This window comes from Streptomyces sp. NPDC037290 (genome assembly GCF_055603245.1).
The window spans coordinates 356,592-405,638 of sequence record NZ_JBVJVZ010000001.1; the positions used below are offsets into that span (position 1 = coordinate 356,592).

Genomic DNA, 49,047 nt, shown 5'->3' on the forward strand with positions numbered 1-49,047 from the left:
ACTGCTCGCCCTCGGCGGGACGGCGCAATCCCGACAAGTGGCGTACGGCCAGGTCGAGGCGGTAGCCGTCCTCGGACAGTTCCGTGAGGAAACCCTTCTGCAGGAGGTTGGGCAGGGCGGCTCGGCAGACTTCGGGGAGGTCGGGCGGGATCTGCCCGAGGAGCTTGGATGTGCTGTGTGCCGCGAGGAACAGGCTGGCCAGCCGTGCCGCAGGAGGGAGCTTCTTGACCGGCTTGGCGGACAGGGCACGCGTTGTCCATCCGGACACCCGCGAACGCACGTTCTTCCCGAAGGGGAGCGGGTGGTCATCTTCCCTGGTCAGGTCGGGGACGGTGATCGGGACCGGAGTTGCGGGATCGCCGTCGAAGAGAGCGTCCCCGATCTGCCAGCCCAGGGCACGCAGGGCGTCGACGGCTTCGCGTGCATCACCGAGCCGCAGAGCGGACAGGTCCGCCCCGGTGAGGTTGCCGACGCCGCCTCGTGCCGCCCGGATGGCCACCACCACAGCAACGAGCTGAGCGTCAGGGCCTGGCAGCGCGAGAGAGGACATGTAGCTCAACAGCGTTCGCGCGGCCTCCCCTTGTTGGGAACTCAGCAAAAACGGCTGCGGCACTGTGGTCTGGGTAGGGCTGGAACTGGATGCATTCTTCGGCACAACGGCCCCAACGCGTAGCGAAGGGTCCAGTCACTATTCATGGTCCATCTGGAGCAGACCGAATGAGACGGTCCTGGTCTGCTCTGAGAAATCCGAACCCTCGGATTCAGGATGGATGGAGCCACCCCGGACGGGCACCCCTCGCCAGAGCCCCCGGACGCCTCAAGAACTTCAACACGCTGAACTTGACAGAGAAGACGTCGGGCAGGGCGACGCGACCGTCCTGGCGGCGGGCGAGGGAGCCGGGGTGGTCGTGGACGCCGGGCCCGATCCCACGCTGGTCGACCACTGTCTGCGCCGGCTGGGCATCACGCGTGTCCCGCTGCTCGTCCTGACGCATTTCCACGCCGACCACGTGGCGGGACTCCCCGGTGTCCTGCGGGGCCGTGCGGTGGCCGCGATCGAGACCACCGGCTTCGAGGAGCCCGCGGATGAGGCGGAGTTCGTCAGAAGGGAGGCGGCGGCCCGGCACATCCCGGTCACCCGGGCCGTCGCGGGTGAGGAACGCCGCACCGGGCCGCTGTCCTGGCGGGTCCTGTGGCCCCCACCGAGCACTCCGCAGCAGCCCCCGGACACGCCGGCCACCGGGACGCGAGCCCCGGACGCGCAGGTCCCGGCATGGCCGGGCCCGGTGCCCGAGCCGGACGGTCCGAACGACGCCAGCGTCGCGATGCTGGTGCGCTCGGGCGGACTCCGGCTGCTGTTGCTGGGTGATCTCGAACCGCCGGCCCAGCAGGCGTTGTCGCGCTCACCGGTGGCGGCCGAGCTGGCCGGGGTGGACGTCCTGAAGGTGGCCCATCACGGCTCGGCGTACCAGGACCCGGAGCTGATACGGCTGGCGGCTCCCCGGGTGGCGCTCATCAGCTGCGGTGCGGACAACCCGTACGGCCATCCGGCTCCGGCGACCGTGGCCGCGCTGCGGGCGGGCGGCGCGCTGGTGCTGCGCACCGACCGGGACGGGGAGCTCGCGGTCGGCGGGACGGGAGGGGCCGGTGGGGAGCTGCGGGTGGCGAGAGACTGAGGAGTGGGTGCGAGCCCAGACTGGGCCCATGAACTCAAGCCAGATCGAGGCCTGTCTCCGCCGGATCGGGGCCGGGCGCCCGCAGGAGCCCACCGGCCGGGCGCTGCGTGAACTGCAGCTGTGTCATCTGCGGACCGTTCCGTTCGAGAACCTGTCCATCCACCTCGGCGAGGAGATCCTGCTGGAGGAGGAATGGCTGTGGGACAAGGTGACGGGACGCGGGCGGGGCGGCTTCTGCTACGAGCTGAACGGCCTGTTCGGTGCGTTGCTCGCCGCTCTCGGCTACGAGGTCGAACTGCTCGCGGCCCGCGTGTACGACGACGAGGGGCGGCTCGGCGTCCCGTACGACCATCTCGCCCTGCGGGTAGGGACGGTGGAGGGGGACACCTGGCTCGCGGACGTCGGGTTCGGAGCGCACAGCCACTACCCGCTGAGGTACGCGGAACGTGCGGAGCAGCATGATCCGGGCGGAGTGTTCCGGGTGGTGGAGGCCGGACGGGACGCGGCCGGGGTGCGCGGCGGCTCGGCGGGGGCCGGGGACCTGGACGTCGTACGGGACGGCAGGCCGCAGTACCGGCTGGAGACCCGGCCCCGGGTGCTCGGGGACTTCGTGGCCGGGGCGTGGTGGCACACGACCTCGCCGCTGTCCCACTTCACCCGGTCGCTGGTCTGCTCACGGGTCACCGAGGACGGAGGGAGGATCACGCTCAGCGGGCGTGTGCTGAGGACGACGGGTGGCGACGGGAGGCGCGAGACACGGGAGTTGGAGACGGACGAGGAGGTGCTGACGGTGTACCGGGAGCGGTTCGGGATCGAGCTGGACCGGGTGCCGGCCGTGCGGAACCCGAAGGTGAGCCCCTGATCCGTCTCGGGGGCGGCGCGTGGGCGAGGCAGACGTGGGCGGCCTTCCGGGGCCTGGTCCGCCCTGGCGGTTCGGTTCTCGTGCGCTGCCGGAGAATGGGCGCGTGAGCGATGTGAGACATGTGCTGGTGCTGCCCGACCGGGATGCCGCGGAGGAGGTGGCCGAGGCACTCGGGGAGCGGTTCGGTCTCGACGAGGAGCCGCGGCTCGTCCGGGACGCGCTGGCCGGCGAGGACGACGCCGAGGACGCGCAGTGGCTGGTGGTGCTGCGGGACGAGGAGGGGCGGCTGGAGCCCGCGGAGCTGGATGCTTTCGCGGGGAAGTGGGACGGCTGGCGCGAGGAGCCGTGACCCCGGGGCGGGGTCCGGGTTCGCTCCGGGACCGGTCAGGGTGCCGGGGCCGCCTCGTTGTCAGTGCCGCGTGGGATGCTGTGAGCGATGGCCAGGAAGACTGCGAATGACGACCCTCTCGCCCCGGTGACGCTTGCCGTGGGCCAGGAGGACCTCCTGCTCGACCGTGCCGTGCAGGAGGTGGTGGCCGCTGCCAGGGCCGCCGACGCCGACACGGACGTACGCGACCTCACCCCGGACCAGTTGCAGCCCGGCACGCTCGCCGAGCTCACCAGTCCTTCGCTCTTCGCCGAGCGGAAAGTCGTGGTCGTACGCAATGCGCAGGACCTGTCCGCCGACACGGTCAAGGACGTGAAGGCGTATGTCGGCGCGCCCGCCGAGGAGATCACGCTCGTGCTGCTGCACGCGGGCGGGGCCAAGGGCAAGGGACTGCTGGACGCCGCACGCAAGGCGGGGGCCCGCGAGGTGGCCTGCCCGAAGATGACCAAGCCGGCCGACCGGCTGGCCTTTGTGCGCGGTGAGTTCCGGGCGGCGGGCCGGTCGGCCACCCCCGAGGCCTGCCAGGCGTTGTGCGACGCCATCGGCAGTGATCTGCGGGAGCTGGCCTCGGCGGTGTCGCAGCTGGTTGCCGACGTGGAGGGGACCATCGACGAGGCCGTCGTCGGGCGGTACTACACCGGCCGGGCCGAGGCCTCCAGCTTCACGGTCGCCGACCGGGCCGTGGAGGGGCGCACGGCGGAGGCGTTGGAGGCGCTCAGATGGTCGCTGGCGACGGGCGTGGCGCCGGTGATGATCACCAGTGCGCTGGCCCAGGGCGTGCGGGCGATCGGGAAGCTGTCCTCCGCGCGCGGGGGCCGGCCGGCCGATCTGGCGCGGGAGCTGGGGATGCCGCCGTGGAAGATCGACCGGGTGCGGCAGCAGATGCGGGGGTGGACGCCGGACGGGGTCGCGATGGCGATGCGGGCCGTCGCGGAGGCCGACGCGGGGGTGAAGGGAGGCGGGGATGATCCCGGGTACGCGCTGGAGAAGGCGGTGGTGACCATCGCCCGGGCCGCCCGGTCGAGGGGCCGGGGCTGATCCGGTCGCCGCGGCGTGGCGGGCCCGGAGAACCGCGGGCGTCAGCCGTTGCGCCGCCGGCGGATGAGTGGGCGGTGCATGGCTGAACATCCGCACGGGCCGGCTCCTGGTCGCGCAGCCCGGCATGCCGAAGGCCCCGCCACCCACCCTGGGGAAGGGAGGGCACCGAGGCCTTCGGTTCAAGCTGCTGGACTCGCACCCGCGTGGCGAACGCAGGCCGCGTGCGAATCCGGGGTGCCGGCCGGGAGCGGATGAGAGAGGGCCCGCTCTGGGTCCTTCCGGCGGTCAGATCAAAAAAGGGGTTCAGCCCTTGAGGGACGCGACCTTGGAAGCGAGCGCCGACTTCTTGTTGGCGGCGGCGTTCTTGTGGATGACGCCCTTCGAGACGGCCTTGTCGAGCGCACGCGCAGCAGCGCGCTGCAGCTCGGTGGCCTTCTCGACGTCACCCGCGGCAGCGGCCTCGCGGGCCTTGCGGATCGCGGTCTTCAGGGAGGACTTGACGGCCTTGTTGCGCAGCCGAGCCTTCTCGTTGGTCTTGATCCGCTTGATCTGGGACTTGATGTTCGCCACGAAGGAGCCTTTTCAGGTTCTGGTACGGGGCCGCTCGGGTCCCGTACCGGTGATCCAAAATTTCTCTGACGCGCCTCGCACCGAGAGGGCATGAGGCACAGCCATCTACAGTACCAGTGGCCCTGCGACCGGCCCAAAACGGTCCTCGGTCCCTCCGCGTGGGACCATGGAGACTACGTATCGATCCGACCCGAGGCATAAGGCGCCTCAAGAGACAGGACCCTGCGTGCCCGCGACCCCTAACCATGTGCCCGAGCCGAGCCGTACCGACCCGGCTCTGATCCGCAATTTCTGCATCATCGCGCACATCGACCACGGCAAGTCCACGCTCGCCGACCGGATGCTCCAGCTGACCGGTGTGGTCGAGCAGCGGCAGATGCGTGCTCAGTACCTCGACCGGATGGACATCGAGCGCGAGCGCGGCATCACGATCAAGTCCCAGGCGGTGCGTCTGCCCTGGGCCCCGACCGAGGGCCCCGACCAGGGTGCGACCCACATCCTCAACATGATCGACACCCCGGGGCACGTCGACTTCACCTACGAGGTCTCGCGGTCGCTCGCCGCCTGCGAGGGGACCATCCTCCTCGTCGACGCCGCCCAGGGCATCGAGGCGCAGACCCTCGCCAACCTCTACCTGGCGATGGAGAACGACCTCACGATCATCCCCGTACTGAACAAGATCGACCTGCCGGCCGCCCAGCCGGAGAAGTTCGCCGAGGAGCTGGCGAACCTGGTCGGCTGCGACCCGGAGGACGTCCTCAAGGTCTCCGCCAAGACCGGTCTCGGTGTCGACGCGCTGCTGAACAAGGTCGTCAAGGAGATCCCGGCACCGGTCGGGGTCGCCGACGCGCCCGCCCGCGCGATGATCTTCGACTCCGTGTACGACTCGTACCGCGGCGTCGTGACGTACGTCCGTGTCATCGACGGCCAGCTCAACAAGCGCGAGCGCATCAGGATGATGTCGACCGGCGCCACGCACGAGCTGCTGGAGATCGGCGTCAGCTCGCCCGAGATGCTCCCCGCCGACGGCCTCGGCGTCGGCGAGGTGGGCTACCTCATCACCGGTGTGAAGGACGTCCGCCAGTCCAAGGTCGGCGACACCGTCACCAGCCAGCAGAAGGGGGCCACGGAGGCGCTCGGGGGCTACAAGGACCCCAAGCCGATGGTCTTCTCCGGCCTGTATCCGCTGGACGGCTCCGACTACCCCGAGCTGCGTGAGGCCCTGGACAAGCTGCAGCTCAACGACGCCGCCCTCGTCTACGAGCCGGAGACCTCCGCCGCCCTGGGCTTCGGCTTCCGCGTCGGTTTCCTCGGCCTGCTGCACCTGGACGTGATCCGGGAGCGGCTGGAGCGCGAGTTCGGCCTCGACCTGATCGCCACCGCCCCCAACGTGGTCTACCGCGTGGTCATGGAGGACGGCAGCGAGCACACGGTCACCAACCCGAGCGAGTTCCCCGAGGGGAAGATCAACGAGGTCTACGAGCCGGTCGTGCGGGCCACCATCCTCGCGCCCACCGAGTTCATCGGCTCGATCATGGAGCTGTGCCAGACCCGGCGCGGCACCCTGCTCGGCATGGACTACCTCTCGGAGGACCGCGTCGAGATCCGCTACACGCTGCCGCTCGCGGAGATCGTCTTCGACTTCTTCGACCAGCTGAAGTCCAAGACCCGCGGCTATGCCTCGCTGGACTACGAGCCCACCGGCGAGCAGACCAGCTCCCTGGTCAAGGTCGACATCCTGCTGCACGGCGACAAGGTGGACGCGTTCTCCGCGATCACCCACAAGGACCAGGCGTACGCGTACGGCGTGCGGCTCGTCGCCAAGCTCAAGGAGCTGATCCCGCGGCAGGCCTTCGAAGTGCCGGTGCAGGCCGCCATCGGCTCCCGGGTCATCGCCCGCGAGACCATCCGCGCCATCCGCAAGGACGTCCTCGCCAAGTGCTACGGCGGTGACATCTCCCGTAAGCGGAAGCTGCTGGAGAAGCAGAAGGAAGGCAAGAAGCGGATGAAGATGGTGGGTTCCGTGGAGGTTCCGCAGGAGGCCTTCATCGCCGTCCTGTCCAGCGATGACAGCGCGGGGTCGGCCAAGGGCAAGAAGTAACCAACGGTAACAGCGGGTTGCGCCCATAAACGGGACACAAGGGGGTCCGCCGTGCGAAAGCGCGGCGGGCCCCTACGCGTGCGTAACGTCGCTCTGCGTGGAAAGTGACAGGCCGATGCCCCTTACGCAGCGGCCGGTCGCGGCTTACTCTGATCCCTGCTCGATAGTTACTCGCGAGTTAAACAAGTGCTCGAACCCCCACCGTGAGTTAACCCAGCCGCACCGAGTCAGCCGCACCGTCGCGGGCCCCCGGAGGATGTCGTGAGCGACACACAGACCCTGATCGAGAACCGTCCGCCGTCCGTGGCGTCCCTCTTCCTGGAGCGCGTGGCGGCCACACCGGACGCCGAGGCCTACCGCTATCCGGTGCCGTCGGCCTCCGGTCAGGGCCCCGACGACTGGAAGTCACTCAGCTGGGCGCAGGCCGCCGAGCGGGTGTACGCGATCGCGGCCGGCCTCATCGAGCTGGGCGTGCAGCCCGAGCAGCGGGTGGCGCTCGCCTCCTCCACCCGGGTCGAGTGGATCCTCGCGGACCTCGGCATCCTGTGCGCCGGGGGCGCGACGACCACCGTCTACCCGCAGACCAACGCCGACGAGTCGGCCTTCATCCTCTCCGACTCCGAGAGCCGGGTGCTGATCGCCGAGGATGCGGCCCAGGTCGCCAAGGCCCTCGAGAAGCGCGCCGAGCTGCCCGACCTCACCAAGGTCGTCGTGATCGACCCGGCCGGCGCCGAGACGGGCGACTGGGTGATCACCCTCGCCGAGCTGGAGCGGCGTGGCGCCGCCTACCTGGAGACGCACCCCGAGCTGATCAAGGAGCGGGTCGGCGCGATCACCCGTGAGCAGCTCGCCACCCTCATCTACACCTCCGGCACCACCGGCCGCCCCAAGGGTGTGCGCCTGCCGCACGACAACTGGGCGTACATGGCCAAGGCGATCGCCGCGACCGGCCTGATCAGCGGCGAGGACGTGCAGTACCTGTGGCTGCCGCTCGCGCACGTCTTCGGCAAGGTGCTCACCTCCGGCCAGATCGAGGTCGGGCACGTCACCGCCGTCGACGGCCGCGTCGACAAGATCATCGAGAACCTTCCGGTGGTCCAGCCGACGTACATGGCGGCCGTGCCGCGCATCTTCGAGAAGGTCTACAACGGCGTCGCCGCCAAGGCCCGCGAGGGCGGACCGGCCAAGTACAAGATCTTCCAGTGGGCCGCCGAGGTCGCCCGCGAGTACGCCAAGGTCAGCCAGGACAACTTCCGGCGCACCGGCACCCACGCCGTGCCGTTCGGGCTGGCCGCCAAGCACAAGGTCGCCGACACGCTCGTCTACGCCAAGCTCCGCGACGCCTTCGGCGGCCGGCTGCGCGCCTGCGTCTCCGGCGCCTCCGCGCTCGCGCCCGAGATCGGCTACTTCTTCGCCGGCGCCGGCATCCACATCCTGGAGGGCTACGGCCTCACCGAGTCCTCCGCCGCCTCCTTCGTCAACCCCGGCGAGGCCTACCGCACCGGCACCGTCGGCAAGCCGCTGCCCGGCACGGAGGTGCGCATCGCCGACGACGGCGAGATCCTGCTGCGCGGCCCCGGCATCATGGAGGGCTACCACGGGCTGCCCGAGAAGACCGTCGAGGTGCTGGAGTCCGACGGCTGGTTCCACACCGGGGACATCGGCGAGCTGTCGCCCGACGGCTATCTGCGCATCACCGACCGCAAGAAGGACCTGATCAAGACCTCCGGCGGCAAGTACGTCGCACCGGCCGAGGTCGAGGGCCATTTCAAGGGCGTGTGCCCGTACGTCTCCAACATCCTGGTGCACGGCGCCGACCGGAACTACTGCACGGCCCTCATCGCCCTGGACGAGATCGCCATCCTGGACTGGGCGAAGGAGAACGGCCTGGAGGGCAGGCCGTACGCGGAGATCGTCGCCGCGCCGCAGACCGTGGAGATGGTCGACGGGTATGTGCGCCAGCTCAACGCCGGACTGCAGAAGTGGCAGACCATCAAGAAGTTCCGGCTGCTGCCGCGGGATCTCGATGTGGAGCACGGCGAGATCACGCCGAGCCTGAAGCTGAAGCGGCCCGTGGTGGAGCGGGAGTACCGGCACCTCATCGACGAGATGTACGCCGGTACGCGGGAGGCGTAGCGCGGTTCTGACAGGGGCGGCCGGGGACCGCCGGCGGCTGTGCGTCATCAGTGGCCGCTCGCGCGGTTCCCCGCGCCCCTGAGGGGGTTTGTGCTCGCCGCCGCTCGAAAGTTGCCGTCTTCTGGCCACTTCGGTGACTCGGCGCTTATGGGCGCCCCCTGTCTGTCACCCTGGGCCGCATGGACATGGCGGCCATACCGACGCAGCGGGAGAGCGAACCCCGGGCCTTTGAGGTTCGGGGGCGCGCCACGCTGCCCGGAGGTCCCCTCGCGCCCGGCTCGGCCCGGGCGCTGGTGCGGGCCGCGCTGGCCGACGCGCCCGGGGTCCCGGTCCGGCTCGTCGACGACGCCATGGCGGTCGTCAGCGAGCTGGTCACCAACTCCGTCGTGCACGCCGGTACGGACGTGGAGGTCGACTGGCGCCTCGAGGAGACCGGCGCGTTCGTCGTGGAGGTGGGCGACCTCCATCCCTCCCGCGCCCCGCGCGACCCCCTCGGCGGCGAGGGGGCGTACGACATCCCGGAGTACGGGCGCGGCCTGCGACTGGTCACCACGCTCGCCGAGTCCTGGGGCGTCACCTACCGCGCCGGCGCCAAGACCGTCTGGGCGAGGCTGCCCCCGGGCGGCGTCGAGGACCCGGACGCGGCCGCGCCGGAGTCGGCCCTGGAGGTCGCCGAGGACCTCGCCCCGCAGCCGCACCGCCTCGACGGCGACCGGGACTGGCTCGGCCGGGGCGCGCTGTCCTTCCTCGCCGAGGCCTCCGACCTGCTCGCGGGTCAGCTGGACGAGAACCTGGTCACGGCGCTGACCGGCCAGCTCATCGTGCCCCGGCTCGCCGACTGGTGCGCGGTGTGGCTGGAGGACGAGGCGACCGTGCGCACCGGCGCGGGCGGCGGCCCCGACCGGGTCTGGCACGCCAGCGAGAACCGCGTCGGGGAACTGCGCTGCGCCCTGGAGAAGGAGCCGCCCTGCCCGCGCGACGGGCTGCGCTCCGGTCCCGAGTCGTACCCGTGGCCCGGCCACGCGCTCGGCCCGCAGGGCACCGACGGCACGGCGCTGGCGTACCGGCTGATCGCGGGCGGCCGGCCGCTCGGCACGCTGGTCATCGGCAGGGTCGGGCTGCTGGGCTTCCCCGACGAGGTCACCGGGCTCGTGGAGGACCTCAGCCGCCGGGTGGCCCTGGCCATCGGCGCGGCCCGCCAGTACGCCCGCCAGGCCACCATCAGCGCCGTCCTGCAGCGCGGCCTGCTGCCCGGCGCGGTCGCCGAGATCCCGGGCGTGAGCAGCGCGCTCGTCTACGAGCCCTGCGACAAGGGCGGCCCCAGCGGCGACTTCTACGATCTGTTCCCGGCCGGCGACGGCCGCTGGTGCTTCGCCGTCGGCGACGTCCAGGGCAAGGGCCCCGAGGCGGCGGTCGTGATCGGCCTCGCCCGCCCCTGGCTGCGCCTGCTCGCCCGCGAGGGCTACCGCGTCGCCGACGTCCTCGACCGCCTCAACCAGCTCCTCCTGGACGACGCCACCGAGGCCGCCGACGCCGCCGCCCGCGCCCTCGTCGCCGTCGGAGGCCGGCCGATGGCCGCCGCGGACGGCCCGCAGACCCGCTTCCTGTCCCTGCTCTACGGCGAGCTGACCCCGTACGAGGGCGGGGTCCGCTGCACCCTCGCCTCCGCCGGCCATCCCCTCCCGCTCGTCCTGAGCCCCGACGGCACCGTGCGCACCGCCGCCGGCCCGCAGACCCTGCTCGGCGTGGTCGAGGACGAGACCTACACCAGCGAGACCCTCGACCTGCGGCCCGGCGACAGTCTGCTGTGCGTCACCGACGGGGTGACCGAGCGCCGCTCCGGCTCCCGGCAGTTCGACGACGGCGACGGGCTCGCCCGCGCCCTGTCCGGCTGTGCGGGGCTCAGCGCCGAACTGATCGCGGAAAGGATCCGCCGCCTGGTGCACGACTTCGGCGGGGGCCTGCCGGAGGACGACCTGGCGCTGCTGGTGCTCCAGGCGGAGTGACCGCCGCCGTACGGGACAATGGAGTACATGCCTTCCGCACTCCCCGACGGCGAGCCCGTCCCCGCCGACGGCGCGCTGCCCGCGCACGCGCTCGCCGGGGCCGCCGAGCGCCCCCTCGGCTTCTACCTGCACGTCCCGTACTGCGCGACCCGCTGCGGCTACTGCGACTTCAACACCTACACCGCGACCGAGCTGCGCGGCACGGGCGGCGTGCTGGCCTCCCGCGACAGCTACGCGGACACGCTGACCGACGAGATCCGGCTCGCCCGGAAGGTGCTCGGCGACGATCCGCGTCCGGTCCGTACGGTCTTCGTCGGCGGCGGTACGCCGACGCTGCTGGCCGCGGACGACCTCGTACGGATGCTGGGGGCGATCCGCGACGAGTTCGGTCTCGCGCCGGACGCCGAGATCACGACGGAGGCGAACCCGGAGTCGGTCGACCCGGCCTACCTCGCCACCCTCCGCGAGGGCGGCTTCAACCGGATCTCCTTCGGCATGCAGAGCGCGAGGCAGCACGTGCTGCGCGTGCTCGACCGCACCCACACCCCGGGCCGCCCCGAGGCGTGCGTCGCGGAGGCGCGGGCGGCGGGCTTCGAGCACGTGAACCTGGACCTGATCTACGGCACCCCCGGCGAGAGCGACGACGACTGGCGGGCCTCGCTGGACGCGGCGATCGGCGCGGGACCGGACCACGTCAGCGCGTACGCGCTCATCGTCGAGGAGGGCACCCAGCTCGCCCGCCGGATCCGCCGGGGCGAGGTCCCCATGACCGACGACGACGTCCACGCCGACCGCTACCTGATCGCCGAGGAAACCCTCTCCGGGGCGGGCTTCGACTGGTACGAGGTCTCCAACTGGGCCACCTCCGAGGCGGGCCGCTGCCTGCACAACGAGCTGTACTGGCGCGGCGCCGACTGGTGGGGCGCGGGCCCCGGTGCGCACTCGCACGTGGGCGGGGTGCGCTGGTGGAACGTCAAGCATCCGGGGGCGTACGCGGCGGCCCTCGCCTCCGGCCGCTCCCCGGGGGCCGGGCGTGAACTGCTGTCCGACGAGGACCGGCGGGTGGAGCGGATCCTGCTGGAGCTGCGGCTGCGGGAAGGTGTGCCGCTGTCCTTGCTGAGGGAGGAGGGGCTCCAGGCGTCCCGGCGGGCGCTGGCGGAGGGGCTCCTCCAGGAAGGGCCGTACGACGAGGGGCGGGCCGTGCTGACGCTGCGGGGGCGGTTGCTGGCGGACGCGGTGGTGCGGGACCTGGTGGATTGATCACTCCCGCGAGTGAATCCCTCCGGAACGCCGGTTCGGTCCCTAACCTGGTTCGTAGGCTGCCGCCAAAAGGACGCGGCGGATGTGGAGGGCCACGGAGATGACCGCTGTGGACGAGCGTGGGATGACCAAGTACTTCGAGGAGCTTGAGCCTCCCGAGGGCGTCAAGGTCGAACTTCTCCGGGGGGAAATCGTGATGATGGCGAGCCCTGATCTTGTGCACAACATGATCGTGGAGGACGTGCTGGATCAGATCCCACGCAAGCGGTGGTCTCGCCTACAGACCCAGGACGTCGACATTGTCGATGAGGCCAGTGAGCCAGTGCCGGACCTGGTGGTTCTCGAGCGCGAAGTCAGGCCTGCCTCGGGTCGACTGCTGCCGTGCAGCCTGATCACCATGGTCGTCGAGGTCGTCTCCAAGACCAGCGTCCAGCGGGACTACGAGATCAAGCGGTCGATCTACGCCGCCGGCAAGGTACCGGCCTACCTCATCGTGGACCCGATCATGGCGCAATGCGTCTTGCTGACGAGGCCCGTCGGGCGGGGTGAGGACGCGGAGTACCAGCGACAGGAGATCACCAAGTTCGGGGCACCGCTGCTGCTGGAGGACCTGGGGCTCGAATTGGACACCAACGAGTTCGGCACCTACCCGAAGGTCAGACCCCACCGCTACCCGTAACAAAGTCGATCAGCTCCTCCACCCGCCCCAGCAACTCCGGCTCCAGGTCCTTGTAGGACCCCACCCGCTTCAGGATCGCCTGCCACACCGCGCCCGTGTTCTCCGACGGCCAGCCCAGCGCCCGGCACACCCCCGTCTTCCAGTCCTGCCCCCGCGGCACCTTCGGCCAGGCCTCGATCCCCAGCGACGACGGCTTCACAGCCTCCCAGATGTCGATGTACGGGTGGCCCACGACCAGCGCGTGCTCACTCGTCACCGACTCCGCGATCCGCCACTCCTTCGTGCCCGGCACCAAGTGGTCCACCAGGACGCCCAGCCGCGCGTCCGGACCCGGCGCGAAGGCCGACACGATCGACGGCAGGTCGTCCACACCCTCCAGGTACTCCACGACCACGCCCTCGATGCGCAGGTCGTCGCCCCACACCTTCTCGACCAGCTCGGCGTCGTGCCGGCCCTCGACGTAGATGCGGCCGGCGCGGGCCACGCGGGCGCGGGCGCCGGGGACGGCGACCGAACCGGATGCCGTACGGGTGGGCCGTACCGGACCGGAGGACGACGGGCGCACCAGCGTCACCACCCGCCCCTCCAGCAGGAAGCCCCGTGGCTCCAGCGGGAACACCCGGTGCTTGCCGAAGCGGTCCTCCAGCGTCACCGTGCCCGCCTCGCAGCGGATCACCGCCCCGCAGAACCCGGTGCCGGGCTCCTCCACCACCAGGCCCGGCTCCGCCGGTACCTCCGGCACCGGCTGCTGCTTCTTCCACGGCGGAGTCAGGTCGGCGGAGTACTGGCGCATTCGGATGACGATAGGAGAAGCCGTGGGCCACGACTCACGACACGCCGAAACGCGCCGCCAGTTGATCACGCTGGCGTCGCACGAACCCCGCGTCCACCACCGCTCCGTGACCGGGCACGTACAGCGCGTCCTCGCCGCCCAGCGACAGGAGCCGGTCCAGGGCGTCCGGCCAGCGGGCCGGGACCGCGTCCGGGCCCGCCTGCGGTTCGCCGGACTCCTCCACCAGGTCGCCGCAGAAGACCACCTCCGGATCCCCCGGGACCAGCACGGCCAGATCGTGCGCGGTGTGGCCGGGACCCACGTTCGCCAGCAGCACCTGGCGGCCGCCCCCGAGGTCCAGCGTCCACTCGCCGGAGACCAGGTGCCGGGGCACGGCCAGCGCGTCCACCGCCTCGTCGGCGTCGGCGACCGGCAGACCGTTGCGCACCGCGTCCAGGCGCAGCTCCTCCCGCTCGTGCGCGAGGACGGCGTCCATACCGACGGGCCCGTACACCTCCGCCCCGGCGAACGCGGCCGCCCCGAGGACATGGTCGAAGTGGGGGTGCGTCAGCGCGAGATGGGTCACACGGCCGCCGGCGAGTTCCTCGGCCTGCGCCCGTAGCCGCGCGCCCTCGGCGAGACCGGAGCCGGCGTCCACCATCAGCGCCGTACCCGCCCCGAGGACCAGTCCGGCCGTGCAGTCCCAGCCGGGCAGCCGGCACCGCCCGACCCCGGCGGTCAGCCGCTCCCACCCCAGCTCTTCCCAAGTCACCGTCATACCGCGACGCTAGCCCCAGGAGCCGCCGCGACCGCACCGACCTTGCCCCGGGTGTACCCCACAGCCGTACACTGGGCCCGGGAGCGCTGGCACTCACATGCGAAGAGTGCCAGGCGGATACACCGCGGAACAGAGGGGACGACATGCTGGAGGTGCGCGCGGATGCTGAGTGAACGCAGGCTTCAGGTACTGCGCGCCATCGTCCAGGACTATGTCGGCACCGAGGAGCCGGTCGGGTCGAAGGCCCTGACCGAGCGGCACAGCCTCGGGGTCTCCCCGGCGACCGTCCGCAACGACATGGCGGCCCTGGAGGACGAGGGGTACATCGCGCAGCCGCACACCAGCGCGGGGCGCATCCCCACCGACAAGGGCTACCGGCTGTTCGTGGACAAGCTCGCGGGCGTCAAGCCGATGACCGCGCCGGAGCGGCGGGCCATCCAGAACTTCCTGGAGGGGGCCGTCGACCTCGACGACGTCGTGGCCAGGACCGTGCGGCTGCTCGCGCAGCTCACACGGCAGGTCGCCGTCGTGCAGTACCCGTCCCTGACCCGGTCCACCGTCCGGCACGTGGAGTTGCTCTCGCTCGCTCCCGCGCGCGTGATGCTCGTGCTGATCACGGACACCGGCCGGGTCGAGCAGCGGATGGTCGACTGCCCGGCGCCCTTCGGCGAGTCCTCGCTCGCCGACCTGCGCGCGCGGCTGAACAGCCGGGTCGCGGGCCGCCGGTTCACGGACGTGCCGAAGCTGGTCGAGGACCTGCCGGACGCCTTCGATCCCGAGGACCGCGGTACGGTCTCCACCGTGCTCTCCACCCTGCTGGAGACACTGGTCGAGGAGAACGAGGAGCGGCTGATGATCGGCGGAACCGCCAATCTCACCCGCTTCGGGCATGACTTTCCCCTCACGATCCGGCCCGTCCTGGAGGCCCTGGAGGAGCAGGTCGTGCTCCTCAAGCTCCTGGGCGAGGCGAAGGATCCGGGCGTGACCGTGCGCATCGGGCACGAGAACGCCCACGAGGGACTCAACTCCACCTCGGTGGTGTCGGTGGGCTACGGTTCGGGCGGCGAGGCGGTTGCCAAGCTCGGCGTGGTCGGACCGACCCGCATGGACTACCCGGGAACGATGGGAGCGGTACGCGCAGTGGCACGGTACGTCGGACAGATCCTGGCGGAGTCGTAAGTGGCCACGGACTACTACGCCGTTCTCGGCGTGCGCCGCGACGCGTCGCAGGATGAGATCAAGAAGGCGTTCCGCCGGCTCGCGCGCGAGCTGCACCCGGACGTCAACCCGGACCCGAAGACCCAGGAGCGGTTCAAGGAGATCAACGCCGCTTACGAGGTGCTGTCGGACCCGCAGAAGAAGCAGGTCTACGACCTCGGCGGCGACCCGCTCTCCCAGGCGGGCGGCGCCGGTGCGGGCGGCTTCGGGGCCGGTGGCTTCGGCAACTTCTCCGACATCATGGACGCGTTCTTCGGTACGGCGTCGCAGCGCGGGCCGCGCTCGCGCACCCGGCGCGGCCAGGACGCGATGATCCGGATCGAGGTCGAGCTGGACGAGGCGGCCTTCGGGACCACCAAGGACATCCAGGTCGACACCGCGGTCGTCTGCAACACCTGCAACGGCGAGGGCGCGGCGCCCGGTACGACCGCCCAGACCTGTGACATGTGCCGCGGCCGCGGTGAGGTCTCCCAGGTCACCCGGTCCTTCCTGGGCCAGGTCATGACCTCGCGGCCCTGCCCCCAGTGCCAGGGCTTCGGCACGGTCGTGCCGACCCCGTGCCCCGAGTGCGCCGGCGACGGCCGCGTCCGCTCCCGCCGGACCCTGACCGTGAAGATCCCGGCCGGTGTCGACAACGGCACGCGGATCCAGCTCGCCGGTGAGGGCGAGGTCGGCCCCGGTGGCGGTCCGGCCGGTGACCTGTACGTCGAGATCCACGAGCTGCCGCACCAGACCTTCCAGCGGCGCGGCGACGACTTGCACTGCACGGTCACGATCCCGATGACCGCGGCCGCCCTCGGCACCAAGGTGCCGCTGGAGACCCTGGACGGCATGGAGGAGGTCGACATCCGGCCCGGCACCCAGTCCGGCCAGTCGATCCCGCTGCACAACCGGGGCGTCACACATCTGCGCGGCGGCGGCCGGGGTGACCTGATCGTGCACGTCGAGGTGCAGACCCCGACCAAGCTGGACCCGGAGCAGGAGCGACTGCTGCGCGAGCTGGCCAAGCTGCGCGGCGAGGAGCGGCCCCAGGGACAGTTCCAGCCGGGGCAGCAGGGGTTGTTCTCGCGGTTGAAGGATGCGTTCAACGGTCGCTGAGGTGCGCTGCGGGGCGGCCGGGGGTTGGCCCCCGGGTGGGCACGGTCAGCCGGGGCAGCAGGGGTTGTTCTCGCGGTTGAAGGACGCGTTCAACGGTCGCTGAGAAGCCCGCTGAACGGTGAGGGTGCCTCCGGCTTATGCCGGGGGACGCCCCGATTCGGACTCCCTCGGAGGACGTGACAACATGCGGTCATGTCCTCCGCGCTGACCGATCTCTTCCCCCACCCGATCGTGCAGGCCCCCATGGCGGGCGGTGTCTCCGTCCCGCAGCTCACCGCCGCCGTCTCCGAGGCCGGCGGCCTCGGGTTCCTCGCCGCCGGGTACAAGACCGCCGACGGCATGTACCAGGAGATCAAGCAGCTGCGGGGGCTCACCGGCCGCCCCTTCGGTGTGAACGTGTTCATGCCCCAGCCCGAGTATGCGGAGTCGGGCGCCGTCGAGGTCTACGCCCACCAGCTGGCCGGCGAGGCCGCCTGGTACGAGACCGAGCTGGGCGACCCGGACAGCGCCCGGGACGACGGTTACGACGCCAAACTCGCCGTGCTCCTCGACAATCCGGTGCCGGTGGTCTCCTTCCACTTCGGTGTGCCGGGCCGGGAGGTCCTCGACCGGTTCCGCCGGGCCGGGACCCTCACCCTGGTCACCGCCACCACCGCCGAGGAGGCGCTGGCGGTGGAGCGGGCCGGGGCCGACGCGGTGATCGCCCAGGGCGTGGAGGCCGGCGGTCACCAGGGGACCCACCGGGACCTCCCCGAGAACGACGGCTCCGGCATCGGGCTGCTCTCGCTGGTCGCGCAGATCCGCGAGACCGTGCGCATCCCGATCGTCGCCGCCGGCGGCATCATGCGCGGCGGCCAGATCGCCGCCGTCCTCGCGGCCGGCGCGAGCGCGGCCCAGCTGGGCACCGCCTTCCTCGCCACCCCCGAGTCCGGCGCCCCGGCCGTGTACAAGCAGGCACTGACCGACCCCCTGTTCGCCCGCACCGAGTTGACCCGCGCCTTCTCCGGCAGACCGGCCCGTGGACTGGTCAACCGTTTCCTGCGGGAGCACGGCCCGTACGCCCCCGCCGCCTATCCCGAGCTCCACCACCTCACCTCGCCGCTGCGCAAGGCCGCCGCCAAGGCCGGGGACGCGCAGGGCATGGCGCTGTGGGCGGGCCAGGGCCACCGGATGGCCCGCGAGCTGCCGGCCGGGCGGCTGGTGGAGGTCCTGGCGGAGGAACTCGACGCCGCTCGGACAGCGTTGTCGGCCAAGGGAGGCCCGCGATGACCGCGCCGGTGTTCGTCGTCGAGTCGCTGGAGGGCGTGGGCCCCGGCTCGGTCGTCGACGTCACGGGTCCCGAGGGGCGGCACGCGGTCTCCGTACGGCGGTTGCAGCCCGGCGAGACCGTGGTGCTGACGGACGGCAGGGGCCGGGGCGCGGCCGGGGTCGTCGTCGGTGTGTCGGGCAAGGACCACCTGGTCGTCGAGCCCTTCGAGTTCCCGGTGGAACCCGAGCCGAGCCCGCGGATCACCGTCGTCCAGGCCCTGCCCAAGGGCGACCGCGGCGAGCTGGCCGTGGAGACGATGACGGAGACCGGTGTCGACGCGATCGTGCCCTGGCAGGCCGCCCGCTGCATCACCCAGTGGAAGGGCGAGCGGGGTCTGAAGGCCCTCGCCAAGTGGCGGGCCACCGCGCGCGAGGCCGGCAAGCAGTCCCGCCGGCTGCGCTTTCCCGAGGTCGCGGACGCGGCAAGCACCAAGCAGGTTGCCGCACTTCTCGCCAAAGCCGACTTCGCCGGCGTCCTGCACTCCGACTTCGAGCACGTCAGCCGGCCGCTCGCCACCGCAGAACTGCCCACCGACGGTGAGATCGTGCTGGTCGTCGGCCCCGAGGGCGGCGTCTCGCGCGACGAGTTGGCGCTGTTCGAGGAGGCGGGGGCGAAGGCGTACGTGCTGGGCCCCTCGGTGCTGCGTACCTCGACCGCCGGCACCGCCGCGGCGGCCCTGCTGCTGGGCCGCACCGGCCGCTGGTCCTGAACACCCGGGGAGAATGATGGAACTCGCCCAAGTCCGGCTCCTGGTCAGCGACTTCGCTGCCTGCTACCGCTTCTACGCCGACGTCCTCGGCCTCAAGCCGCAGTCGGGCGCGACCGAGGGCCCCTACGAGAAGTTCAGCCCGCACGCCGGCTCCGCGGGGATCGCGCTGCAGGACCGGGTGATGATGGCGGAGGTGCTGGCCGAGCTGGGCGAGACGGCCACCGGTCACCGTTCCCTGGTCGTCCTGCGCGTCGACGACCTGGACGCCTACGTTTCGGAGATCGTCGCCCGTGGTGCGGTCCTTGTGCACGGCCCGGCGGCCATGACCGAACGGATGAGGGTCGCCCATCTCAAGGACCCCGAGGGCAACCTGGTCGAACTCCAGGAGTGGCTGCTGCTGCGCGGGTAGCGGTTCCCCGCGGGGCGCCCGCGACGCACCGAACGGGTGAGTGGCCGTATGCGGCCTTCCCCCCTGCCCGTGCCGGTGGCACCCTGCCCTGCATGGGGGTTTTGAGAGGGAATCGACGCGGCGTGCGGGGCGTGGCCGCAGCCGGGCTGGTCGTCGGCGTCGGGGCGGCCGTGGTGGCCTGTCAGCCCGGTGACCTCAGTTCCGCCTCCGCCGCCTACACCACCGACACCACCGCGACGGCCAGGCTCAAGCAGCAGCATATCGATGTCAGTTGGCTCACCTGCACCGGGAACTACGGGGGCCGCCCGGCGGGGAAGTCGCCCTCGCCCGGTGAGTCCACCGTCGTCTCCGTCGACTGCCGGGGCGAGACCAGGGACCGGCGGAAGATCACCGTCACCGGGAAGGTGACCAGGGCCGTCGACGGAGCGTGCGTGCGCGGCGACCTGACGGCGGAGGCCGGCGGCAGAGAGGTGTTCCATGTCGACGGGCTCGGCGACTGCGACGCCACGCCGGGTCCGACGTACCGGCCGCCCACCTACCTGCCCGGCGGCCGGCCGACCGTGACGGTGACGGTCACCCGGACCCTGTGGTGCAAGGGCGACCCCACCTGCTGGCCGGCCGAGGGCAAGTGATCGGAACGCGAGCGGGGCACACCGGTCACTGCGTACAGTGACGGGGTGACTCAGGGTGCCGCCTATCTCCGATTCCCCCACCTGCACGGCGACTTGGTGACCTTCGTCGCCGAGGACGACGTGTGGCTCGCCCCCCTCGACGGCGGCCGGGCCTGGCGGGTCAGTGCCGACAACCGGCCGGTGACCATGCCCCGGATCTCCCCGGACGGACGGTTCCTCGCCTGGACCTCCACCCGGGACGGCGCGCCCGAGGTGCATGTCGCCCCGGTCGACGGCGGCCTCGCCGACCGGCTGACGTACTGGGGCAACCGCCGTACCGAGGTCAGGGGCTGGACCGCCGACGGACGGGTGCTCGCGCTCGGTGCGCACGGCCGGCACAGTTTCCGCCACAGCTGGGCGCACGCCGTCCCGCTGGACGGCGGACCCGCCGAGACCCTGCCGTACGGTCCGGTCGGCGATGTGGCCGTCGGCCCGGCCACCGTCCTGCTGTCCGCGCCGATGGGCCGCGAGGCCGCCCACTGGAAGCGCTACCGGGGCGGCACGGCGGGCAAGCTGTGGATCGACCGGGAGGGCGGCGGGGAGTTCGTCCGGCTGCACGACGACGTCGACGGGAACATCGAGTGCCCGGTGTGGGTGGGGGACCGCATCGCCTTCCTCTCCGACCACGAGGGCACCGGCGCCCTGTACTCCTCCCTCGCCGACGGCTCCGACCTGCGCCGGCACACGCCCCTCGACGGCTTCTACGCCCGTCACGCCTCCGGAGACGGCCACCGGGTGGTCCACAGCTGCGGCGGTGAACTGTGGCTCCTCGACGACCTGGAGGGCGCCGAGCCGCGCCGGCTGGACGTGCGCCTCGGCGGGCCCCGGATCGATCTGCGGCCCCGTCCGGTGAACGCCTCCCGCTGGTTCGGCGAGGCGTCCCCCGACCACACCGCGCGCGGCAGCGCCGTCTGCGTACGCGGCGGGATCCACTGGGTCACCCACCGCTCGGGCCCGGCCCGCGCCCTCGCCGCCACCCCCGGCGTGCGCGCCCGCACGCCGCGCGCCTTCCGCGCCGAGGGCGAGGAGTGGGTGGTGTGGGTGACGGACGCGGAGGGCGACGACGCGCTGGAGTTCGCCCCGGCCACCGGCACGGTGCCCGGCGCCACCCCGCGCCGGCTCGCGGCCGGACAGCTCGGCCGGGTCCTGGAGCTGGCCGTGGCCCCCGACGGCAGCCGGGCCGCCGTGGCCGCGCACGACGGACGGCTGCTGCTCGTCGAACGCGAGACCGGCGAGGTCCGCGAGGTCGACCGCAGCGACGACGGCGAGGTCTCCGGGCTCGCCTTCTCACCCGACTCCGCCTGGCTGGCCTGGGCCCACCCCGGCCCCCGCCCGCTCTCCCAGCTGCGCATCGCCCACACCACCGACCTCTCGGTCACCGAGGCGACCCCGCTGCGCTTCCAGGACTACGCCCCCGCCTTCACCCTCGACGGCAAACACCTCGCCTTCCTCTCCAACCGCGCCTTCGACCCGGTCTACGACGAGCACGTCTTCGACCTCGCGTTCGTGGTCGGCGCCCGCCCGCACCTGATCACCCTGGCCGCCACCACGCCCTCGCCCTTCGGGCCGCAGCGCCACGGCCGCCCCTTCGAGGCCCCCGACAAGGACGAGACCCCCGACAGCGAGGGCACCCCGGCCACCCGTGTCGACCTGGAGGGCCTCGCCGACCGCATCGTGCCCTTCCCGGTGGAGGCCGGCCGGTACTCCACCCTGCGTGCCGCCAAGGACGGGGTGCTCTGGCTGCGCCACCCCGTGCAGGGCGTCCTCGGCGCCGCCCGCGCCCACCCCGAGGACCCCGACCCGCACACCGAGCTGGAGCGGTACGACCTCGCGCAGCGGCGCCTGGAGCACCTGGCCACGGGCGCCGACCACTTCGAGGTGAGCGGAGACGGCAAACGCGTGCTGCTGTGGAGCGACGGCCGGCTCCGGGTCGTCCCCAGCGACCGCCGTACCGGCACCGACGACGACGGCGACACCAGCGTCTGTGTCGACCTCGCCCGCGTCCGCCAGCCCCTCGACCCGGCCGCCGAGTGGCGGCAGATGTACGACGAGACCGGCCGCCTCATGCGCGACCACTTCTGGCGGCCCGACCTCGGCGGCGTCGACTGGAGCGGCGTCCTCGCCCGCTACCGCCCCCTCCTGGCGCGTGTCGCCACCCACAGCGACCTCGTCGACCTCCTCTGGGAGGTGCACGGCGAGCTCGGCACCTCACACGCCTACGTCACCCCATCCGGCGGCCGCGGCGGCGGCCCCCGGCACGGGCTGCTCGGCGCCGACATCTCCCGCCACCCGGACGGCAGCTGGCGCATCGACCGCATCCTGCCCTCGGAGACCTCCGACCCGGACGCCCGTTCCCCGCTCGCCGCGCCCGGCGTCGCCGTCCGCCCCGGCGACGCGGTCATCGCGGTCGCCGGCCACCCGGTCGACCCGGTGACGGGACCGGGTCCGCTGCTGGCCGGCACGGCGGGCCACCCGGTCGAGCTGACCGTCTCCCCGGCCGGCGGCGGCGAACCCCGCCACACCGTCGTCGTCCCGATCGCCGACGAGGAACCCCTGCGCTACCACGCCTGGGTCACCGGCCGCCGTGCCCACGTCCACGCGGCCTCCGACGGCCGCCTCGGCTACCTCCACGTCCCCGACATGCAGGCCCCCGGCTGGGCCCAGATCCACCGTGACCTGCGCGTCGAGGTGGCCAGGGAGGGCCTGGTGGTCGACGTCCGCGAGAACCGCGGCGGCCACACCTCCCAGCTGGTCGTCGAAAAACTGGCCCGCCGCATCATCGGCTGGGACCTCCCGCGCGGCATGCGCCCCACCAGCTATCCCCTCGACGCCCCGCGCGGCCCGGTCGTCGCCGTCGCCAACGAGTTCTCCGGCTCCGACGGCGACATCGTCAACGCGGCGATCAAGGCCCTCGGCATCGGCCCCGTCGTCGGCACCCGCACCTGGGGCGGCGTCATCGGCATCGACAGCCGCTATCACCTGGTCGACGGCACCCTGGTGACCCAGCCGAAGTACGCGATGTGGCTGGAGGGGGTGGGGTGGGACGTCGAGAACCACGGGGTGGACCCGGACGTGGAGGTCGTACAGAGCCCGCAGGACTGGGCGGAGGGCCGCGACACCCAGCTCGACGAGGCGATCAGGCTCGCGCTGCAGGCCCTGGAGGAGCGGCCCGCGAAAACCCCGCCGGGAATGCCGGCCTGATACGACTACGATGCCCCCGGTATTGATCACCAGCGTGAGGAGGCACACGCATGGCCGGCGAACCGCAGGACGACTGCCTGTTCTGCAAGATCGTCGCGGGTACGATCCCGGCGACGATCGTCCGCGAGACAGACACCACCGTCGCTTTCCGGGACATAAACCCCCAGGCGCCCACCCACATCCTGGTGATCCCCAGGGCCCACTACAAGAACGCCGCCGAGCTCGCCGCGGGCGCCCCGCAGCTGGCCGCCGACGTGCTCGCCGAAACCCAGGCCGTGGCCGACGAGGAGAAGCTCGAAAGCTACCGCACCGTCTTCAACACGGGCGCCGGCGTCGGCCAGACCGTCTGGCACGCCCACGCCCACGTCCTCGGCGGCCGTGGCATGCAGTGGCCCCCCGGATAGCCGGCCGTGTCCGTACGTGAACTGGTGATCCTCGGCACCGCCAGCCAGGTCCCCACCCGCCACCGCAACCACAACGGCTATCTGCTCAGGTGGGACGGCCAGGGCATCCTCTTCGACCCCGGCGAGGGCACACAGCGGCAGATGGTGCGCGCCGGGGTCGCCGCCCACGACCTGAACCGGCTCTGCGTCACGCACTTCCACGGCGACCACTGCCTCGGCCTCGCCGGTGTCATCCAGCGGATCAACCTCGACCAGGTGCCGCACGAGGTGACGGCGCACTACCCGCGCTCCGGGCAGCGCTTCTTCGACCGTCTGCGCTACGCGACGGCCTACCGGGAGACGGTCGGCCTCACCGAGGCACCGGTCGCCGCCGACGGCATCCTCGCGGTGACCGCCTCGTACACCCTGGAGGCCCGCAGGCTGTCGCATCCGGTGGAGTCCTACGGCTACCGCCTGATCGAACCCGACGGCCGCCGCATGCTGCCCGACCGGCTCGCGGCGCACGGGATCAAGGGCCCGGACGTCGGCCGGCTGCAGCGCGAGGGCCGGATCGGGGACGTCACGCTGGAGGACGTCAGCGAGGTGCGGCACGGGCAGCGGTTCGCCTTCGTCATGGACACCCGGCTCTGCGACGGCGTGCACGCGCTTGCCGAGGGCTGCGACCTGCTCGTCATCGAGTCGACCTTCCTGGACGACGACGTGGAACTGGCGGTGGAGCACGGTCATCTGACGGCCGGCCAGGCGGCGACGGTGGCCCGCGACGCCGGGGTGCGGCACCTCGTCCTCACCCACTTCAGCCAGCGCTACTCGGACCCGGAGGAGTTCGAGCGGCAGGCGCGGGCGGCCGGCTTCGAGGGGGAGCTGACCGTGGCGCACGACCTGCAGCGAGTGCCGGTTCCGAAACGGCGATAAAACACCCGTACGATGCTTTGATGCCCCTCCCGAAAGCAGAACTGCACCTCCACATCGAAGGCACTCTGGAGCCGGAGCTGGCGTTCGAGCTGGCCGCCCGCAACGGCGTCGAGCTGCCGTACGCCGACACGGACTCACTCCGCAAGGCCTACCAGTTCGAGGACCTCCAGTCCTTCCTGAACCTGTACTACGAGCTGATGGCCGTCCTGCGCACCGAGCGCGACTTCACGGACCTGGCCAACGCCTACCTGGCCCGCGCCGCCGCCCAGAGTGTGCGGCACGCGGAGATCTTCTTCGACCCGCAGGCCCACCTCGCCCGGGGCGTGTCCATGGGCACGGTCGTGGAGGGGCTGTGGCGGGCACTCGCCGGCAGCGAGGAGAACCACGGCATCTCCACCCGGCTCATCCTGTGCTTCCTGCGTGACGAATCCGCCGAGTCGGCCAGGGAGACGCTCGAGGCAGCGAGGCCGTATCTGGACCGGATCACCGGGGTCGGCCTGGACTCCGCCGAGGTCGGGCACCCCCCGGTGAAGTTCCGGGAGGTGTACGAGGCCGCGGCCCGGCTCGGGCTGCGCCGTGTCGCGCACGCCGGGGAGGAGGGTCCGCCGGAGTACATCACCGAGGCCCTGGACGTGCTCGGCGTGGAGCGTGTCGACCACGGGCTGCGCTGCGTGGAGGACCCGGTGCTGGTCGAGCGGCTGGTGCGGGAGCGGATCCCGCTCACCCTGTGCCCGCTGTCCAACGTCCGTCTCCGCACCGTCGACACCCTCGCCGACCACCCCCTTCCCGCCATGCTCGACGCCGGGCTGCTGTGCACGGTCAACTCCGACGACCCCGCCTACTTCGGCGGGTACGCGGGCGACAACTTCGCGGCCGTGCACCGGACCCTGGGCCTGTCCGAGGACCGGCTGCGGGAACTGGCCCGCAACTCCTTCCTGGCCTCCTTCCTGGAGGACGACGAGGAGCGGCGGGCCCGTTACCTGGCCGAGGTCGACGCGTACGAGTTCGGGGACGGGGTGTCGTAAGCCCCCTGCGGCAGCACGGTGGTTGACGGTCGCTCTTCGGGCTCTCTACCCTCTGTTCTCATACGTGGACGTCATTCATAAGGGGAGATGGTCAGGTGGGCGGCGATCCGAGTCCCGAGGGTGTGGCGCGGCGGTTGCGGGACGGAATGGCCCGCGGTGTGCTGTCCTTTCCGCTCACCGCGTTCCACGACGACGGCGCCCTCGATCCCGACGGCTTCCGCGCCCATGTCAGGGGCCGGCTCGCCGCCGGGCCCGGCGCCGTCTTCCCGGCCTGCGGCACCGGGGAGTTCTTCTCGCTGGACGAGGAGGAGTACCGGACCGTCGTCCGGGTCACCGTCGAGGAGGCGGCCGGGCGGGTGCCGGTCGTCGCGGGGACCGGCTACGGCTGGGCGCAGGCGGTGCGGTTCGCACGGATCGCCGAGGACGCCGGCGCCGACGCGCTGCTCGTGCTGCCGCACTACCTCATCGACGCCCCGCAGGAGGGCCTGGCCGCCCAGCTGGAGCGGCTCGCCGAACGCACCCGGCTGCCGCTGATCGCCTACCAGCGCGGCCAAGTCGCCTATACGGTGGGCGCGTTGCGGCGCATCGCGCGCATCCCGAACGTCATCGGCCTCAAGGACGGCCACAGTGACCTCGACCGCCTCCAGCGCCTCACCCTCGCCGCCCCCGACGGCTTCCTCTTCTTCAACGGTGCCGCCACCGCCGAGATCCAGGCCCGCGCCTACGCCACCGTCGGCGTCCCCGCCTACTCCTCCGCCGTGCACGCCTTCGCGCCCGAGATCGCCGACGCCTTCTTCACCGCGCTCCGGGACGGGCAGGACGGGACGCTCGACAAACTGCTGCGGGAGTTCTACGTCCCCTTCGTCGAACTCCGCGACCGCGCGCCCGGATACGCGGTGTCCCTGGTGAAGGCGGCGGCCCGGCTGCGCGGGCAGCGCGTCGGCCCCGTGCGCGCCCCGCTCACCGACCCCGCGCCCGCCGACCTCGCCGACCTCAAGGCCCTGCTCACCACCGGACTCGACCTCGTAGGAGCGTCCCTGTGACCCGTGACCTGACCATCGCCGAGGTGCGGCTGACACCGATCCTGGTCGCCGACGCGCCGCTGCTCAACACCCAGGGCGTGCACCAGCCGTACACCCCGCGCCTGATCGTCGAGGTCGTCACCGCCGACGGCATCACCGGGCTCGGCGAGACCTACGGCGACACCAGGTACCTGGAACTGGCCCGCCCGGCGGCCGAGCAGCTCACCGGGCGATCGGTCATGGATGTGAACGGGCTGTTCGCCATCGACCTCGGCGTCGACGAGTCGCGGGTCGAGGGACAGGTCGACGCGGGCGGGCTGCGCGGGGTGCAGAGCGCCGACAAGCTGCGGCTGTCGGTGCTGTCCGCCTTCGAGGTCGCCTGCCTGGACGCCCAGGGCAAGGCGCTCGGGCTGCCCGTGCACGCACTGCTCGGCGGCAAGGTGCGGGACGCCGTCGAGTACAGCGCCTACCTCTTCTACAAGTGGGCCGGCCATCCGCGGGGCGTGGCCTGCGAGCGGGACGACTGGGGGGCCGCGCTCGACCCTGCCGGGGTCGTGGAACAGGCGCGGCTGCTCAAGGAGCGGCACGGGTTCACGTCGTTCAAGCTCAAGGGCGGTGTCTTTCCGCCGGACGAGGAGATCGCGGCCGTACGGGCCCTCGCCGGGGCCTTCCCCGGGCACCCGCTGCGCCTCGACCCCAACGGCGCCTGGTCGGTCGAGACCTCACTGAAGGTGGCGAAGGAGCTCGGGGACGTCCTGGAGTACCTGGAGGACCCGACGCTGGGTACGGCCGCGATGGCCGAGGTGTCGGCGGGGACCGACGTCCCGCTCGCCACGAACATGTGCGTGACCACCTTCGGGGAGATCAAGGAGGCCTTCACGCGCGACGCCGTGCAGGTCGTCCTCTCCGACCACCACTACTGGGGCGGGCTGCGCAACACCCAGAAGCTCGCCGCGATCTGCGCCGCCTTCGGGGTCGGGGTGTCGATGCACTCCAACACCCACCTGGGGATCAGCCTCGCCGCGATGACGCAGGTCGCGGCCACCGTCCCCGGACTCCACCACGCGTGCGACTCCCACTACCCCTGGCAGTCCGAGGACGTCCTCACCGAGCGGCTCGCGTTCCGCGGCGGAAAGGCCGAAGTCTCCGACGCCCCCGGCCTCGGGGTCGAACTCGACCGGGACGAACTGGCCCGGCTGCACCGGCGGTGGGCCGAGGACGACGGCTCGCTGCGGGACCGTGACGACGCGGCGGCGATGCGGGCGGGCGAACCGGGCTGGCGGCAACCGGTGATGCCCCGCTGGTAACACCCTTCGCGGTGCGACATGTGGTGCACACTGGCCAGATCCGCACCACGCCAGGGAGCGCACCGTGACCCCGTCGCACACGATCACCGGAGAGGAACCGGAACACCTCACCCAGGCCGCGCGCTGTCAGGCCCAGGTCGATCCGCTCGCCGCGCTGCGTGCGCCCGGCGACCCGCCCTGGGACGTCTATCTGACGGGCACGGTCTTCCTCGACATCATCTTCACCGGCCTGGACTCGGCGCCCGTGCGCGGCACCGAGTCCTGGGCCCGGGGGATGGGCTCCAGCCCCGGCGGGGTCGCCAACATGGCCACGGCCCTGGCCCGGCTCGGACTGCGGACCTCCCTCGCGGCGGCCTTCGGGGACGACCACTACGGCGAGTACTGCTGGGACGCGCTCGAACAGGGCGAGGGCATCGATCTGTCGGCGTCGCGGACGGTACCCGGCTGGCACTCGCCGGTGACGGTGTCCATGGCGTACGAGGGTGAGCGGACGATGGTCTCCCACGGGCACGAGCCGCCGCCGGAGGCCGTGCTGGACGGGGCCCCCGACTGGCCGCCCCGCGCGCGTGCGGCCGTCGCCTCGCTCACGCCCGGTACGCGGGCGCCGTGGATCGCCGAGGCGGCGCGGGAGGGAACGCGGATCTTCGCCGACGTCGGCTGGGACGAGACCGGGGCGTGGGATCTTTCCGGGCTCGCCGATCTGGAGCACTGCGAGGCGTTTCTGCCGAACGAGGAGGAGGCGAAGCGGTACACGGGGGCCGACTGCCCGAGGCTCGCCGCGCATGCCCTGACGGAGTACGTGCCGGTGGCTGTGGTGACGCTCGGGTCGGAGGGGGCGTACGCGGTGGACCGGCGGACGGGGGAGGCGGCGGAGGTGCCGGCGATCGCCGTGGAGGCACTGGATCCGACGGGGGCGGGGGATGTCTTCGTCGCCGGGTTCGTGACGGGGTCGCTGGCGGGGTGGCCGCTGGCGGACCGGCTGGCCTTCGCCGGGCTGACGGCTGCTTTGTCGGTGCAGGAGTTCGGGGGGTCCTTGTCCGCGCCGGGGTGGTCGGAGATCGGGGCGTGGTGGCGGCGGGTGCAGTCCCTTCCGGGGCAGGATCCGGCGGCGCTGCAGCGGTACGCGTTCCTGGAGGGGCTGGTGCCGGAGGAACTGGACCGGCCGTGGCCGCTGCGGCGAGCGGTCCCGACGATCGGCTTCGGCCGGTCAGCCTGACCCACCGGGGGCTCCGGCCCTGGCCGTGGAGCTCTCGGCCGCCTGGGCGGTGGCCTCCGGCCGGGGGTGTGGTGCCGGGGCTGGGGTGGGGGAAGGCCCCTGGAAAAGTCCTACAGGCTTGTCAGTGCCCCGTCGTACCCTGGAATCGCGAGGCCGCCCTCAGCTGTGCGGCCGTGAGAAGGAGGAAGCGCAGGCCTTCAGCGCCGGCCCATGACACAGACACCCACAGCTCACACCCCCGCGCAGGAGCAGGCGAGAGCGCAGTTCACCGTCCCCGCCCAGCACCCCATGGTGACCGTGCTGGGTTCCGGCGACTCCCTCCTGCGTGTCATCGAGAGGGCCTTCCCGGCGGCCGACATACATGTCCGGGGCAATGAGATCAGCGCGGTCGGCGACCCGGCCGACGTCGCTCTGATCTCGCGCGTGTTCGACGAGATGATGCTGGTGCTCCGCACCGGGCAGCCGATGACGGAGGACGCAGTGGAACGCTCGATCGCCATGCTCAAGGCGAGCGAGAACGGGACGAGCGACGGGCCGGAGACCCCGGCGCAGGTACTGACGCAGAACATCCTGTCCTCGCGGGGGCGGACCATCCGCCCCAAGACCCTCAACCAGAAGCGGTACGTCGACGCGATCGACAAGCACACCATCGTGTTCGGCATCGGGCCCGCCGGTACCGGCAAGACCTACCTGGCCATGGCCAAGGCCGTACAGGCCCTGCAGTCCAAGCAGGTCAACCGGATCATCCTGACCCGGCCGGCGGTGGAGGCGGGGGAGCGGCTCGGGTTCCTGCCCGGCACGCTCTACGAGAAGATCGACCCCTACCTGCGCCCGCTGTACGACGCGCTGCACGACATGCTCGACCCGGACTCCATTCCACGGCTCATGGCCGCCGGGACCATCGAGGTCGCGCCGCTCGCGTACATGCGTGGCCGTACGCTCAACGACGCCTTCATCATCCTGGACGAGGCCCAGAACACGAGCCCCGAGCAGATGAAGATGTTCCTCACCCGCCTCGGCTTCGACTCGAAGATCGTGATCACCGGTGACGTGACGCAGGTCGACCTGCCGGACGGCACCAAGTCCGGTCTGCGGCAGGTGCAGGAGATCCTGGAGGGCGTCGAGGACGTCCACTTCTCCCGGCTGTCGTCCCACGATGTCGTCCGGCACAAGCTGGTGGGCCGTATCGTCGACGCGTACGAGAACTACGACAGCAAGCACGGCACCCAGAACGGCGCGCACAAGGCGCAGAGCCGGGGCAAGGCCGGGCACAAGGGGAAGTAGACCAGCACGACCATGTCGATCGACGTCAACAACGAGTCCGGCACCGAGGTCGACGAGCAGGCGATCCTCGACATCGCCCGCTACGCACTCGCACGGATGCGCATCCACCCGCTCTCCGAGCTCTCGGTGATCGTCGTGGACGCCGACGCCATGGAGCAGTTGCACATCCAGTGGATGGACCTGCCGGGTCCGACCGATGTCATGTCGTTCCCGATGGACGAGCTCCGGCCGCCGTCGAAGGACGACGACGAGCCGCCGCAGGGCCTGCTCGGCGACATCGTGCTGTGCCCGGAGGTCGCCGCCAAGCAGGGGGCGGAAGCCTCGACGCAGCACTCCATGGACGAGGAGCTCCAGCTGCTCACCGTCCACGGCGTGCTGCACCTGCTCGGCTACGACCACGAGGAGCCCGACGAGAAGGCCGAGATGTTCGGGCTCCAGGCCGCCATCGTCGACGGGTGGCGGTCCGAGCGGGGGCTGACCGGGCCGTCCCCGGCACCGACCGTCTCGTAAGCGGGCCGGTCCTCGTATGAGTCCGCAGATCGTGGTCGGGGCGATCGCGCTGGTCGTCGTGGCCTGGCTCGCCGCCTGTGCGGAGGCGGGCCTCGCCCGGGTCTCCAGTTTCCGCGCCGAGGAGGCCGTCAAGTCCGGCCGGCGCGGCAGCGCCAAGCTGGCCCAGGTCGCCGCCGACCCCACCCGCTATCTCAACGTGGCCCTGCTGGTCCGCGTCGCCTGCGAGATGGCGGCCGCGGCCCTGGTGACGTACGCCTGCCTGCAGGAGTTCGCCGCCACCTGGCAGGCCCTGCTGATCGCCATCGGCGTCATGGTCCTGGTGTCGTACGTCGCCGTCGGGGTCTCCCCGCGCACCATCGGCCGCCAGCATCCCCTGAACACGGCGACCGTGGCCGCGTACGTGCTGCTGCCGCTGGCCCGGATCATGGGGCCGATTCCCTCGCTGCTCATCCTCATCGGTAACGCGCTCACACCCGGCAAGGGCTTTAGGCGCGGCCCGTTCGCCTCCGAGGCGGAACTGCGCGCGCTGGTCGACCTCGCGGAGCAGGAGTCGCTGATCGAGGACGAGGAGCGCCGGATGGTGCACTCGGTCTTCGAGCTCGGCGACACGCTCGTGCGCGAGGTCATGGTGCCGCGCACCGACCTGGTCACCATCGAGCGGTTCAAGACCATCCGGCAGGCCCTCACCCTCGCCCTGCGCTCCGGGTTCTCCCGGATCCCGGTCACCGGCGAGAGCGAGGACGACATCGTCGGGATCGTGTATCTGAAGGACCTGGTCCGCAAGACGCACATCAGCCGGGACACCGAGAGCGACCTGGTCTCGACGGCCATGCGGCCCGCCGTCTTCGTGCCCGACACCAAGAACGCCGGTGACCTGCTGCGCGAGATGCAGAAGGAACGCAACCACGTCGCCGTCGTCATCGACGAGTATGGCGGCACGGCCGGCATCGTCACCATCGAGGACATCCTCGAGGAGATCGTCGGCGAGATCACCGACGAGTACGACCGGGAACTGCCGCCGGTCGAGGACCTCGGCGACAACCGCTTCCGGGTCACCGCCCGCCTCGACATCACCGACCTCGGCGAGCTGTACGGCCTGGAGGAGTACGACGACGAGGACGTGGAGACCGTCGGCGGACTGCTCGCCAAGGCCCTCGGCCGCGTCCCCATCGCGGGCGCGTCCGCCGAGGTCGAGCTGCCCGACGAGCGCCGGCTGAAGCTGACCGCGGAGGCCGCGGCCGGCCGCCGGAACAAGATCGTGACCGTCCTGGTCGAACCCGCCGGGGAGGCGAAACCCGAGTGACGCCCAAGGAGCTGCGCGCGCTCTGCCTGTCCTTCAACGCGGCCGTGGAGGACTTCCCGTTCAACCCGGAGACCTCGGTCTTCAAGGTGCTGGGCAAGATGTTCGCCCTGACGAACCTGGGCGCGCGGCCCCTGACGGTCAACCTCAAGTGCGACCCCGAGGACGCCGTCAGACTGCGGGCCGAGCACGAGGGGCTGATCGTCCCCGGCTGGCACATGAACAAGCGCCACTGGAACACGGTGACGGTCGTCGGCACGCTCCCCGAGCGGCTGGTCAGGGAACTGGTCGAGGACTCGTACGACCTCGTCGTCGCGGGGCTGCCGAAGGCGGAGCGGCTGCGGCTGGACCGGCCGTGACATCCCTCCGCTGACCAGCGGCGCGGGGGGGGGGGGGGGGGGGGGGGGGGGGGGGGGGGGGGGGGGGGGGGGGGGGAGAGCGAGGGGGACGTCGCTCACCCCCCCCCCCTCCCCCCCCCCCCCCCCCCCCCCCCCCCCCCCCCTCGCCCCCCCCCCCCCCCCCCCCCCCGGAGCGGGATCGTTCAGAGTCCGGCGCGGCCTCGGCGCAGGCCCAGGCCGACCAGGACGGCGGCGGCGAGGACCACGCCCGCGTCCAGCGCGAGGACCGTGTGGACGCCGGCCAGCAGGTCGGGGGAGGTGGTGGCCAGCACACCCAGCAGCGGGATGCCGATCGTGATGCCGACCTGCTGGGTGGAGGTGACCAGGCCGGTGGCCAGGCCCTGCTCCTGGTCCGGGACACCGGAGGTCACGGTCAGGCCGTACGAGATGATCGCGCCCAGGTGGAACATGCTGGCCAGGGACACCGCGGCGGTGGCCGTCCACACCGACCAGGTGTGCGCGTTCAGCAGGAGCAGCGCCGCGATCAGCGCGCCCTGGCCGGCCAGCGAGCCGACGAGGGTACGGCGGGCGCCGAAGCGGCCGATCACCTTCGGGGCGAGCGTGCCGGCGACGGCCGACAGAATGCCCTGGACGCCGAAGACCAGACCCGTCTCGAACGCCGACAGGTGCAGGATCTCCTGCAGGTACAGGGTCAGGACGAAGATCACCGTCGACATCATCGAGAAGGTGACCAGGCCGCCCAGGTTGCCCCAGGCCACCGTGCGGCGGCGCAGCATGGGCAGCGAGACCAGGGGGGCGGCCGAGCGGGACTCGATCACCGTGAACGCCGCCAGCAGGAGGAGGCCGGCGACCAGGGTGGCCAGGACGTCGGGGCGGGCGAAGCCGCGGTCGGCGGCCGTGGACAGGGCGTAGATCAGGGACAGCAGACCGGTGGTGACGGTGACCGCGCCGGGCACGTCCAGGCGCGGGCGGTCCGGCGTGCGGGACTCGGGCAGCAGGGCCGGGGCGAGGGGCAGCACGATCAGCGCGGACACGGTGAGCAGGGCCATCGTGGAGCGCCAGCCGAGCGCGTCGGTCAGCATCCCGCCCGCGACCATGCCGACCGTGTAGCCCAGCGACATCACCGTGCCGGCGATACCGAGGGCGCGGTCACGGGCCGGGCCCTCCGGGAAGGTGGTGGTCAGCAGGGACATCGCGGCCGGCACGATCGCCGCCGCACCGAGGCCCTGCAGCGCGCGTCCGGCGAGGAAGGACGCCGGATCCCAGGCCAGGGTCGCCAGCAGCGAGGCCGCGCCGAACAGGGTCAGGCCGGTCAGGAACAGCTTCCGGCGGCCGTACAGGTCGCCGATGCGGCCGAACAGGAGCAGGAAGCCGCCCGAGGGCAGCGCGAACGCGGTGACCGCCCACTGCAACGCCGAGCGGCTCATGCCGAGGTCGGTGCCGAGTTCGGGCAGGGCCACGTTCAGGACCGAGAAGTCCAGCGCGACCATGAACTGGGCGGCGCACAGGACGAACAGGACGAGCTTGTCACGCGTCGACAACCGGGGTGCCGCGGGGGTGTCGAGTGGTGTGCCGGTGGAGGTGGTGGACTCTGTGGTGGTGTCGATCGCCATGACAAAGAGCTTCGGGCGAACGGAATACCGGTGGGGAGTCGCAACTTATGGTGGTGGTGGCACCACCAGAGACGACTCGACGGGGGAGGAGCGGTACGTGCCTGCTGCTGAGGCGATGCGCAGTCATCGGCGCGACGAACTGCGGGAGTTCCTGATGAGCCGGCGCGCCCGGGTCAGCCCCGAGCAGGCCGGGCTGCCGGCGGGCGGGGGCCGGCGCCGTACGCCCGGGCTGCGCCGCGAGGAGGTCGCCGTGCTGGCCGGCGTGGGCGCTTCCTGGTACCAGTGGCTGGAGCAGGGGCGGGAGATCTCCGTCTCGCCGTCGGTGCTCGACTCCGTGGCCCGGGTGCTGCGGCTGAGCGACGCCGAGCGCCGGCACCTGTACCTGCTGGCCGGGATGAACCCGCCGGCGCCCGAAGTGGCGCCGGAGAAGCGGGACATGTGCGACGGGCTGCGGCGGCTGATCGACACATGGATGCCGTATCCGGCGCACATCATGGACCTGTACTACAACTGCGTGATGTACAACGACGCGGCCGCGATCGTGCTCGGCATGCGGCCGGACATCACCCAGAACTGCCTGGTCGACTTCTTCACCGACCCGCTCTACCGGGCGCGCAGCCAGAGCTGGGAGCGGAACGCGCGTACGGTCGTGGCGCAGTTCCGGGCCGCGTGCGCCGCGCGGCCGGACGACGAGGGGTTCCGGGAGGTGCTCGCCGAGGTGAGCGCCGCGAGCGACGAGTTCGTGGCGCTGTGGGCGGAGCGGGACATCGAGGACCAGGGACAGGTGCGCAAGGAGCTGGCCCATCCGCTGGCCGGGTTGCTGGTCGTGGAGTCGACGGTACTGAAGGTGCCGGTCCGGCCCGACCTGATGATCGTGCTGCACACACCGCTGGACGAGGCCGACACCGCCGAGAAGCTGGAGTGGCTCGCCTCTCCGGAGGGACGGCGGGGCGCGATGTATCCCGTGGCGGGGTGAATGCCGGGTGGGCCGCACGGCTTCGTATGCTCTGGGCATGACCGAGAGCAACGCGCTGGATCCCGAGGACCGCAAGATCGTCACCCTGGCCCGTTCCGCGCGGGCCCGTAACGGTGTGCCGGAGGGCGCGGCCGTACGGGACGAGACCGGGCGCACCTATGTGGCCGGGTCGGTCTCGCTGCCCTCGCTGGAGCTGAGCGCGCTGCGGACGGCTGTGGCCATGGCGGTGGCCTCGGGGGCCACGTCGCTGGAGGCGGCGGCGGTGGTCAGCGAAGCGGAGTCGGTGCCGGCCGAGGACGTGGCCGCGGTGGCCGACCTGGGGGGTGCGGGGACGCCGGTGCTGCTGGCCGGGCCCGACGGGGTCGTGCGGGTCACCGTTTCCGCCGCTCGCTGAGAGGCCCCGGCCGAACGAAAGGTCGGCTGGAATTCAACCTTGTTGGCTTCTCTCCCTTGCGCATCAATGAAGCCGTACATCCCGACGGGCCGTCAGATCCGCACCGCCGAACGCAGGGGGTCCGCACCCGCCTGCCCAGGCCTCTCGCCCGTCGGCGTCCCCCCACACGGCACTCCCCCAGGGAAGGGAAGCGGATCCCCATGAGAGGCAAGCGCACCACAACGGGTGCGGCGCTGGTCGCCGGGGCCCTCGCGGTCACCGGACTCGCCTTCGCGCCCACCGCGGCCGCCGTCACCCCACAGTCGGCGACCATCACCGCGAGCTGCGGCATCTTCGGCGGCGGTACGGCCACGCTCACCGCCACCCAGAGCGGCACCTCCGCCACCGTCACCCTCACCTCCTCCGCCATCTCCGCGCCGGTCGCGGTGGCCCAGGACTCCATCTCCTCCACCCTCACCCTCGCCAGGGCCGGCGGCGGCTCGGTCGTGTTCAGCGGTACGAAGAACCCCGCCATGAACACCGGCGACCCGGTCAGCGTCGGCCCGCTCCCCGGCACCGTCGCCTCCGGTGACAGCCTGGACGCCTACGGCGGCTCGCTGAAGATGGTGATCTTCGGGGTCACTGTGACCTGCACCGCGAACGGTCCGCAGTCCCCCGGCCCGTTCGTCTTCGACTGAGCGATGTGTTCCGGATGCCGCAGAAACTGATGATCCGTCAGTTTTCTGCGGCATCTCCATTGACTTCTCACCCCCGCTCCACATCAATGCCCCCTGTCGGCGCAGATGAGCCGCTGCGCCCGCAACCCTCAGGAGGGGGCCCCATGGGTTCGACACCCCCAAGACCACGAAGATCCCGACGGTGGCGCTGGGCGTCACTGTTCGGGGCGACCGCCCTCGCGGTCACCGCGGGCGGCGCGCTGGCCTTCCCGGCCGGTGCCGCCGGCACGAACGTGGACTTCGCCACGCACTGCATCCCGCCCGCCGTCGCGGGCATCCCGCCGATCGACGGCACCACCACCGCCGCCGTCTCGGTGGACAAAGCCAGCCCGAAGGTCGGCGACACCGTCACCGTGACCTACACCGTGGTCACGGCCGCCGCGTCCAACCCCACCGACCTCGCCCTGCCGGCCGACATCATGACCCCGACCGGCAAGGTCACCCTCGGCGGCGCCCAGACCGGTGACATCACGGTCGCCGGGCCGAAGAAGAACCCGCCGGTGCCGGGGAAGGCCGCCTTCCCGTCCTTCTCCATGACCGGCACGTTCACCGTCACCAAGGCCGGACAGATCACCCTCTCGCCCGGCGACTACAACATCCACACCAGCTACATCCTGGAGCTGGACACCCCCTGCACGGTCACCAACCCGCCCGCCCCGGTGTCCCAGACCGTGACGGCCACCGACGGGACTCCGGCCAACACCCGTGCCATCTCGCTGAGTTCCGCCTCCGGTGACCCGGGCGCCGCTGTCACCGTCACCGGCAGCAACTTCACCCCGGGCGCCACCGTCACGCTGGCCGGGCGGTCCGGCGGCACCCAGACCGCCGACACCGCGACCGTGACCGCGAACGCCCAGGGCTCCTTCAGCGGCTCCCTCGTCGTCAAGGACAAGACGACGACCGGGATCGTGGCCTACGAGGGCGGCTCCTGGAGCGCGGACAAGGGCGCGGGCCCCGCGGCCTACGTCGTCAACGACAACACGCCCGTCCCGCCCGGCAGCCAGAAACTGACCACCACCGTCAAGGCGGGCACGCTGTCCATGTCCCAGGCCGGGGACTCCGTCGCGCTGTCGGCGGTCGACTTCGGCAAGGGCGGGGCCTCGACGGGCAAGCTCCAGACCGTGACCGTGCAGGACTTCCGGGGCGGGCCCGCGGGCTGGTCCCTGACCGGCAAGGTCACCGACTTCACCGGTCCCGGCGGCAGGATCGACGCCGGGAAGCTGAGCTGGACCCCCGCGTGCGCGACCAAGCCGGGCAGCCCCAGCACCTGCAAGGCCGGTTCGGCGGGTTCGGTGAGCGGCTCGGGGGCGACCCTCGCGTCCACCCCGGACGGCACGCTCACCGGCGGTGAGTTCACCGTCGACGCCGGACTCTCCCTGGACGTACCGGCGTTCACACCTCCGGGCGCCTACTCCGGCGTGCTCACACTGACGCTCACCTGAGCGTGCGGGCGTCCGCACCCGCCCGTTCCCCCGTCTCCCGCCCCTGTCCTCCGTCCGTGGGGGTCCGCACCCATGCGCAAGCTGTACGTCCTCCTCCTGGGCCTGATGCTGACATGGCCGGCCACGCCCGCCCACGCCGCCGACAACGGCAGCTGGGCCGTCTACCCGGTCGCCTCGAAGGTCGCCGCGCGGCCGTACTTCTACCTCTCCGCCGACCCCGGCCAGACCCTCACCGACAAGGTCGCCGTCCAGAACAAGACCGGCAAGCCGCTCACCTTCCGGCTCTACGCGGCCGACGCCTACAACACCGCCCGCGACGGCGGGTTCGCCGTACGCACGCTGAAGGAGCGGATGCTCGGCGTGGGCGCCTGGGCGAGGCCCGCCCGGTCACGGATCACCGTGCCGGGGCACAGGACCGTCACCGTGCCGTTCACGCTGCGCGTCCCGGACGGGGCCGAGCCAGGGGACCATCCCGGTGCCATCGTCGCCCTGGACGAGCACGTCGACCCCGGCAGCGGGCGGCTCGCGCTCGGGGTGCGGCGGGCCGTCGGCGCCCGTGTCTACCTCCGGGTCGGCGGGCCCACCCTGCCCGCGCTCTCCGTGGGACAGCTGCACATCAGCCACCACCAGCCGCTCGTCCCCGGCCTCGGCGACAGCACGGCGACCATCTCCTACACCCTGCGCAACACCGGGAACGTCACCCTCGGCCCGAAGGTGGAGCTGAGGGCACACGGGCTGTTCGGCCGTACGCTGCTCGACCGCGAGCTGACCCGGGTGCCCTCCGAACTGCTGCCGGGGCAGTCCGTACGGCTCACCGAGACCTGGCGCGGCGCGCCCCAACTCGACCGGGGCGACGTGACACTGACCGCGAGCGCGCCCGGCACCCGGCAGTCGGCGAGCGCCACCTTCCTCGCGCTGCCCTGGCTCGCCGCGGCGCTGGTGTTCCTCGCGGGCGTGGCGGCCGGGGTGCTGCTCGTCAGAGCGCGTCGGGGCCGCGTTCGCCGGTCCGCACGCGGACGACCGTCTCCACGGGTACGGACCACACCTTCCCGTCCCCGATCTTCCCCGTCTGCGCGGCCCTGACGATCGCGTCGATCACGGCGTCGGCGTCCGCGTCCTCCACGACGACCTCGATGCGCGCCTTCGGCACCAGGTCGACCCGGTACTCGGCGCCCCGGTACACCTCGGTGTGGCCGCGCTGCCGGCCGTAGCCGCTCGCCTCGGTCACGGTCAGACCGTGCACGCCCAGCTCCTGCAGGGCGGTCTTGACCTCGTCCAGACGGTACGGCTTGACGATCGCGGTGATGAGCTTCATGCCTGGGTGTCGACCTTCTGCGTGCCGGCTGAGGTGAGGACGGAGTGGGAGACCGGGGCGCCATGGCCCAGGACGCCGTGATCGTATGCCGTCTCGGCGTGCACCGTAAGGTCCAGGCCGGTGTACTCCTGCTCCTCGCTCGCGCGCAGGCCCATCGCCCTGTCGAGCAGCTTGCCGAGACCGTACGTCACCGCGAAGGCGTACCCGGCCACGACGGCCACGGCGAGCGCCTGCCTGCCGAGCTGGGCGAGTCCGCCGCCGTAGAAGAGGCCCTGCGCGGTGCCGGTCATGGCCTTCTCGGCGAACAGGCCGATCAGCAGGGTGCCGATGACGCCGCCGACCAGGTGGACGCCGACGACGTCCAGGGAGTCGTCGTAGTTCAGCTTGAACTTCCAGCTCACCGCGTAGGAGCAGACGACACCGGCGGCGAGGCCGACGATCAGCGCGCCGAGCAGGGAGACCGTGCCGCAGGACGGGGTGATCGCGACCAGGCCGGCGACCGCGCCGGAGGCGGCGCCCAGGGTGGTGGGGTGGCCGTCCCTCCTCTGCTCGACGAAGAGCCAGCCGAGCAGGCCGGTGCAGCCGGCGGCGAGGGTGTTCAGGAAGGCGGCCGCGGCGAGCCCGTTCGCGCCGAGCGCGCTGCCCGCGTTGAAGCCGAACCAGCCGAACCACAGCAGACCGGCGCCGAGGATCACCATGGGCAGGTTGTGCGGGCGCATGGCGTCCTTCTTGAAGCCGAGCCGCGGGCCGAGGACCAGGCACAGGGCGAGGCCCGAGGCGCCGGAGGCGATCTCGACGGGCAGACCGCCCGCGAAGTCGAGCGCGCCGAGCCCGTTCGCGATCCAGCCGCCCGGGCCCCACACCCAGTGGGTGATCGGGACGTATACGAGCAGGGTCCAGACGGGGACGAAGACCAGCCACGCCGAGAATTTCGTCCGGTCGGCGACCGCGCCGCTGATCAGGGCGGCCGTGATGATCGCGAAGGTGAGCTGGAAGGTGGCGAAGAGGAGCGTGGGGACCGTGCCGTGGACGCTGCCGGGACCGAGGTGGGCCATCCCGGCGTGGCCGAGGCCGCCGATGAGCCCCGCGAAGGCGTCGTCACCGAAGGCGAGGGAGTAGCCCGCCGCCAGCCACACCACCGTGACCAGGGCGATCGACACGAAGCTCATCATCAGCATGTTGAGGACGCTCTTCGTGCGGACCATGCCGCCGTAGAACAGGGCCAGGCCCGGGGTCATCAGCAGGACGAGGGCGGTCGCGGCGAGCAGCCAGGCGGTGTCGCCGGTGTTCACGTGCGCGGCGGCGAGGGTCACGGGCGTCTCCAACGGTGTGGGGGCTCGTCAGAGATTCACCGGCACGCGTTTCCGGTCGTGTACGGATGTGTTTCCGTGACGTTTCGTTGCGTGAGGGTTACCGGAACCTCACGGTACGGCGGGCCTCGTGGATCAGGGAGAATGAACGGCATGAGCGTTCGCACCCAGTCATCCGAGCAGCCGGCCGAGACCGTCCACCGCGCCGGCTTCGCCTGCTTCGTGGGCCGCCCCAACGCGGGCAAGTCCACCCTCACGAACGCTCTGGTGGGGCAGAAGGTGGCGATCACCGCCAACCAGCCGCAGACGACGCGGCACACCGTGCGGGGCATCGTGCACCGGCCCGACGCCCAGTTGATCCTGGTGGACACGCCGGGACTGCACAAGCCGCGCACGCTGCTCGGCGAGCGGCTCAACGACGTCGTCCGCACCACCTGGGCCGAGGTCGACGTGATCGGCTTCTGCCTGCCGGCGAACGAGAAGATCGGACCCGGTGACCGCTTCATCGCCAAGGAACTGGCCGGGATCCGCAAGACCCCGAAGGTCGCCATCGTCACCAAGACCGACCTGGTCGACTCCAAGACCCTGGCCGAGCAGCTGATCGCGATCGACCAGCTCGGCAAGGACCTGGGCATCGAGTGGGCGGAGATCGTGCCGGTGTCGGCGGTGGGGGCCAAGCAGGTGGACCTGCTGGCGGACCTGCTGATCCCGCTGCTGCCGGAGGGCCCCGCGCTCTACCCCGAGGGCGACCTCACGGACGAGCCCGAGCAGGTCATGATCGCGGAACTCATCCGTGAGGCCGCGCTGGAGGGTGTCCGCGACGAGCTGCCGCACTCCATCGCCGTGGTCGTCGAGGAGATGCTCCCGCGCGAGGACCGTCCCGCGGACCGCCCCCTGCTGGACATCCACGCCAACCTTTACATCGAGCGCCCCAGCCAGAAGGGCATCATCATCGGCCCCAAGGGCAAGCGCCTGAAGGAGGTCGGCATCAAGTCCCGCAAGCACATCGAGGCACTGCTGGGCACACCGGTCTTCCTGGACCTGCATGTGAAGGTGGCGAAGGACTGGCAGCGTGACCCGAAGCAGCTGAGGAAGCTCGGTTTCTAGCCGGCGGCGCCCTGCGGGGTCATGTTCTGCAGTCCCACCACCCTCAGCAACTGCAGCCGCTCGTACGACTCCGTTCCCGGGCGGGCCGTGTGCAGGACCAGACGGTGGTGGGCGTCGTCGCTGAGGAGGGCCTCGCAGTCCAGTTCCAGGAGGCCCACCACGGGGTGCCGGAAGCGTTTGGTGCTGCCGCGCCGGACGGCCACCTCGTGTTCCTCCCAGAGCCGGGCGAACTCCTCGCTGGCCGCGCGCAGTTCGGCCACCAGCGCGGCCGGTTCCGGGTCGTCGGGGCGGGCGGCGGCGACAGCGCGGAGGTTCGCCACATGGATCCGCGCGTGCTCCGGCAGGTCCTCCGGCGGGAACAGCTCGCGTCCCTCCCGGTCCAGGAAGAAGCGGCGGATCAGGTTGCGCTCGCGCGGCGGACGGGCGGCCGCGTCGCCGGACAGGGCCCGCGACAGCGCGTTCTGCGCCAGGATCTCGCCACAGCCCGTCACCACCATCGCCGGCGCGTCGTGCAGCCGGTCCAGGACCAGCAGCAGCCCGGGCCGCACATGGGCCGAGGTGCCTTCCCGGCGTGGCGGCTCCTCGCCCGCGAGGTGGAAGAGATGGTCGCGTTCGTCGTCGGTCAGCCGCAGCGCCCGGGCCAGGGCGGTGAGCATCTGCCGGGACGGCCGTGGTCCCCGGCACTGTTCCAGCCGGGTGTAGTAGTCGACCGACATGCCGGCCAGCGAGGCCACCTCCTCCCGCCGCAGACCGGGCGTACGGCGGCGGGCGCCGGGCGTGAGGCCCACGTCGGAGGGGCCCAGGCGGGCACGGCTGCGCCGCAGGAAGTCGGCGAGTTCGACTCGGTTCACCCCTTCAGGGTGGGGCAGGACGCGGGGCTTATCCAGGGAGTGCCACTCCCCTGATCGGGAGGTCTCTCCCGCCCTGCGCGGCATCGTCCGACAGTGGTGGCACCGGTTTGGGAGGAGCAGAACATGGTGACACTGGTGACGGGCACGACGGGCCAGGTCGGCCGGCGCTTCGTGCCGAGGCTGCTGGCACAGCGGCAGCCGGGGGAGCAGGTACGGGTCCTGGTGCGGGACGCGGCGCGCGGCGAGGACTTCGCGGAGCTGGGCGCCCAGGTCGCCGTCGGCGATCTGCGGGACGACGAGGCGCTCGGCAAGGCGCTCGCCGGGGCGGACGCGGTCGTGAACATCGCGGCGTCCTTCCGCGGGGTGCCGGACGAGGAGGCGTGGGCCGTCAACCGGGACGCGGCCGTGGCCCTGGGCCGCGCCGCGCTGGCCTCGGGCGTGCGGCGCTTCGTACAGGTCAGCACGGGGCTCGTGTACGGCGCCGGGCGGGGCCGCCCGCTGACCGAGGACGACGAGATCCGGCCCGGCGGCGCGATGTGGGGCGCCTATCCCGAGTCGAAGGCGGCGGCCGAACGGGAGCTGCTCGCGCTGGAGGGCATGGACGTGCGCGTCGCCCGGCTGCCCTTCGTCTACGGCGACGGCGACCCGCACCTCGCCCAGTCCCTGCGCTGGGCCGCGCACTGGGCGTCCACCCAGCGGCTGCACATGGGCCACCACGCCGACGTCGCCCAGGGGCTGCTGCGCCTGCTGTACGCACCGGCGGTGAACGGCCCGGTGCACAACATCGCCGACGACGCCCCCGTCACGGCGGTCGAGCTGCACCAGGTCAATGGGGCCGAGGTGCCCGCCGGCATGCACACCCGGACCGACCCCGACCCGTGGCTGGGGATCATGTCCACGCAGAAGATCCGCCGGGATCTCGGGTTCCGCCCCCTCTACCCGACCGTCTGGGCCGCCCGCGACGCCGGAGCCCTCTGACCCGCTCGGGCCTTTGGGCTACTCGACCCCTCTGATCCGGCCCACCAGCGCCGCCCCCGCCAGCCCGATCACGGCCGCCACCAGGTACAGCACCCGGTAGCCGCCCAGGTGGGTCACGATCGGCGCCGCCAGCGCGGGGGCGGCCACCTGGGGCAGGGCGTTGGCCACGTTGATGACTCCCAGGTCCTTGCCCCGGTCCAGCGCCTTCGGCAGGACGTCCGTCATCAGCGCGAAGTCGACCGAGGTGAACACGCCGAAGCCGACGCCGAGGACGGCCGCCGCCACGACCGCGCCGGGCCAGGTCTGCCACCCGGCCAGGGCCGCCGTCGCCACCGCCATCAGGACGCCCGACCAGACGACGAACGGCTTGCGCCGGCCCACCCGGTCCGACCAGACACCGCCCGCCACGACGGTCGCCGTCAGCGTCAGGCTGTTGACGGCCGTCAGCACCAGCACGCCCCGTTCCGGGTCGGCGTGGTGCAGGCGGTCGCGCAGGTAGTAGAGGAGGTACAGCAGGACGAGGGAGTTGCTGAGGTTGATCAGGAAACGGGTCAGCCAGGCCCAGCCGAGGTCGGGGTGGCGGCGCGGGCTCAGCCAGAAACCCGCGAGGAAGCCCCGCCAGGACCACGTAGGCCGGTCCTCGCGCGCGAGCCGCAGGTCCTCGTGCCGCAGCACGTACGGCAGCACACCCGCCACCGTGCACACCGCGCACGCGGCATACCCGGCCGCGATCCCGCCCGCCGCCGTCGCCAGGCCCGTGCCGCCCACCACGCCCAGGATCTGCGCGGCCCCCAACCAGCCGCCGACCGCGCCCCGCCCGCGCCGCGGCACCCGGTCCGGGACGGCCGCCGTCACCGCCGCGAAGGCCGCGTTCAGCGTGAGCTGCACCAGGCACCAGCCCACCGCCATCGACCACACCCCGCCCGCGCCCGCGAGCAGCAGCAGCGACAGCGCGCCGCCCGCCGTACCGGCCACGATCCACGGCGTCCGGCGGCCCCGGCGGGCGGTCGTACGGTCCGACAGCGCGCCGAAGAGCGGGTTGGCGAGCAGGGAGACCACCGCGCCCGCCCCGGTCACCCAGGCCAGCATCGTCTCCTTCGACGTCCCGGAGCCGGGTGCGAAGCGACCTGCCTGGGAGGCGAGCAGGATCTGCAGTGGGCCGAACCAGCCCACCCAGATCGCCCCGTTGGCCAGCGCGAGGGCCGCCGTCCAGCCCCGGCCGACCGGTTCGACGGGCTCGGCCAGAGCTGCCGAGGTCATCTCTGCGCCCGGAGCAGGTCCCGGAACCAGTGGTAGGAGGCCTTCGGGGTGCGCTTCAGCGTCGCGGGGTCGTCGAAGTCCACGTGGACCAGGCCGAAGCGGCGCGCGTACCCCTCGGCCCACTCGAAGTTGTCCATCAGGGACCACACGAAGTAGCCGCGTACGTCGACCCCGGCCCTGAGCGCCGCGTGCAGGGCACGGACATGGGCGTCCAGGTAGGCGATGCGGTCCTGGTCGTCGATGCCCTCGTACGAGCAGCCGTTCTCGGTGATGACGATCGGCGGGAGCCGGTCGCCGTAGCGGTCCCGGAAGCCGGTGAGCAGGTCCGTCAGCGCCTCCGGGACGATCGGCCAGCCGAAGTCGGTGACCGGGCGCCCCTCGATCTCCCGTACCGAGAAGGGGAGTTCGGCCGGCATGGTCAGACCGCCGAACTCGGTCTCGGTGCCCCGCGGGGCACCCACCAGCGCCGGGGCGTAGTAGTTGATGCCGTACCAGTCGACGGGCTCGGCGATGATCTTCAGGTCGGCCTGCACGTCCCCCGGCATCAACGCGTCCATTCCCTCCGGGTACGCGCCGAGCACGATCGGTTCGGCGAAGAGCCGGTTGAGCAGGACGTCGTAGAAACCGGCCGCCTCCACGTCCTCGGGGGCCTGCGAGGCGGGCCAGGTGGGGCCGTGGGAGTTGGCGACACCGATGTCCTCCGCGCCGGCCGCGCGCAGGGCCCGCACCGCGAGACCGTGGGCGAGGAGCTGGTGGTGGGCGACCGGGAGTGCGTCGAAGAGGAGCCGCCTGCCGGGGGCGTGGGCGCCGAGGGCGTGGCCCAGGAGGGTGTGCTCGGCGGGCTCGTTGAGGGTGATCCACTTGCCCACGCGATCGCCGAGCCGCTCGGCGACCACCGTCACGTGGTCGGCGAACCGGGCCGCCGTGTCCCGCTCGAGCCAGTCCAGCGAGGCGGGCAGGTCCCAGTGGAAGAGGGTGGGCACGGGCCGTACGCCCGCCGCGCACAGCTCGTCCACCAGGCGGTCGTAGAAGTCCAGCCCGCCGGGGGAGTTCACCCGGGGCCAGGAGACGGAGAAGCGGTACGCGTCCACGCCGAGACCGGCGAGGAGGGCCACGTCCTCGCGGTAGCGGTGGTAGTGGTCGCAGGCCACCGCCGCCGTCGAGCCGTCCTTCACCCGCCCGGGTTCGGCCGTGAAGTCGTCCCACACGGAGCGCTCGCGCTCCTCGGCCGCTCCCTCGATCTGGTGGGCCGAGGTCGAGACACCCCACAGGAAGCCGTCCGGGAAGCGGGGGATCGGGGCGGGTGCCGGACCGCCTGCGTCAGTCGCCATGGCGGGATCATCCTTACCCGCGGTAACGGAAGTCAACGCCCTTGTGCGAACCGGATGTTGAGCCGACAGGCCGAAGCGCCCGTCCGGAGGTGGGGACGGGCGCCGGGGCCGGCGGGGCCGGCCGGGTCACGCCGGAGTCGTCGGCGCGACGCCGCTGAGGGTGACCTCGGCGCCGTTCTGCCGGGTACCCCATCCGGTCCTGGCGCACGTGGCGATGCCGTACCAGCGCAGCCAGCGCAGCACGGTCCAGGCCAGGACGATGGCGGCGGGCATGGCGAGCCATGTCACGGCGCGGGACCGGATGCGTTCGTCGGACCGGATGATGCCGAGGTAGCGCAGACCCTGGGCCCAGCCGATGAGGAACGGCACGACCAGCATGCTCCTGGGCGGCAGGTTGTCGTAGGCGAGGGGCTCGACGACCAGCATCCAGAGGGTGACCATCTGGGTGAGCACCATCTGGACCCAGCGCATGGTGTGCAGCCAGAACGCGGGGCGGGCAGGCGTGAGGTAGCGCATGCGCCACAGGGAGCGGATGGTGGAGCCCCGCATCCAGCGCAGGTACATGCGATTGAAGTGGGACCACTTCTCCGGCATGGCGGTGAAACAGATGGCCGAGGGCTGCTGGACGGTCAGTCCGCGTTCCTGGGCGTAGAGGGTGAGCATGCTGTCGTCGGAGAAGTTCACGGGCCGCCCCATGAACGTCTCGTTCAGGTAGCCGTCGAGGTTGTCGCGGATGATGTCCGCCCGGTAGGCGGCCAGCGGCCCGGAGTTGACCATGACGGCCCCGACCGCGGACTGGCCGGACCGGTCGACGAGCTGGCAGACGACGAACCACAGGTCGGTGATGCGTACGAGCCAGTTGGCGCGGTTGTTCGTCGCGATGACGATGCCCGCCACCGACTGGACCCGGGGCCTGGAGAACGGGATGAGGGTCTGCTCCAGTGCGGCGGGGGCGAAGCAGCTGTCGCTGTCACACGTGACGTAGATGTCCGCTTCGGGGCTGACCCGGACGGCGTGCGCCTGCGCGTGACGCTTGCCCCCGTTGGGCACACGCTGCCAGGTCGTGGCGACGCCTGCGTCGTGGGCGGCCCGTTCCCACCACTGGCGGACCTCGGCGTAGTCGGTGTTGGTGGAGCCGTCGTCGACGATGTGGACGGAGTCGGGCCTGCGGGTCTGGCGCAGGAAGGACTCGAGCCCGAGCCGGAGGTAACCGGGGTCCTCGTTGTAGACGGGCACCAGGATCGCCACGTGCAGGGCCTCCAACTGCCGGGCGATGCGCGGGGTGAGCTTGCGCGGACGCTCGAGGTGGTACATGAACGTCTGCAGCAGGAAGATCAGGAACAGCGAGGCCCAGACGACGGTCAGCCGGTTCTGGCTGCGGCCGTCGTGCGCGAACGCGCTGAGCGCGTGGTACCCCGCCCAGGCGGCCGCGGCGAGCACGACGACGATCCCCATCAGGACCGTCGCGGACCGGTGCTGATGGGCCGACAGCACCGGTTCCTCGGTGTGGCGAGCGCTCACCGGCGGCGACGGAAGGAACGATCCTGCATCGCACCGCCGACGGTGCCCTCGCCGGCCGCCAGTCCCCGGCGGTAGCGGAAGCGCACCACGAGGACCGTGCCGACGACGACGGCGACCGCCGCCGCGACCATCCAGCCCCCCAGCGGATAGGTGATACCGCCGATGACGATGGCGGGCATACCGGTCTGTGCAAGCTGGCCGTGTCCGGACATAACTCCCCCCAAGGAGATGAGGAAACTTCGGGAACAGGGAATGTGAAGATCCTGTAAGAGATGTGTATAGCATGCAAGTACTTGAAAGTGGTACTTCATCACGGGGAGATCACGAGGGGGTCCGACCTCCCGCCCCGGCCGTACCGCCCCTCACCGCTCTGGAGCCTGAACATGCAGGGCAGCGCCCGCAACATCGCCATATTCGGCGCCGGTTACATCGGCCTGGTCACCGCCGGCTGCTTCGCCGGCCTCGGGCACCGCGTCACCGTTCGCGACATCCAGCCCGAACGCGTCCGGCTGCTGCAGGCCGGAGGTGTGCCCATCTACGAGCCGGGCCTCGGCGAACTCCTCGCCGACAACAAGGAGTCGCTGACCTACACGCTCGACGCGGACGAAGCGGTCCGCGACGCCCATGTCGCCTACATCTGCGTCGACACACCCCCGACCGCCTCCGGCGACGCCGACCTCTCTCGCGTCTGGTCCGTCATCGACAGCCTTCGCGGGGCCACCCACCTGGCCGCGGTCGTCGTGAAGTCCACCGTTCCCGTCGGCACCGGAGTCCGGGTGCGGGCCGCACTGGACGACGCGGGCCTGGGGCACGTCGGCTACGCCTCGAACCCCGAGTTCACCGCCGAGGGCAGGGCCGTCACCGACTTCCTGCAGCCCGACCGCATCGTCGTCGGCGCCGACGACCCCGACACCGCCGAGCTGGTGGCCGGCCTCCACGCCGGCATCGACGGGCCCGTGCAGACCATGGACGTCGCCTCGGCCGAGATGGTCAAACTCGCGTCCAACGCCCTGCTGGCCACGAAGATCACCTTCATCAACGAGATAGCGACCGTCTGCGAGGCGACGGGAGCCGACGTCACCCGGGTCGCCGACGCCGTCGGCCTCGACCACCGCCTGGGCCGCCACTTCCTCAACGCCGGCCTCGGCTACGGCGGATCCTGCTTCCCCAAGGACTCCCGGGCCCTGCGCGCCATGGCCAGCAACTCCGGCTACTCCTTCCAGCTCCTCAACGCCGTCATCGAGGTCAACGACCTCCAGCCCCGCCGCGCCGTCCAGCGCCTGAAGGCCGAACTCGGGACCCTGCGCGACAAGCGGGTCGCGTTGCTCGGCATGACCTTCAAGCCCGGCACCGACGACATGCGGGAAGCGCCCAGCACCGTCCTGGCCTCCCGCCTGCTCGCGGAAGGGGCCACGCTGGCGTGCTGGGACCCCATGGCCCGGCCCGCCGGCACCGAACCCTGGAACCGGGCCGAGCGCCGGCCCACCGTCCCCGAGGCCCTCACCGGTGCCGACGCCGCCGTCATCGTCACCGAATGGCGCGACCTGGTCGAAACGGACTGGGCGGCGGTCCGGAGCCTGATGCGCACCCCCGTCCTCTTCGACGGGCGCAACCTGCTCGACCCGGACGCGCTGGGCCGGTCCGGCTACACCTGCATGAGCGTGGGGCGCGCCACGGTCCGGCCGTGAGGGGGCATGGTCGGCCGGACAAACCCTAGGCACCCTCCTTCAGCACCATCGTGATCAACTCGCGCTGTTCCTCGGTGAGTCGGGGGTCGGCCGCGTAGACCGTGCGGCCGTCCACGGTGATCTCGTACCGGAAGCCGTCGGGGACGCCGGCGGGCGGGGTGCTCTGGCCGGACGCGAGGACGCGTTCGGCCAGGGCCTGCCACACGGGCGCGTCGGGGCGGGGGGGGGGGTGTCCCCCCCCCCCCGCTCCTCCTTCCCCCCCAACACCCCCCTTCCCCCCCTCTTTCTCCCCCCGTTTTCCTTCTTTTTTCCGACCCCCCCCCCT

The 49,047-nt window shown here is 71.8% G+C and carries 45 protein-coding genes and 2 pseudogenes (1 of these 47 cut by a window edge); 34 read left to right on the forward strand and 13 right to left on the reverse strand.

From position 1 onward, the window contains the following. Positions 1-613, reverse strand: partial view of a hypothetical protein gene (locus ACZ7HQ_RS01625; protein ID WP_470983252.1) — the 5' portion only. 530 nt of this gene lie to the left of the window's left edge; only the first 613 of its 1,143 coding nucleotides appear in the window; its start codon is at positions 611-613; the stop codon falls past the left edge of the window. A 238-nt stretch (positions 614-851) separates the two neighbouring features. Between ACZ7HQ_RS01625 and ACZ7HQ_RS01630 the strand changes: the two are divergent. From ACZ7HQ_RS01630 to holA, 4 genes and pseudogenes are all read left to right on the forward strand, one after another. Beyond that, positions 852-1,676 (forward strand): annotated as a pseudogene (locus ACZ7HQ_RS01630) (ComEC/Rec2 family competence protein); the annotation flags it as partial. Positions 1,677-1,704: 28 nt separating this feature from the next. Further along, positions 1,705-2,538 (forward strand): arylamine N-acetyltransferase family protein, encoded by an 834-nt coding sequence (locus tag ACZ7HQ_RS01635; RefSeq protein WP_470983255.1) that lies wholly within the window; start codon positions 1,705-1,707, stop codon positions 2,536-2,538. Between the two features lie 103 nt (positions 2,539-2,641). After that, positions 2,642-2,887, forward strand: a complete 246-nt coding sequence (locus tag ACZ7HQ_RS01640; protein ID WP_470983257.1) for a hypothetical protein — start codon at positions 2,642-2,644, stop codon at positions 2,885-2,887. 87 nt (positions 2,888-2,974) lie between these two features. Further along, complete coding sequence (gene holA, locus ACZ7HQ_RS01645; protein ID WP_470983259.1) at positions 2,975-3,964, forward strand: DNA polymerase III subunit delta; 990 nt, start codon at positions 2,975-2,977, stop codon at positions 3,962-3,964. A gap of 303 nt (positions 3,965-4,267) precedes the next feature. On the opposite strand, the gene rpsT is transcribed toward holA, so the two are convergent. Next, positions 4,268-4,534 carry a 30S ribosomal protein S20 gene (gene rpsT / locus ACZ7HQ_RS01650; protein WP_470983261.1) on the reverse strand — a complete coding sequence of 89 codons (267 nt, stop codon included), beginning with the start codon at positions 4,532-4,534 and terminating at the stop codon, positions 4,268-4,270. A gap of 226 nt (positions 4,535-4,760) precedes the next feature. Between rpsT and lepA the strand changes: the two genes are divergently transcribed. The 5 genes from lepA to ACZ7HQ_RS01675 all read left to right on the forward strand — a co-directional run bounded on the left by lepA (position 4,761) and on the right by ACZ7HQ_RS01675 (position 12,716). Next, positions 4,761-6,635 carry a translation elongation factor 4 gene (gene lepA / locus ACZ7HQ_RS01655; RefSeq protein WP_470983264.1) on the forward strand — a complete coding sequence of 625 codons (1,875 nt, stop codon included), beginning with the start codon at positions 4,761-4,763 and terminating at the stop codon, positions 6,633-6,635. Between the two features lie 261 nt (positions 6,636-6,896). Beyond that, positions 6,897-8,771: an AMP-dependent synthetase/ligase gene (locus ACZ7HQ_RS01660; protein ID WP_470983266.1), complete on the forward strand. Its 1,875-nt coding sequence runs from the start codon at positions 6,897-6,899 to the stop codon at positions 8,769-8,771. 185 nt (positions 8,772-8,956) lie between these two features. Next, positions 8,957-10,777, forward strand: a complete 1,821-nt coding sequence (locus ACZ7HQ_RS01665; protein WP_470985149.1) for a SpoIIE family protein phosphatase — start codon at positions 8,957-8,959, stop codon at positions 10,775-10,777. Between the two features lie 27 nt (positions 10,778-10,804). Beyond that, on the forward strand, positions 10,805-12,037 hold the full coding sequence (gene hemW, locus ACZ7HQ_RS01670) for a radical SAM family heme chaperone HemW (protein ID WP_470983268.1): 1,233 nt from the start codon (positions 10,805-10,807) through the stop codon (positions 12,035-12,037). A gap of 100 nt (positions 12,038-12,137) precedes the next feature. Then, the gene (locus ACZ7HQ_RS01675) at positions 12,138-12,716 is read left to right on the forward strand and encodes a Uma2 family endonuclease (RefSeq protein ID WP_470983270.1); all 579 of its coding nucleotides are present in this window, start codon (positions 12,138-12,140) and stop codon (positions 12,714-12,716) included. Here the strand turns inward: ACZ7HQ_RS01675 and ACZ7HQ_RS01680 are convergent. Both ACZ7HQ_RS01680 and ACZ7HQ_RS01685 read right to left on the reverse strand, forming a co-directional pair. After that, a complete protein-coding gene (locus ACZ7HQ_RS01680; RefSeq protein ID WP_470983273.1) occupies positions 12,694-13,509 on the reverse strand; it encodes a DUF3097 domain-containing protein in 816 nt (271 codons plus the stop codon). The genes ACZ7HQ_RS01675 and ACZ7HQ_RS01680 overlap by 23 nt on opposite strands. 34 nt (positions 13,510-13,543) lie before the next feature. Continuing rightward, positions 13,544-14,266, reverse strand: a complete 723-nt coding sequence (locus ACZ7HQ_RS01685) for an MBL fold metallo-hydrolase (RefSeq protein ID WP_470983276.1) — start codon at positions 14,264-14,266, stop codon at positions 13,544-13,546. Between the two features lie 162 nt (positions 14,267-14,428). Here ACZ7HQ_RS01685 and hrcA point away from each other — a divergent pair, with 162 nt between their 5' ends. The 17 genes from hrcA (at position 14,429) to ACZ7HQ_RS01770 (ending at position 32,220) form a co-directional block, all read left to right on the forward strand. Next, positions 14,429-15,445 carry a heat-inducible transcriptional repressor HrcA gene (hrcA, locus tag ACZ7HQ_RS01690; protein ID WP_470983278.1) on the forward strand — a complete coding sequence of 339 codons (1,017 nt, stop codon included), beginning with the start codon at positions 14,429-14,431 and terminating at the stop codon, positions 15,443-15,445. Beyond that, positions 15,446-16,582: a molecular chaperone DnaJ gene (gene dnaJ, locus ACZ7HQ_RS01695; RefSeq protein WP_470983280.1), complete on the forward strand. Its 1,137-nt coding sequence runs from the start codon at positions 15,446-15,448 to the stop codon at positions 16,580-16,582. A gap of 192 nt (positions 16,583-16,774) precedes the next feature. Beyond that, positions 16,775-17,851: a nitronate monooxygenase gene (locus ACZ7HQ_RS01700; RefSeq protein ID WP_470983282.1), complete on the forward strand. Its 1,077-nt coding sequence runs from the start codon at positions 16,775-16,777 to the stop codon at positions 17,849-17,851. Further along, positions 17,848-18,600 carry a 16S rRNA (uracil(1498)-N(3))-methyltransferase gene (locus ACZ7HQ_RS01705; RefSeq protein ID WP_470983284.1) on the forward strand — a complete coding sequence of 251 codons (753 nt, stop codon included), beginning with the start codon at positions 17,848-17,850 and terminating at the stop codon, positions 18,598-18,600. The genes ACZ7HQ_RS01700 and ACZ7HQ_RS01705 overlap by 4 nt, the downstream gene beginning before the upstream one ends. 16 nt (positions 18,601-18,616) lie before the next feature. Next, entirely contained in the window at positions 18,617-19,009 is a 393-nt protein-coding gene (locus ACZ7HQ_RS01710) for a VOC family protein (protein WP_470985152.1), read from the forward strand. Positions 19,010-19,101: 92 nt separating this feature from the next. Then, on the forward strand, positions 19,102-19,641 hold the full coding sequence (locus ACZ7HQ_RS01715; RefSeq protein ID WP_470983286.1) for a hypothetical protein: 540 nt from the start codon (positions 19,102-19,104) through the stop codon (positions 19,639-19,641). A gap of 45 nt (positions 19,642-19,686) precedes the next feature. Continuing rightward, on the forward strand, positions 19,687-22,881 hold the full coding sequence (locus tag ACZ7HQ_RS01720) for a S41 family peptidase (protein WP_470983289.1): 3,195 nt from the start codon (positions 19,687-19,689) through the stop codon (positions 22,879-22,881). A 50-nt stretch (positions 22,882-22,931) separates the two neighbouring features. Continuing rightward, the gene (locus tag ACZ7HQ_RS01725) at positions 22,932-23,285 is read left to right on the forward strand and encodes a histidine triad nucleotide-binding protein (RefSeq protein ID WP_470983292.1); all 354 of its coding nucleotides are present in this window, start codon (positions 22,932-22,934) and stop codon (positions 23,283-23,285) included. Positions 23,286-23,291: 6 nt separating this feature from the next. Beyond that, on the forward strand, positions 23,292-24,197 hold the full coding sequence (locus ACZ7HQ_RS01730; RefSeq protein WP_470983294.1) for a ribonuclease Z: 906 nt from the start codon (positions 23,292-23,294) through the stop codon (positions 24,195-24,197). A 20-nt stretch (positions 24,198-24,217) separates the two neighbouring features. Then, complete coding sequence (locus ACZ7HQ_RS01735) at positions 24,218-25,222, forward strand: adenosine deaminase (protein ID WP_470983297.1); 1,005 nt, start codon at positions 24,218-24,220, stop codon at positions 25,220-25,222. Between the two features lie 146 nt (positions 25,223-25,368). Then, entirely contained in the window at positions 25,369-26,265 is an 897-nt protein-coding gene (locus ACZ7HQ_RS01740) for a 5-dehydro-4-deoxyglucarate dehydratase (protein ID WP_470985155.1), read from the forward strand. After that, a complete protein-coding gene (locus ACZ7HQ_RS01745) occupies positions 26,262-27,551 on the forward strand; it encodes a glucarate dehydratase family protein (RefSeq protein WP_470983299.1) in 1,290 nt (429 codons plus the stop codon). The genes ACZ7HQ_RS01740 and ACZ7HQ_RS01745 overlap by 4 nt, the downstream gene beginning before the upstream one ends. Positions 27,552-27,615: 64 nt before the next feature. After that, positions 27,616-28,767 carry a carbohydrate kinase family protein gene (locus tag ACZ7HQ_RS01750; RefSeq protein ID WP_470983302.1) on the forward strand — a complete coding sequence of 384 codons (1,152 nt, stop codon included), beginning with the start codon at positions 27,616-27,618 and terminating at the stop codon, positions 28,765-28,767. Positions 28,768-28,977: 210 nt separating this feature from the next. Then, complete coding sequence (locus ACZ7HQ_RS01755; RefSeq protein WP_470983304.1) at positions 28,978-30,051, forward strand: PhoH family protein; 1,074 nt, start codon at positions 28,978-28,980, stop codon at positions 30,049-30,051. Positions 30,052-30,063: 12 nt separating this feature from the next. Further along, the gene (gene ybeY, locus ACZ7HQ_RS01760) at positions 30,064-30,561 is read left to right on the forward strand and encodes an rRNA maturation RNase YbeY (RefSeq protein ID WP_470983306.1); all 498 of its coding nucleotides are present in this window, start codon (positions 30,064-30,066) and stop codon (positions 30,559-30,561) included. A 16-nt stretch (positions 30,562-30,577) separates the two neighbouring features. Continuing rightward, positions 30,578-31,864, forward strand: a complete 1,287-nt coding sequence (locus ACZ7HQ_RS01765) for a hemolysin family protein (RefSeq protein WP_470983307.1) — start codon at positions 30,578-30,580, stop codon at positions 31,862-31,864. Then, on the forward strand, positions 31,861-32,220 hold the full coding sequence (locus tag ACZ7HQ_RS01770; protein ID WP_470983309.1) for an MmcQ/YjbR family DNA-binding protein: 360 nt from the start codon (positions 31,861-31,863) through the stop codon (positions 32,218-32,220). The genes ACZ7HQ_RS01765 and ACZ7HQ_RS01770 overlap by 4 nt, the downstream gene beginning before the upstream one ends. A gap of 182 nt (positions 32,221-32,402) precedes the next feature. Here the strand turns inward: ACZ7HQ_RS01770 and ACZ7HQ_RS01775 are convergent, their stop codons facing one another. Continuing rightward, positions 32,403-33,833 (reverse strand): MFS transporter, encoded by a 1,431-nt coding sequence (locus ACZ7HQ_RS01775; RefSeq protein ID WP_470983311.1) that lies wholly within the window; start codon positions 33,831-33,833, stop codon positions 32,403-32,405. Positions 33,834-33,948: 115 nt separating this feature from the next. On the opposite strand from ACZ7HQ_RS01775, the gene ACZ7HQ_RS01780 reads away from it, so the two are divergent. The 5 genes from ACZ7HQ_RS01780 to ACZ7HQ_RS01800 all read left to right on the forward strand — a co-directional run bounded on the left by ACZ7HQ_RS01780 (position 33,949) and on the right by ACZ7HQ_RS01800 (position 38,444). Continuing rightward, positions 33,949-34,809, forward strand: coding sequence for a helix-turn-helix transcriptional regulator (locus ACZ7HQ_RS01780; RefSeq protein WP_470985158.1), 861 nt, complete (start codon positions 33,949-33,951; stop codon positions 34,807-34,809). Between the two features lie 37 nt (positions 34,810-34,846). Next, complete coding sequence (locus ACZ7HQ_RS01785; protein WP_470983314.1) at positions 34,847-35,203, forward strand: cytidine deaminase; 357 nt, start codon at positions 34,847-34,849, stop codon at positions 35,201-35,203. A gap of 200 nt (positions 35,204-35,403) precedes the next feature. Next, a complete protein-coding gene (locus tag ACZ7HQ_RS01790) occupies positions 35,404-35,880 on the forward strand; it encodes a hypothetical protein (protein WP_470983317.1) in 477 nt (158 codons plus the stop codon). Positions 35,881-36,023: 143 nt separating this feature from the next. Continuing rightward, the gene (locus ACZ7HQ_RS01795) at positions 36,024-37,361 is read left to right on the forward strand and encodes a beta-xylosidase (protein WP_470983319.1); all 1,338 of its coding nucleotides are present in this window, start codon (positions 36,024-36,026) and stop codon (positions 37,359-37,361) included. 72 nt (positions 37,362-37,433) lie between these two features. Further along, positions 37,434-38,444, forward strand: coding sequence for a DUF916 domain-containing protein (locus tag ACZ7HQ_RS01800; RefSeq protein ID WP_470983321.1), 1,011 nt, complete (start codon positions 37,434-37,436; stop codon positions 38,442-38,444). Here the strand turns inward: ACZ7HQ_RS01800 and ACZ7HQ_RS01805 are convergent. Further along, positions 38,338-38,676, reverse strand: coding sequence for a P-II family nitrogen regulator (locus ACZ7HQ_RS01805; protein WP_470983324.1), 339 nt, complete (start codon positions 38,674-38,676; stop codon positions 38,338-38,340). The genes ACZ7HQ_RS01800 and ACZ7HQ_RS01805 overlap by 107 nt on opposite strands. Beyond that, entirely contained in the window at positions 38,673-39,989 is a 1,317-nt protein-coding gene (locus ACZ7HQ_RS01810; protein ID WP_470983327.1) for an ammonium transporter, read from the reverse strand. The genes ACZ7HQ_RS01805 and ACZ7HQ_RS01810 overlap by 4 nt, the downstream gene beginning before the upstream one ends. Positions 39,990-40,139: 150 nt before the next feature. Here ACZ7HQ_RS01810 and era point away from each other — a divergent pair, with 150 nt between their 5' ends. Further along, a complete protein-coding gene (gene era, locus ACZ7HQ_RS01815) occupies positions 40,140-41,093 on the forward strand; it encodes a GTPase Era (protein WP_470983330.1) in 954 nt (317 codons plus the stop codon). Here the strand turns inward: era and ACZ7HQ_RS01820 are convergent. Next, positions 41,090-41,944 (reverse strand): helix-turn-helix transcriptional regulator, encoded by an 855-nt coding sequence (locus tag ACZ7HQ_RS01820; protein WP_470983333.1) that lies wholly within the window; start codon positions 41,942-41,944, stop codon positions 41,090-41,092. The genes era and ACZ7HQ_RS01820 overlap by 4 nt on opposite strands. A gap of 123 nt (positions 41,945-42,067) precedes the next feature. On the opposite strand from ACZ7HQ_RS01820, the gene ACZ7HQ_RS01825 reads away from it, so the two are divergent. Further along, positions 42,068-42,922 (forward strand): NAD-dependent epimerase/dehydratase family protein, encoded by an 855-nt coding sequence (locus tag ACZ7HQ_RS01825; RefSeq protein WP_470983335.1) that lies wholly within the window; start codon positions 42,068-42,070, stop codon positions 42,920-42,922. 18 nt (positions 42,923-42,940) lie between these two features. Here the strand turns inward: ACZ7HQ_RS01825 and ACZ7HQ_RS01830 are convergent, their stop codons facing one another. The 4 genes from ACZ7HQ_RS01830 to ACZ7HQ_RS01845 all read right to left on the reverse strand — a co-directional run bounded on the left by ACZ7HQ_RS01830 (position 42,941) and on the right by ACZ7HQ_RS01845 (position 47,213). Next, positions 42,941-44,182: an MFS transporter gene (locus ACZ7HQ_RS01830; RefSeq protein ID WP_470983337.1), complete on the reverse strand. Its 1,242-nt coding sequence runs from the start codon at positions 44,180-44,182 to the stop codon at positions 42,941-42,943. Next, positions 44,179-45,513 (reverse strand): GH1 family beta-glucosidase, encoded by a 1,335-nt coding sequence (locus tag ACZ7HQ_RS01835; RefSeq protein ID WP_470983339.1) that lies wholly within the window; start codon positions 45,511-45,513, stop codon positions 44,179-44,181. The genes ACZ7HQ_RS01830 and ACZ7HQ_RS01835 overlap by 4 nt, the downstream gene beginning before the upstream one ends. A 126-nt stretch (positions 45,514-45,639) precedes the next feature. Continuing rightward, entirely contained in the window at positions 45,640-47,034 is a 1,395-nt protein-coding gene (locus ACZ7HQ_RS01840; protein WP_470983341.1) for a glycosyltransferase, read from the reverse strand. Continuing rightward, complete coding sequence (locus tag ACZ7HQ_RS01845) at positions 47,031-47,213, reverse strand: hypothetical protein (RefSeq protein WP_470983343.1); 183 nt, start codon at positions 47,211-47,213, stop codon at positions 47,031-47,033. The genes ACZ7HQ_RS01840 and ACZ7HQ_RS01845 overlap by 4 nt, the downstream gene beginning before the upstream one ends. A 204-nt stretch (positions 47,214-47,417) precedes the next feature. Between ACZ7HQ_RS01845 and ACZ7HQ_RS01850 the strand changes: the two genes are divergently transcribed. Continuing rightward, on the forward strand, positions 47,418-48,722 hold the full coding sequence (locus ACZ7HQ_RS01850) for a UDP-glucose dehydrogenase family protein (protein ID WP_470983345.1): 1,305 nt from the start codon (positions 47,418-47,420) through the stop codon (positions 48,720-48,722). A gap of 25 nt (positions 48,723-48,747) precedes the next feature. Here ACZ7HQ_RS01850 and ACZ7HQ_RS01855 read toward each other — a convergent pair. Continuing rightward, a pseudogene (locus ACZ7HQ_RS01855) lies at positions 48,748-48,942 on the reverse strand (protealysin inhibitor emfourin); the annotation flags it as partial. Positions 48,943-49,047: the final 105 nt, after the last annotated feature.

Excerpts from the sequence above, each read along its gene's own strand:
- ACZ7HQ_RS01635 (WP_470983255.1), top strand. The coding sequence starts at position 1,705 with ATGAACTCAAGCCAGATCGAGGCCTGTCTCCGCCGGATCGGGGCCGGG.
- holA (WP_470983259.1), top strand. The coding sequence starts at position 2,975 with ATGGCCAGGAAGACTGCGAATGACGACCCTCTCGCCCCGGTGACGCTT.
- ACZ7HQ_RS01665 (WP_470985149.1), top strand. The coding sequence starts at position 8,957 with ATGGCGGCCATACCGACGCAGCGGGAGAGCGAACCCCGGGCCTTTGAG.
- hemW (WP_470983268.1), top strand. The coding sequence starts at position 10,805 with ATGCCTTCCGCACTCCCCGACGGCGAGCCCGTCCCCGCCGACGGCGCG.
- ACZ7HQ_RS01675 (WP_470983270.1), top strand. The coding sequence starts at position 12,138 with ATGACCGCTGTGGACGAGCGTGGGATGACCAAGTACTTCGAGGAGCTT.
- ACZ7HQ_RS01680 (WP_470983273.1), bottom strand. The coding sequence starts at position 13,509 with ATGCGCCAGTACTCCGCCGACCTGACTCCGCCGTGGAAGAAGCAGCAG.
- ACZ7HQ_RS01685 (WP_470983276.1), bottom strand. The coding sequence starts at position 14,266 with ATGACGGTGACTTGGGAAGAGCTGGGGTGGGAGCGGCTGACCGCCGGG.
- hrcA (WP_470983278.1), top strand. The coding sequence starts at position 14,429 with ATGCTGAGTGAACGCAGGCTTCAGGTACTGCGCGCCATCGTCCAGGAC.
- ACZ7HQ_RS01700 (WP_470983282.1), top strand. The coding sequence starts at position 16,775 with ATGTCCTCCGCGCTGACCGATCTCTTCCCCCACCCGATCGTGCAGGCC.
- ACZ7HQ_RS01705 (WP_470983284.1), top strand. The coding sequence starts at position 17,848 with ATGACCGCGCCGGTGTTCGTCGTCGAGTCGCTGGAGGGCGTGGGCCCC.
- ACZ7HQ_RS01710 (WP_470985152.1), top strand. The coding sequence starts at position 18,617 with ATGGAACTCGCCCAAGTCCGGCTCCTGGTCAGCGACTTCGCTGCCTGC.
- ACZ7HQ_RS01715 (WP_470983286.1), top strand. The coding sequence starts at position 19,102 with ATGGGGGTTTTGAGAGGGAATCGACGCGGCGTGCGGGGCGTGGCCGCA.
- ACZ7HQ_RS01725 (WP_470983292.1), top strand. The coding sequence starts at position 22,932 with ATGGCCGGCGAACCGCAGGACGACTGCCTGTTCTGCAAGATCGTCGCG.
- ACZ7HQ_RS01735 (WP_470983297.1), top strand. The coding sequence starts at position 24,218 with ATGCCCCTCCCGAAAGCAGAACTGCACCTCCACATCGAAGGCACTCTG.
- ACZ7HQ_RS01740 (WP_470985155.1), top strand. The coding sequence starts at position 25,369 with ATGGCCCGCGGTGTGCTGTCCTTTCCGCTCACCGCGTTCCACGACGAC.
- ACZ7HQ_RS01755 (WP_470983304.1), top strand. The coding sequence starts at position 28,978 with ATGACACAGACACCCACAGCTCACACCCCCGCGCAGGAGCAGGCGAGA.
- ybeY (WP_470983306.1), top strand. The coding sequence starts at position 30,064 with ATGTCGATCGACGTCAACAACGAGTCCGGCACCGAGGTCGACGAGCAG.
- ACZ7HQ_RS01765 (WP_470983307.1), top strand. The coding sequence starts at position 30,578 with ATGAGTCCGCAGATCGTGGTCGGGGCGATCGCGCTGGTCGTCGTGGCC.
- ACZ7HQ_RS01775 (WP_470983311.1), bottom strand. The coding sequence starts at position 33,833 with ATGGCGATCGACACCACCACAGAGTCCACCACCTCCACCGGCACACCA.
- ACZ7HQ_RS01780 (WP_470985158.1), top strand. The coding sequence starts at position 33,949 with ATGCGCAGTCATCGGCGCGACGAACTGCGGGAGTTCCTGATGAGCCGG.
- ACZ7HQ_RS01785 (WP_470983314.1), top strand. The coding sequence starts at position 34,847 with ATGACCGAGAGCAACGCGCTGGATCCCGAGGACCGCAAGATCGTCACC.
- ACZ7HQ_RS01790 (WP_470983317.1), top strand. The coding sequence starts at position 35,404 with ATGAGAGGCAAGCGCACCACAACGGGTGCGGCGCTGGTCGCCGGGGCC.
- ACZ7HQ_RS01795 (WP_470983319.1), top strand. The coding sequence starts at position 36,024 with ATGGGTTCGACACCCCCAAGACCACGAAGATCCCGACGGTGGCGCTGG.
- ACZ7HQ_RS01800 (WP_470983321.1), top strand. The coding sequence starts at position 37,434 with ATGCGCAAGCTGTACGTCCTCCTCCTGGGCCTGATGCTGACATGGCCG.
- ACZ7HQ_RS01805 (WP_470983324.1), bottom strand. The coding sequence starts at position 38,676 with ATGAAGCTCATCACCGCGATCGTCAAGCCGTACCGTCTGGACGAGGTC.
- era (WP_470983330.1), top strand. The coding sequence starts at position 40,140 with ATGAGCGTTCGCACCCAGTCATCCGAGCAGCCGGCCGAGACCGTCCAC.
- ACZ7HQ_RS01825 (WP_470983335.1), top strand. The coding sequence starts at position 42,068 with ATGGTGACACTGGTGACGGGCACGACGGGCCAGGTCGGCCGGCGCTTC.
- ACZ7HQ_RS01830 (WP_470983337.1), bottom strand. The coding sequence starts at position 44,182 with ATGACCTCGGCAGCTCTGGCCGAGCCCGTCGAACCGGTCGGCCGGGGC.
- ACZ7HQ_RS01835 (WP_470983339.1), bottom strand. The coding sequence starts at position 45,513 with ATGGCGACTGACGCAGGCGGTCCGGCACCCGCCCCGATCCCCCGCTTC.
- ACZ7HQ_RS01845 (WP_470983343.1), bottom strand. The coding sequence starts at position 47,213 with ATGCCCGCCATCGTCATCGGCGGTATCACCTATCCGCTGGGGGGCTGG.
- ACZ7HQ_RS01850 (WP_470983345.1), top strand. The coding sequence starts at position 47,418 with ATGCAGGGCAGCGCCCGCAACATCGCCATATTCGGCGCCGGTTACATC.